This is a genomic window from Neoaquamicrobium sediminum (assembly GCF_040970315.1).
In the GTDB taxonomy this organism is placed as follows: domain Bacteria; phylum Pseudomonadota; class Alphaproteobacteria; order Rhizobiales; family Rhizobiaceae; genus Aerobium; species Aerobium sediminum.
Genome location: NZ_JAZHFV010000006.1, coordinates 366,188 through 422,939 on the forward strand (window position 1 = coordinate 366,188; position 56,752 = coordinate 422,939).

A 56,752-nucleotide genomic window follows, 5' to 3' on the forward strand; every position below is an offset into this window, starting at 1 on the left:
ACGAGCAGAAGGCGACGAGGACACCGACTTCAGCCGCGCCAAGCCCCTTTGCGCTGTAGGCACGGTATCGCACCACCGAGCCCGAGACGACCGAAGCGCCGATATTGTGCGACAGCGCATAGGTGGTGAAGGAACAGAGTGTGATGTAGGTCCAGCCGACGTGGCGTTTCAGGTGGAGCAGCGCCAGATGGTCGTAGCCGGCCAGCGCGGCATAGGCGAGGAGCGTTGCCAAGGCGGCGAGAATCCAGTCCTTCGCCGAAATCGCAACAAGACTGCCCCACAGCTCGTCGAGTGAAAGGCCTCGCAGCTCGTGGTAGAGAAGCCAGATCGAGAAGGCCACGGCGGCAACGCCGACGACGGGCCAGAAATATTTACCTACCTTCAAGGTATACTCCCCTGGAGGTCTCGACCGGTGAACCGGCCGTACCATTTCGTTTGTTGCGGGGCGGTTGCACGATTCGTGCAGAGCCCCGAGTGCGCAACAGGTCTAGCCGCCGCGCTCGCACCCCAAACCGCCCCCGGCATTGTAAGCGCGAAAGTGGTAACGGAATTGAAAACGACTGACATGAACACGTGATCGGCACTTGTGTCTATGGTCTCGTAACGACAGATGCGTGGACGAAATCGCAAAATGGACGTCGCATCCGCCGGATCGTCGGTTGTGACGACTGACAGCGGCATCGACCCAACGGATGCCAGACGGCGAGGTTCCGACCACGTCGGCAACGCCCCAAGGCGCTCGCTGTCTTTGAACAGGATTTGCCGGCGAATTTGCGGCGGAGAGGTCTGCTAGGGCCTCGAGCGCGGCGCGAGCGCTGCCAGAACGGCCGCGAGATCGGCATGCGGTTGCGGGTCAGATCGGATAGCCCCCATGCGGGCCTGGGTGTCTGCAATAGCGTCGGCGAGACGATCATTGCGCCCGAGCGCGGCCATGGTTGCGGCACTTTCACGCATTTCGGCGGCGCGGCGGTTGCCGTGGGTCAGCGTGCGCTCGAACTGGTAGTGCGCGAAATCCGGCCAGCCGAGGCCGGGGAACGAGCTGCCGAGCGACTTGAGAACGTAGTCGAGGCAACCTGACGCCTGCGCGGCCAGCAGCGCCTCGACGGTGATTGCTTCCAGCCCCTTCACGAACAGGCTGCGCACCATCTTGATCGCGGTCGCAGCACCCGCTTCGGGGCCGACGACCTCGAAATCGAAGCCGAAATCCGCAAGCGCTTGTCTGGTGGAGGGTTCGACGTTGCCCGCAAGCAGCACCGGCGTGCGGTGCCCACGCGGATGGACCGGCGCCATCACGGCCATGTCGAGATATGCGGCACCGGTTGCGGAGACGTGCGCAGCACTCTCCTGCTTGCGCTGCGGCGAAACCGAATTGACGTCGAAGAAGGTCTGGCCGGGGCGCAGCCAGCCGGATGCCGCCCGTGCCGCCTCAAGGCTCTGGTCGGCGGTGACGGCACTGATGATCCAGTCACAGTCCGAAAATCCGTCCGCTGACGAGCTGACGGCGGCTACGTCGCATTCCTTCATCAAGGCGGCGCAGGGCCCCTGCGAGCCTTCGCTGTCGAGCAGAATGTCGTAGGCGAAGAAGGCAAGCGCCGGGTCGGCCTCGGCGAGGCTTTTGCGGAAGGCGCGCGCGGCTTCGCCAAAACCGATAAAGCCGATCTTCATCGCCGGCTCAGCCTTTCCCGGTCTCGATCGGCGGCGTGCCGTGGGTGTGGAAGCTATCGATTGTTTTAAGCCCCCATGCCTGACCCTTCTTGCGCTCGGTCTCCGTCCAGGTGACGGCCGGCCAATCAGGCCGCAGGATCAGCCGCGCGCCGGCATTGGCTACCTCGACGCGGTTGCCCGCAGGCTCGTATGCGTAGAGGAAGAACGTGCCCTGGATCGCGTGCTTGTGCGGGCCGGTCTCGATGAAGACGCCGTTTTCGAGGAAGATGTCGGCGGCGCGCAGCACATCCTCGCGCTGGTCCACCGCGTATGTGATGTGGTGGAAGCGGCCGCGCTGGCCGGAGTGATCCTCCGTATAGGCGATGTCGTAGGTCTTGTTGTTGACCGTGAACCAGCAGCCGCCGAGGCGGCCGTTGTCGAGCTGGATCTGCTCCGTTACACGGCTGCCCAGCGCCTTCGTCATGAAGTCGCGGATGACCGACACGTCGGCGGCCAGCAGGTTGAGGTGGTCGATGCGGCGCACGGCGACGCCGCGCCCGTGATACCGCTGGGCAAGGTTCTTGAGGGCAGGGCGCTCTTGTAGCGGGGCCTCGTAGACCTTCGTGTCGTAATAGAGCTCGAAGACGTGGCCGTCGGGATCGTTGAAGCGATAGGCGCGGCCATGGCCGAGATCGCCGTCGTGCCACCCGATACCGCAGCCCATCTGTTCGATGACGGCGACGCGGCGCTGGAGAGCGGCTTGTGAGGACGTGCGGTAGGCGACGTGCCCGACACCGGTCGTTCCGGCCGCGGTGAGCTTCAGCGTGTGGAATTCATAGTCGTCGAACGCGCGCAGATAGACGGAGTCGCCTTCGCGGCCGCTCTCGGTCAGGCCATAGACGTTGACGAAGAAGTCGAGGCTTTCCTCGGGCCTGTCTGTCAGGAGTTCGACATGGCCGAGATGGGCCACGTCGAAGCACGGTTCGGTCTCATTCATTCTTTCCTCCCGCCCGCTGCCGACCGGCCGCAGGCACTCTCATTTTACTAGAGTGCGGCGGTCCGGCTTGTCGATCAAATTCGTCTGAGACGATGCCGGGCGGGCGAGGATCAGCTTCGCGCCGTTGCGTTGATCCGGGAGGCTACGGTGTTCAAAGCCTCGAGCTTGGCTTCGGCCGAGCCAGCGGACCATGCTGCGTCGAGGGTCGAGACGAAGGCGGTGAACTGTTCCAGTTCCTCGCCGGCGGCATCCACCGTCAGCGGCTGGTCGTCATAGGCTTCGACGAAACGCTGTGCGGCAAAGGAGATGAGGAACAGCGCGGCCGCGTTTTCCGGCTCGTCCGCGATGCGGGCGCGTGCGGCGCGCGCGCAGGCTTCATAGGCGCGCACGCCTCCGCCCTGTTCGTTCAAACCCTTTACAAGCGTATCAAACATGATCCGTTTCCTTGGCTACGAGCGCGGCAGTTCGGATATGCCGCCGTGGTTGGCCGACCATTGGACCGGCGCATTGAGGAAGCTTTCCACCTCGGCAATCGTCTCGGCGGAAAAGCGCTTCTGTTCCTTGCAGACGCTGAGGATGTCCCACCACGTCGCCAGATAGTGCAGCCGCATGCCGGCGGCCTCCAGCTTCTGCGGCGTGTCGGGGAAGATGTCGTAATAGAAGACGGCGAAGGTGTCGGTGACGCGCGCCCCGGTCTTGGAGATCGCCTCGGCGAACTTGATCTTGCTGCCGCCGTCGGTGGTGAGGTCCTCGACGAGCAGAACGCGCGCGCCTTCTTCCAGCGTGCCTTCGATCTGTGCGTCGCGGCCGAAGCCCTTGGGCTTCTTGCGCACATACTGCATCGGCAGACCCATCCGGTCAGACAGCCATGCCGCAAAGGGGATGCCGGCCGTCTCGCCGCCGGCCACCGCGTCGAACTGTTCGAAGCCGACATTGCGGAAGATGACGGAGGCCGCGAAATCCATGATCGCCGAGCGGATGCGCGGGTAGGAAATCAGCTTGCGGCAGTCGATGTAGACCGGGCTCGCGAGGCCTGAGGTGAAGGTATAGGGCTGATCTGCGCGGAAATGGACGGCGTTGATCTCCAGCAGCATCTTGGCCACCGTTTCGGATATCACCGCGCGATCTGGAAAAGTGTTGGAGAACATGGCTTCACCCCAAAAGTTGACCGGGACCTCTCGCTATCAACTTCGTCTCGCTCTAGCCAGCCTCGCCAGCCAGATTCCAGTGGATCGGGAACATCGGGTCGAAGACGGTGACCGGGCCGTCGCCGGTCTCGATCTTTTCGGGGAAGGCCACGGGCTCGTCATGCCTTTGCAGCGTGACGCGCGCCTCGTTGACGGGAAGCCTGTAAAAGGCCGGCCCGTTCAGCGACACGAACGCTTCCAGCCGGTCGAGCGCGCCGTCCTGCTCGAAGACATGGGCAAGGCAGCCCATCGTGTTGATGGAGGAGAAGATGCCGGCGCAACCGCAGGCGCATTCCTTGAGCGGGTCGGTATGCGGTGCTGAATCCGTGCCGAGGAAGAAGCGCCGGTCGCCCGAGGTCGCGGCCGCGCGCAGCGCCAGGCGATGCGTCTCGCGCTTGGCGACCGGCAGGCAGTAGTAATGCGGGCGGATACCGCCGGCCAGGATGGCGTTGCGGTTGATGATGAGGTGATGGGTTGTGATGGTCGCGGCGAGGTTTTCGTCCTGCGACAGGGCGTAATCGACGCCATCCTTCGTGGTGACGTGTTCCATCACCACGCGCAGGCCGGGGATCGCGCGGCGCATCGGATCGAGCACGCGGTCGATGAACACCGCCTCGCGGTCGAAGATGTCGATCGATGGGTCGGTGACCTCGCCGTGGACGCAGAGCGTCAGGCCGATCTCGGCCATGCGTTCAAGCACCGGATAAACCTTGCGGATGTCGCGCACGCCGCTTTGCGAGTTGGTGGTGGCACCAGCCGGATAGAGCTTCACGGCGGAGATCTCGCCGGCGCGGAAAGCCGCCTCTACATCGGCCGGGTCGGTCGCCTCGGTCAGATAAAGTGTCATCAGAGGGGTGAAGTCGCTGCCCTGCGGCAGTGCGGCCATGATGCGCTGGCGGTAGGCGGCGGCATCGGCACGTGTGACCACCGGCGGCACGAGGTTGGGCATGATGATGGCGCGGGCGAAATGCGCGGCCGTGTGGGGCGTGACAGCCTGCAGCATCGCGCCGTCGCGCAGGTGGACATGCCAGTCGTCGGGTCGGCGGATGGTCAGCGTCGTCATTCGTGCCTCGTCAGAAACTCGTGGACGATGTCGGTGGCAGCGATGAAGTCCGCCAACTCCATCGCCTCTTGCGGGTTGTGGGAGCCGTTGCTGTTTCGCACGAACACCATGGCCGAGGGAACACCGGCCGCTGAAAATACCGCCGCGTCGTGGCCGCCGCCGGACGGCATGACGAACGGCTCCTGACCGACACGCGCCATCGCCGCCTTCAGACCCTCGACCAGTTCCGGATCGCACATCGCCGGCTCGACGCGCATCTCCTCGTCGAGCTCGAAGCGGACCTTGCGGTCCTTTTCGACCTGCTGCATCTCGGCTTGGAGAAGCCGGCGCATGTCGTCGAGGGTGCGCGGGCTCTGGCTGCGGATGTCGAGGCTGAAAGAAACCTCTTCCGGGATCTTCGACATGGCGTGCCGCTCGGGGTCGGTTCCGACCATGCCGCTGGTCAGCACCAGATCGTCGCCCATGTTGAGGATGGTCGACCAGCTCTCGTCGAGGCGCACCAGCAGGTCGGCCATGGCGAGCACCGCGTCACGGCGGTAGGCCTTGGGCACGGCGCCGGAATGGCCGGCTTCGCCGATGCAGCGCACGCGGCGATGGCGGAAATTGCCCCGGATGCCGGAGACGACAGCGGCGGGAATCTCCTTGCCGATCAACAGGGGACCCTGCTCGATATGCAATTCGAGATAGGCTTCGATCGCCGAGAGATCGATGAGTGGCTGGCGTCCGCGCACCGGCTCCATGGCAATGCCGGCGTCGCCCATGTGATTGTCGAGCGTGCGCCCGTCGCCCTTGTGCAGCGCCTTCAACTCGGCCGCATCGAGCGTGCCGGTGAGCGCCTTGGAGCCGATATAGCAGGGGCCGAACCAGGCGCTTTCCTCGCCGCGCATGGCAAGCACATGAACGGGCCGTGCAAAGCGCTCGCCGCGCCGCTGCGCCCGCAACAGGCAGACCAGGCCGGCAACGACACCCGCGAGCCCGTCGAAATTGCCGCCATACGGCACGCTGTCGACATGCGATCCGATGACGACGAAGCGCTCGGCGTCACGGTCGCCGGGCAGGGCGAAGTTGGCGTTGGCGCCCGCGTCGTACCAGACCTCCAGCCCGTTATCGCGTGCGAAGTCCTCAAGGAAGCGCAGGGTATCGGTTTCGACCGCGGAGAAGGCAGGGCGGCTGACGCCCTGCGTGTCCGGTGTGCGTGCGGCGATCGTCTCGAAGAGATAGCGCGCGGTCTCGAGGTCGACGTCGCGGTCGTCGGCGGGCTTGGCCTTGAGCGCGGTCATGGCGCCGTCTCCATGAAGACGACGCCAGCCTTCTGCTCGTCGTCGATGACGGTTCCGACGAGGTCGCGCACGGAGGCGATGTTCTCGCGTTCCAGATAGCTTTGGAGATCGGCGATGATGGCCGGCATGACGGTGGGATTGATGAAGGTCGCGGTGCCGACCTGTACGGCGCTGGCGCCTGCGATCAGGAATTCCAGCACGTCCTCGGCCGTCGAGATGCCGCCGCAGCCGATGACGGGGATCTTGGCGGCCTTGGCGCACTGGTAGGCCATGCGCAGCGCGATCGGCTTCAGCGACGGGCCGGAGAGCCCGCCCATGAGGTTGCCTAGCTTCGGCTTGCGGGTGCGGATGTCGATGGCCATCGCCAGCAGCGTGTTGGCGACGACCAGCGCGTCGGCGCCGCCTTCTTCAGCGGCGCGCGCCACCTCGGGCGTCTCGCCGGTGTTGGGCGTGAGCTTGGCCCAGAGCGGAAGGCTGGTCGCCTTGCGCAGCTTGCACATCACGTCATAGGTCGAAGAAGCGCGGATGGCGAAGGCCTTGCCGTCTTCCTCGATGTTCGGGCAGGAAATGTTGACCTCGATGGCATCGACGCCGTCGACGCTGACCTCTGAGCAGAGCGTGGCGAACTCGTCGGCGGTGTTGCCCGAGATGCTGACCACCAGCGGTGTCTGATAGCGACGGTAGAAAGGGATCGTCTTCTCGATGAAATAGCCGATGCCCTTGCTGGGGATGCCGATGGAGTTGAGCATCGAACCCGAGACCTCGCAGACGCGCGGCGTCGGGTTGCCGTCGCGCCAGCCGCGCGTGATCGTCTTGGTGACGTGCGCGCCGAGGCATTCGAGATCGAAGACGTCGGCGAGGTCTTCCGAGAAGGTGCCCGAGGCGGGCATGATCGGGTTCTTGAGGCGCAGCGCCCCGATGTCGACGGCAAGATCTACCACGGCATCGCCTCCTGCATGTCGAAGACGGGGCCTTCGCGGCAGACGCGCAGGTTGACGAGGCGTTCGTTCTTGCGGAACGGGCGTACGCAGCAATGGCACATGCCGAGGCCGCAGGCCATCTGCTGCTCCAGCGCGATCTCGCCGGGAATGCCGTGGCGCTCGCCGAGCGCCTGGAGCAACCGCAGCAGGCGGTTGGAGCCGCAGGTGTAGAACGCGTCGACGCCTCTGTCGGCGACCAGTCCCTCGATGATACGCTCGATGTTGTCGACGCCGGCGGTGCCCTCGGAATCCGTGACGGTGATGACGTTGGCGCCGAGATCGCGGAAATAGTCCGTCGACATCAGCACCTCTGGATTGCGCGCGCTGCAGATGGCGGTGAGGCTGCGCCCGAGCCGCTGCGCTTCCAGCGCCAACGGCGCAAGCGTCGCAAGGCCGACGCCGCGCGCCACGAGCACGAGACGCTGCCAGTCGGCCTCGATGCGGAATCCCTGACCGAGCGGCCCGAGCACGTTGAGGCTGTCGCCCGGCCCCAGATGGAAGAGCGCGCGTGTGCCTTCGCCCGTCACCTTGTAGAGGAAGTGCAGTTCTTCGCGTTCTGGATAGAAGCCGTAGATGCTCATGGGACGGCGCAGATAGGGCGTCTCGCCGCCAATCGCGGGGCACAGCAGATGGAAGAACTGACCGGCCCGGCATTGTTCCAGAAGATCGGCCGGGGCGCGCAGCACGAGGCGCATATATTCGCCATTGACCGGGTCGTTGGAGACCACGGGGAGGTCGCGCTCGAAAACAGATGGAATCTGCGGAATCGTTCTTTCGGCATGTAGCATCGTCATCTCCCCGTCAGCCGACCAGCAGGTTGGGCAGGAAGGTGGAGACCGGCGGCACATAGGTGATGACCAGCAGCGTGGCGAGATTGGCCACGATGAAGGGGCCGATGCCCGAAATAATCACCATGACCGGTTTCGACAGTGTCGAGGCGGCAACGAACAGGTCGAGGCCGAATGGCGGCGTGATCATGCCGATCGTGATGTTGAGCGTGACGATGACGCCGAAGTGGACGGGATCGATGCCGAGCGCCATGGCGACCGGATAGAGCGGCGGCACGAGGATCAGCAGCGCCGAGTTGGGATCGACGAACATGCCGACGACCAGGAACACGACGTTGATGATGATGAGGAAGACGATCGGACCGGCGTTGACGGTTTCGATGAAGGTGAGGATGTGGCTCGGCACCTGAGCGAGCGTGACGAAGTACGAAAGCAGGCCGCCCAGCGCCAGCAGGATGAAGATGATGGCCGTGGACAGGGCAGCGCGCTCGGTGATGTCGATGAGCTTGCGCAGGTTGAGGCTGCGGAAGATGACGGTCTCGACGAAGATCGCGTAGACGACGCTGACGGCCGCTGCCTCGGTGGGCGTGAAATAGCCGGTGTAGATGCCGCCGAGGATGATGAGGGGCATGCCCAGCGCCCAGGTCGCGCGCGATACCGCCCTCAGCCGCTCCCGCCAGCTTGTGCGCTCTCCGCCTTCGATGCCGTTCCTGCGCGCCTCGATGGCTACGAGGATCGCGAACGACAGCGCAAGGACAAGGCCGGGCACGATGCCGGCGATGAATAGCTTGGCTACCGACGTACCCGTCATCCAGCCGTAGATGATGAGGGTGATGGACGGTGGCAGCAGCAGCGACGTCTCGGCGGCCGAGGCGATGAGCCCGAGGCTGAACTTGTCGCTGAACCCCTTGGCGCGCAGGTCGGGATAGACCATGCGTCCCATGGCGGCGACCGTCGCCGGGGCAGAGCCCGACACCGAGCCGAAGGCAAGCGAGCCGCCGATAGTGGTGTAGCCGGGGCCGCCACGGAAATGTCCGAGGAACGCGCTGGCCATGCCTGTAAGGCGGGCGGAAATCTGGCCTCCGCCCATCAGTTCGGCGGCGAGGATGAAGAACGGGATCGCCAGCAGGGTGGAGTGGTTGATGCCGCCCACGATCTTCTGCACCGCGACCGGGTCGGGCAGGGTGCCGTAGAAGAACTCCTTGACCATCAGGGCCGGCACGCCAAGCACCAGCAGCATCTCGAAGCCGAGGACGAGAAGGATTACGGCAGTGGCTACGACGATAGCGAGCAACATGCGTCTACTCCTTGTCCTGCGCTGAATAGCGGTCGATCAGTCCAAAGAAGCTCAGCCCGTAGCGCAGCGCGAGCAGGATAAAGCCGGCGGTCGGCGCCAGGTACATCCAGAAGATCGGCATGTTCAGCGTTGGGCTGATCTGGCCCATGGAGTGGACGAAGATGGTCATCTGGTATCCAAGCCAGGCGAGATAGAGGCTGAAGATCACGCCGACCGCGTCGATGATGCGGCGTACCGGAAGGTGCGTCTTCGCGGCGATGCGGTCGCGCCATGTGTGGACGCCGACATGGCGGCCCTTTTCCAGCGCGAGCCCGATGGCGAGGAAGACGAGGAACAGGCTCATCAGGCGGACGGCCTCCTCGATCCAGGCGAGGTTGGAGGCCATCGAGCCGCCGAACTGGCGTCCCACGACATTGAGGAAGTACAGCGCGACCATGATGAGAAAGATCGCGACAATGGCAATCCGCTCGGCGGCCCGCAAAATGGAAAGCGCCTTCATGGCCGGTTCCTCGAAGATCGGGGCGCGGCGCCGCTATCGAAGCGGGCGCCGCGCATCGGTTCTTACTGCGCTACGGCTTCGTATTCGCGCTCGTAGACCTCGATAAGCGCTTTGCCCTCATCGCCGGTGCGGCTGAGGAAGGCCTCGCGCGTGGCGGGGTACATCTTCTCGCGGAAGGCCTGCTTTTCCTCGGAAGTCATCTCGCGGATGTCGATGCCCGACGCCTCGATTTCGGCGAGCGCCGCCTTAACGGCCTCGGCCTTGTGGGCGATGAGCTCGGGAATGACTTCCTGGAAGGCCTCGGTGATGACGGTGCGGTGCTCTTCAGGCAGACCGTTCCAGAACGCCGGGTTGAACAGCACGACATCTTCCATCGCGCCGTGGTCGGAAACCACGAGATGCTTCTGGACCTCGTAATACTTCATGCGCTGGATGGTATCGAGCGGGTTTTCCTGCGCATCGACCACGCCGGTCTGCAGCGCGGTATAGAGCTCGCCGAAAGGCAGCGCGATTGCGGAGGCGCCAAGCGCGTTGAACTGCTCGATCAGGATGTTGGAATCCATCACGCGGAACTTCTGGCCGGCGAAATCGTCGATGGCGGCCAGCGGCTTGCTGGAGGTGAAGTGCTTCTTGCCGTTCGGCCACAAGGTCAGGCAGACGACCCCGCGGGTGGAGAAGGAATCGCACAGTGCCTTGCCGAAGGCGCCGCCGCGGATCTTCTGTGCGGCTTCGGCGTCATCCGGCAGAAGGAAGGGGATGTCGAGGATCGACACCAGCGGGTTGAAGCCGCCGAGGAAGGCGGCCGGCGCGACGGTTGCTTCAAGCGTGCCGAGCTGGACGCCTTCGGTCATCTCGCGCTGCTGGCCGAGCTGCCCTTGCGGGAAAATCTGGAACTCGACGGCGCCGTCGGTGCGCTCGGCCACGAGGGCCGCGACCTTCTCGAGCATCACGTGACGCGACTGCTGCGCGGATTCCAGATGGCCGATCTTGGCGACGAAGTCCGCCGACCATGCCGTAGAAGCTGCCGAGAGACCGATGACGGTCGACAATGCGATTGCCTTGAGCCTGCTGACTACCCTGTTCACTGTTCCACCTCTTATTTTTGGGGCCAAGAAAGAATGGACGGTAATGGAGGGGCGGATTGGCTGTCAATCGCAATTCTCAAAAATGAGACGAATTTAAGATGCGTCCAATAATTGATCCGAAGTGGCGGATATGAGAGGTTTCATTGACAATCATGCGCCGGTCGCCGGATAACGGGACCGCTTCTGGAGCCCACGCGGGAGAGAATGTGAGCAGTTCGGACCAAGACGCAATCAGCTTCCGCGACATCGGCGCACGCCTGCGTGCCCATCGCATGGGTAAGGGACTGACCCCGGATGCCCTGGCCGAAAAGCTCCACATGTCGCGCGCGGCGCTCTATCGCGCCGAAAAGGGCGAAATCCGCAAGATCGACACGTTGACCAACATCGCCGGCGAGCTCGGCGTTTCGCTGCCGAGCCTGATGGGCGTCGGCGTGGAATATGTCAGCACGTCGACGACGTTCTTCGAGCGGATGCGCCAGCTCGAGGAAGAATGCCAGCAGATCATCGGGCTGTTCAGCCCCGTGTCCTACCTGCTGACGTCCGACGGCTATGACACGGTGCTGAAGACCGTTTTGAAAGAGTCGATTCCCGAGGGGGTCGATCCCGAGGGGACGTCGGCCCGGGCGGTGGATGCGCTCGTCGAAGTCCTGCGCGAACGTAAGGCCGCCTTCCGGTTGCGCCGGCCGCTGATCGTAAGCCTGATCTCCTCGGCCGATCTCGAGCGTTTCCTGATGCACGGCATGGTGGGACGGCACGACCTGCCGGCAGCGACCGTGGACGAGCGCAGGCGCGCGGCGCGCAACGAGGCCGAATACATCCTCTCGATGCTGAACGACCAGCCGATCGGCATCCAGATCGGCATCGTGCGCGAGCAGGTGCCGGCGACGAGTTTCCAGATATTCCGCCAGGCCGATCGCTCGGTTCTGGCAATCAGCCCGTTTCGGCTGGGCGAGCAGCCGAATGTGCGGCTCGGCGTGGCGCTGATAACCTCGGCACCTGAGGCGATGTCGCTGCACGAGGAGATTGCCGCGCGGCTGTGGGGCGACGCGCTGAAGGGAGCGGAAGCCGCTGCCTATCTGCAAACCGTGATCGACAAATACGCGATCCGGTAGCACCGCGCAGGGGATGGACGCAGGCGCCCGAGCCGTGGTCTGTTACGGCCTTCCGACACCATAGGAAGGCATGACCGTGCACGCATCTCCCTTCGATCTTTCAGGCAAGACGGCGCTGGTGACCGGCGCGAACACCGGCATAGGGCAGGCGATCGCTTGCGCGCTGGCAAATGCCGGTGCTTCTGTTGTTGGCGTGGGCCGTTCGGCCATGGACGACACGGCGGCGCTGATCGAGGGCAAGGGCGGACGCTTTGCGGCGGTCAAGGCCGATCTCTCGGATATGAAGGCGGTACGTGGGCTGATGCCGCGCGTTACCGAGGCATGCGGTCGGCCCGACATACTGGTCAACAATGCCGGCATCATCCGGCGCGCGGACGCGGTGGACTTCACCGAGGAAGACTGGGACGCCGTCATGGACGTCAACCTCAAGTCTGTCTTCTTCCTCTGTCAGGCCTTTGCGGCGGGCGCGCTTGCGGAGAACGTGCCGGCCAAGATCATCAACATCGCCTCGCTTCTGTCGTTCCAGGGCGGTATCCGCATCGCATCGTACACCGCCGCGAAGAGCGGTCTTGCCGGCCTGACGCGGCTGCTTGCCAATGAGTGGGCGGCGCGCGGCATCAACGTGAACGCCATCGCACCCGGCTATATCGAGACCAACAATACGCGGGCGCTGCGCGAGGATTCGGAGCGAAACACCGAGATTCTCAAGCGAATTCCGGCTGGACGGTGGGGCAAGGGGGAAGATCTGGGCGGCGCGGCGGTGTTTCTCGCCTCGAATGCTTCCGACTATATCCATGGCGCTGTGCTGCCGGTCGACGGCGGCTGGCTGGCGCGCTAGGCGCTATCAACTTTCTCGCGAAGCCTGGCTGCGGATGCGGGCGCGTTCCAGCATATAGCGCTCGGCGTCTTCCATATGCTCGCGCATAAGCCGCCGCGCACCTTCGGCATCGCCGGCCTTGAGCAGGCGGATTGTGCGCACCTGATAGTTGAGTGCGGTCTCGCGGAGCTGCGGGTTCGGCTCGGCATAGATCGCGCGGCACTCGGTCAAATCGCGCAGCAGCGTCTGGAGGAAGACGCAGACGAAGCCGAGCAACTGGTTCTCGGCGAGACTGGCGAGGACCGAGTGGAAGTCGAGCTCGGCGATCCGCTGGCGGAATTCCTCCTCGGCCGTCTTCGGCTCGTTTTCGTAGAGCCTGATCGTCGCCTGAAGGGCCGTGCTGCCCTGCTCGTCGAGCTTGCCGGCAAGGCTTGCGGCAAGCTCCGGTTCAAGCAGCTTGCGCAGCGCGTAGATGTCGGCGATGCCCGGCTGGTTGAAGAGGAAGAGATTGCTCAGCAGGTCCATTGCCTGCTCGCCCGAAAGCGCGGTGACGAACGCGCCACCGCCGGGGCCGGTGCGGGTCTTGATGAGACCCTGCGTTTCCAGCGCTTTCATCGCCTCGCGGACAGTGCCCTTGGAGGCTTTCATCTCCTCTTCGGCCAGCCATTCCTGCGGGATGCGGTCGCCAGGGGAAAGGCCCCGCTGGGAGATCAAGTCGCGGATGCGCGCCGCGAGCATATCCGAGCGCTTGCGCCGTTTCGGCGGCGTCACCACCAGCGGCGTGTTTCCCGTCGTCATCCCTTGTCGCCCATCAGCCTGCCCGTTTCTCTCCTGTCAGGAGCGGCGGGTGGAAGCAAGCGGCGAGGTGCTCCTTGTCCACCGCGCCTTCCTCCAGCGAGGGGCGCTTCGTGCGGCACAGGTCGTCGGCTGCCGGACAGCGCGCGGCAAAGGCGCAGCCCGGCGGCGGATCGTAAGGATCGGGCAGCTCCGCATTGCCGTCCTCAGGCGCCAGCACCGGACGGCCGGGCACCGGCACCGAATCGAGCAGCAGCCTCGTATAGTGGTGTCGCGGATCGGCGAAGATGGCCTTCGACGGGCCAATCTCGGCGAGGCGGCCGAAATACATCACCGCGACACGGTCGCTGACGCTTTCGACCACCGACAGGTCGTGACTGATGAAGACGTAAGTGAGGCCGAAACGCGCCTTCAGGTCGTCGAGCAGGTTGAGCACCTGCGCCTGCACGGATACGTCGAGCGCGGAGACCGGCTCGTCGAGCACGATCAGTTCGGGGCTGGCCGCCAGCGCGCGGGCGATGCCGATGCGCTGGGCCTGACCGCCCGAGAATTCATGCGGATAGCGCTCGAGGAATTCAGGGCGCAAATTGACAGCGTCCATCAGCTCGGCAAGCCGCTCCCGCCGTTCGCTGCGGCCGAGGCCGAGGAGATGGATGAGAGGCGCTTCCAGAATCGCGCGGATCGTCTTGCGCGGATTGAGCGACGAGACGGGATCCTGAAACACGTACTGGACGCGCCGCGCCAGCGTGCCGAAATCCCTTTGGGCCGCTTCGGCCACGTCCTCGCCCTTGAAGCGGATCGCGCCGCCGGTCGGCTTGTCGAGCCCGACCAGCATGCGCGCCAGCGTCGACTTCCCGCAACCGGATTCACCGACGATGCCAAGCGTCTCGCCGGGGCGGACCTCCAGGGAGACCTGCTGGATGGCGTGGACGCCGGGCTTGTGCCCGCCGAACAGCGTGCGGCCGCCGCCGAAGACGCGCTCGACGGCGTCGATCTCGATCAGTGCGGTGACGTCAGGCATCGGTTGCGGCCCTTTCATCATCTTCCACCAGCGGGAACAGGCAGCGCGCGGCGCGGCCGCCGCCCAGCGGGTCGAGCGCGATCTCGCCGCGCCGGCATTCGGGCTGGACGCGCGGGCAGCGCGGTGCGAAGGCGCAGCCTTCCGGCAGGTCGTCGACGGAAGGCGGCAGACCCTCGATCGCATCAAGCCGGCGTTCGGGCGCGCCCAGCACGGGCACGCAGTCGATCAGCTTGCGCGTGTAGGGGTGGGCGGGGCTCTCCAGCACCTGCTCCGTCGTGCCGGTTTCAACGATGCGGCCCGCATACATCACCGCCACACGGTCGCAGAGTGCCGAGACCACGCCGAAATCGTGGGTGATGAACAGGATCGACGCCTGTTTGTCGTGGCGGAGCTTGTTCATCAGCGCGAGGATCTGCGCCTGAACGGTGACGTCGAGGGCGGTCGTCGGCTCGTCGGCGATCAGCAGTTCGGCGTCGTTTGCAAGCGCCATGGCGATGCAGACGCGCTGCCGCATGCCGCCCGACAGCTCGTGCGGCCAGGCGTCGAGCCGCTGTTCCGGGTTGGGAATGCGCACCAGCGCCAGCAACTCCTTCGCCCGTTCGCGCGCCTCGGCATGGCCGAGCGGCTGGTGGGCGCGGATCGCCTCGATGATCTGGTCGCCGACCGTAAACAGGGGGTGCAGCGTCGAAAGCGGGTCCTGGAAGACGTGGGAGACCGCGCCGCCGCGCAATTGCCGGATACGAGCGTCGGACGCTGCAAGCAGATCCTCGCCCTTCAAGCGGATGGCGCCGCCAGCGATGCGGCCGGGCGGGGTGGGCACGAGGCCCATGATCGACATTGCGGTGACCGACTTGCCGGATCCGGATTCGCCAACGAGGCCGAGACATTCCGTCTCGCCGAGCAGCAGGTCGACGCCACCGACGGCGTGAAGCGTCTTCGAGCCGATCTGGAACTGGGTCTTCAATCCCGCGACATCGAGCACTGCGCCGGGAACCGGGTCGGCGTGGTTTTCGCCGGCCGGAAGCTCGATGGCGGTGCGCGCGACGGGACGCGTCAGCGCGCCGGATTTCAGCCGCGGATCGAGCACGTCGCGAATGCCGTCGCCCAGAAGGTTGATGCTCATCACCAGCAGGAAGATGGCGATGCCGGGCATGAGGGCGACGTGAGGCGCGTTGAACAGCACGCGCCGACCGTCGCCCAGCATCGAGCCGAGGTCGGCCTGCGGCGGCTGAGCGCCCAGCCCAAGGAAGGAAAGGCCGGCGGTTTCGAGGATCATCCAGCCGACGGTGGTCGACATTGTCACGACGATGACCGGCATGACGTTGGGCAGGATTTCGGAGGTCAGGATGCGCGTGTGCGATTTGCCGGAAAGCCGCGCTGCATCGACGAATTCGCGCCGGGCAAGGCCGAGCGTGACACCGCGTATGTTGCGGGCGAAGAAGGGAATGTTGACGGCGGCAATGGCATAAAGCGCGTTGATGAGGCCCGGCCCCAGCACCGCAACGATGGCGAGCGCGAGCAGGATGTAGGGAAAGGCCATCAGCATGTCGATGCCGCGCATCAGCAGCGTATCGGTGCGGCCGCCCGCATAGCCGGCGACGAGGCCGATCAGCGAGCCGAAGAAGGCGGCGATCAGCGTCGCCGAGATGCCGACGGCGAGGCTGACGCGCAGGCCCCAGACGATGCGCGAGAGGATGTCGCGGCCAAGCGCATCTGTGCCGAGCAGGTGACCTTCGGCGAACGGGCGCAGCAGCCGCTGCGCAGGCGCTGTCGCATCGGGATCGGCAAGCGGCAGCAGCGGCGCGAGCAGCGCTAGTGCTGCCATGAATGCGAGGATGACCAGACCGGCCGTCGCCAGCCTGTTGTTGAGCATCAGGCGAATGGCGTCGGGCCGACCCGACCCGCGCGCTGGCTTTGCGGTTTCGATGGTTGCGCTCATCGCCTCAACCTCGGATCGAGCGTCGACTGAATGACGTCGGCTGCAAGGTTGAACAGCACGTAGCTGGCGGCGACCACCAGCACGCCGCCCTGCACCAGCAGGATGTCGCGGGTTGAGATGGCGTTGACCAGCATGGCGCCGATGCCCGGCCACTGGAAGACCGTCTCGATATAGACCGCGCCACCGAGCACGAAGCCGGCCTGTATGCCGATGACCGGGATCACGCTGACCAGAGCTGCCTTGAAGGCGTGGCGGTAGATGACGCGGCGCTCGCTAAGCCCCTTGGCGCGGGCGGTGCGAATATAATCCTGCCGCAGCACCTCGAGCATGGCGGTTCGGGTGAGCCGCGCGATGACGCCGGTGGCGACCGCCGCCAGCGTCACTGCCGGCATGACGAGGTGGTAGAGCAGGTCCGGCAGGTCGCCGCCGCCATAGATCGCGTACATGCCGCTGGCCGGGAACCAGCGCAGGTCGACTGCGAAGAACAGGATCAGGAGCAGGCCGAGGAAGAAGGAGGGCGTGGATATGCCGATCAGCACTAGCAGGGTGACGATGCGATCGGCCCAGCCGAACTGGCGCACGGCGGAGACGATGCCGGCCAGCAGGCCGAAGATCGAGCAGAGCAGGAGCGCGGCGCCGGCGAGGGTGAGTGTCGCCTGGAAACGCTCCAGCACCTCGTCGAGCACCGGCCGGTTGAGCGCGAAGGAACGGCCGAGATCGCCCTGGAACAGGTTGCCGAGCCAAATCAGGTATCGCTGGGGCAGGGGCTTGTCGAGGCCGAGCTGCGCGTTGAGCCGGGCGACGTTTTCAGGCGTGGCGAAATTGCCGAGAATGGCCGTCGCCGGGTCACCGGGGATCAGCGCCATGATCAGGAACACGATCAGCGTGAGCCCGAACAGGACGGGTATCGCGGCAAGAAGCCTCTTTGCGATGTAGGCTGCCATGGATGCGCTCCGGGTCGCCGAAGGTGAGCCCACCCGCGCCGGATGCGCGGGCAGGCTGGCACTTAGTTCTTCGACACGTCCTGAAGCATCAGGAAGAACGAGGGCTGCAGGCTGAAGCCTTCGACATTGGCCGTCGTGACTGCGCCCTGCACCCAGTTGGCGACGAACACCCACGGGGCATCCTCGTGCACGATCTCCTGCATCTGCTTGTAAAGCGTCGCACGCTCCTCCGGTTCGGTCGAAACGCGGGCCTGATTGAGCAGTTCGTCGACCTCCACGTTAGAGTAGTAGCCGGAGTTGAAGCCGCCTTCCGACGGGAAGGCAGCCGTGCGCAGCGTCAGGAAGGGCAAGGTGTCGGGATCGTTGGTCATCCACGCCATCTCGGCCATGTCGGCCTTGCCTTCGAGGCCGGGATTCACCTGTCCGAGGAAGGTATTCCACTCATAGGTCTCGATCTTGACGTTCATGCCCACGGCGGCGAGATCGGCCTGGATGGCGGTGCCCATGGCGACCGGATCGAGCATGCCGGAGCCGCCCTCGGTGACGTAGAAGGTGATCTCCTCGCCGTCATAGCCGGCCTCGGCAAGCAGTTCGCGCGCCTTGTCTGGATCGTAGGGGTAAGGCTGCACCTCCTCGTTGTAGGCCCATGCGAAGGCCGGCGGGGTCGGGCCTGCCGCGACCTCGGCGGTGCCCTGCAACACGTCGGTGACCAGCGATTCCTTGTTGATCGCGTAGTTGGCCGCCTGGCGCACGCCCTTCTCCGCGAAGGGGCCTTCCTTCATGTTGAGGATGAGGAACCAGACGTGCGGGCCGGCCTGCTCATGCACCTGGAAGTCGGGCGCGTCGCGGAACTGGGCGACCGAATCCGGCGGCACCTCGACCATGATGTCGAGCCCGCCCGACAGCATCTCGGCAACGCGGGTGTTGGCATCGGTGATCGGACGGAAGACGATGGCTTCCGGCGCCGGGGCGCCGTCCCAGTAATCCTCGTTGCGGGTCACGACAACGCGCTGGTTGCCCTGCCATTCCTCGAATTTGTAGGCGCCGGTACCGACCGGGTTGCGCCCGTAATCCTTGCCGCTTGCCTCGACGGCAGCCGGCGAGACGATCAGGCCGGTCGGGTAGGCGAGGTTGGACAGGAACGGCGCGAACGGCTCGTTCAGCTTGAACTCGACCGTCGTGTCGTCAACCGCCGTCACCTCATCGACCGCCGAGAAGAAGAAGGCCAGCGGGAAAGGGCCGGTGTCGTGGAAGGGATGCTCCTCGTCGAGCATGCGTTCGAAGTTGAACTTCACCGCCTCGGCGTTGAACGGCGTGCCGTCATGGAAGGTGACGCCTTCGCGAAGCTTGAAGATGTAGGTGAGCCCGTCTTCGGAAATCTCCCAGCTCTCTGCGAGTGAAGGCTCCACTTCGAGCGAGCCGTCGGCGAAACGCACAAGGCCATCATAGACATTCACGAGAATGCGGAAGTCGTTGACCGCCGTCACAGCGTGCGGGTCGAGCGACTGTGGCTCGGCGATCTGTCCGACCACGATCACATTGGGTGGTGTCTGGGCGAAGGCGGCTGGCGCGATTGCCAATGCGCATGCGGCCGCCAAGGCGGCAAGTACGCGTCTCATGGGTATCTCCGTTCGTCGTTCCGCTGCGTTATTGCGATAATTAATCACTATAATTTGCGGCAGGCAATGATTTATACATATAAATTAACTGCAGCCTTCGAAGCGGTGGAAAGTGCGGCGCGAAGCAAGGGAGGATCCGGTGGCAGGCGAAAGACGGGCGGAAATCGACGGCCGGCGGATGAAGACGATCTTCGACGCAATCAACGATTTCGGGCGCGTTACGGATATGCCGGGCTGGAATCGCCCCGGTCTGTCGGACGAGGATATGGCGGTGCGCCGCTGGTTTGCCGCACGTATGCAGGGGGAGGGGCTTCGTGTATCGATGGATGGCGCGGCGAACGTATCCGGACGGTTGGGGCCGGAAGGCGAGCCTTGCGTGATGCTGGGCTCGCACCTCGACACGGTGCCTTCAGGCGGAGCGTTCGATGGCGCGCTCGGGGTTGCCGTCGCGCTCGAATGCGCGCTTGCGATGCGCGACGCGGAGGTGCCGCTCGTCCACCCCGTCGAGGTGATCGCCACCAGCGAGGAGGAGGGTCGCTTCGGCGGCATGCTGGGCTCGCAGGCGCTGGCCGGGCTGACGACGCAGGAATGGCTTGGGACGGCGGCCGATGCCGACGGCGTGCGTCTCGCCGATGCGTTGGCGAGCCACAACCTCGACCCGGCTGGCGTTATGGCGTCGGCGCGGCCGGCGAATTCGGTCAGGGCGTTTCTGGAACTGCATGTCGAGCAGGGGCCGGTGCTCGAGCGGGCGTCGATTCCCGTCGGCATCGCCGACCGCGTTTCGGGTGTCGTGCATCTGGGCGTGACGCTACGCGGCGTTGCCAACCACTCCGGCACCACGCCGATGGACATGCGCGCCGACGCCTTCGCCGGGCTGGCCGAGATCGCTACAGCGATACCAGGTCTCATCGCAGGGCGGGGGACTGACCAATCGCGCATCACCATTGGCAAGGTGGAACTGAGCCCGAACTTCCCGCATACGATCCCGGGGGAGGCGCTGTTCTCAATCATCGTTCGGGATGCGGAAAGCGTTGCGATGGACCGGCTGTGTGATGGTCTGCGCGATCGCATCGCCGCGGTGGCGGGACGTCACGGGCTGGCCCATGAGATCGTGGAACGCAGCCGCATCGAACCGGTCATGCTTGATGCGGGACTTGCGGATCTCTTGCGCAAGGAGGCGAAGGCTCTGGCATTGCCGTCGATGGTGATGCCCTCGGGTGCGGGGCACGACGCCCAGACGATGCAGGCGCTGGCACCGGCGGGCCTGATTTTCGTGCCCAGCCGAGGCGGGGTGAGCCATGCGCCGGACGAGTGGACCGACTGGGATGCGGCGGTCGCCGGGGCGCGGCTGATGCTGGCCGCCGCCGTTCGACTGGCATGCGAATGATCGCATCGAGGCAGCGTTAGGCCGCCGCGCGGGAACTTTCGGGCGGTTTCCGCATTGGCAAACTGAGCGAAGGGAGCGACATGGGTATCCGAGAATTCCGCAGGGACTATCTGACCCGGCCCATTTTCCGTTGGGCCGGCGGCGTGCTGCCGCCGATTTCCGACACCGAGCGCGAGGCGATTGACGCCGGTACGGTCTGGTGGGACGGCGAACTTTTCACCGGCAATCCGGACTGGCAGAAGCTGCTCGACATGCCGCCCGCAGCGCTCTCGGCGCGCGAACAGGCGTTCATGGACGGCCCGGTGCGCGAACTCTGTTCCATGATCGACGACTGGAAGATCGCCTGGCAGGACCGCGACCTGCCGCCAGACGTCTGGGATTTCATGCGCCAGAACAAGTTCTTCGGCATGATCATCCCGGAGAAATATGGCGGGCTCGGCTTCTCCAACACGATGCATTCCGAGGTGGTGCGGACCATCTCGTCGGCAAGCGTGGTGGCCGGCGTGACCGTCATGGTGCCGAATTCGCTCGGGCCGGGCGAACTGCTGATGCATTTCGGCACCGAGGCGCAGAAGGACCACTGGCTGCCAAGGCTGGCAGACGGCTCCGAGATTCCCTGTTTCGGGCTGACATCGGAGGATGCGGGCTCGGATGCGGCCGCGATGACGGACAGCGGCATCGTGGAATACGGAAAGCACGAGGGCCGCAAGGTGCTCGGCATCCGCCTGAACTTCCACAAGCGCTACATCACGCTGGGGCCGGTCGCGACCGTGATGGGGCTGGCCTTCAAGCTCCACGATCCCGATGGGCTGCTCGGCGGCGAGAAAGAGCGCGGCATCACCGTTGCCCTGCTGCCGACAGCGACGCCGGGCGTGAGCCATGGCGAGCGCCATATCCCTCAGTTCACCCATTTCCAGAACGGTCCGCTCTACGGCAAGGACGTCTTCATCCCGCTCGACTGGATTCTCGGCGGCCAGGAACAGGTCGGGCAAGGCTGGAAGATGCTGATGACGGCGCTGGCGGCGGGACGCGGGATTTCGCTGCCCTCGCAGTCGGCAGCCTCGGCGGCAATGTGCGCGCGGGCGACCGGCGCCTATGCGCGCGTGCGACGCCAGTTCAACGTGCCGATCGGCATGTTCGAGGGCATCCGCCGGCATCTCGCCGACCTTGCGGCAAACGCGTATCTCATCGACGCCGCGCGGCGGCTGACGGTGGCCGCGCTCGACCGGGGCGAGAAGCCGTCGGTGATTTCGGCGATCATGAAATATCACGCCACCGAGCGCATGCGGCAGTCGATCGAAAAGGCGATGGACATCCATGGCGGCAAGGCGATCATCGACGGCCCGCGCAACTATATGGGCGGGCAGTATCGGTCCGTGCCGATCGGCATTACGGTCGAAGGCGCGAACATCCTCACACGCAATCTGATGATCTTCGGCCAGGGCGCGATCCGCTCGCATCCCTACATGCTGAGGGAACTGGAGGCGCTTTCGGAGGCCGACAAGGACAAGGGCCTCGACGCATTCGACCGGAGCTTCTGGGCGCATGCGGGCCATTCGATCGCCAATTCCGGACGTGCATTCCTGCGCGGCTGGTCGGGCGCGCTGTTTGCGCCGTCGCCGAAGGATGTGGGCATGCCGCATCACTGGCAGCGGCTTTCGCGCTATGCCTCGGCCTTCGCTTTGATCTCCGATCTGGCGCTGCTCACGATGGGCGGCGCGCTGAAGCGCAAGGAACTGATCTCGGCTCGGCTCGGCGACATCCTGTCGGAGCTGTATCTGCTGGGCGCGGTGCTGAAGCGTTACGAAGACGAGGGCCGGCAGAAGATCGACCGTCCCATCGTCGACTACATCATGGTGAATGGCGAGGAGCGCATCTGCGCGGCGTTCGATGGCGTGCTCGACAATCTGCCAGCGCGGTGGGCGGCGTGGGTGACGCGCATCATCGCGTTCCCGTTCGGCATTTCCTATCGCGCGCCGTCCGACAGGCTGACGGACAAGGTCGCCGAGACGATGATGGCGCCATCGGAGCAGCGTGATCGCCTGACGCCGAACCTCTATCTTGGCGAAGGTCACGAAACCCACGCGCTCAAGGATCTGGAACGCGCATTTCAGGCGGTTATGGACGTGGAGCCGATCGAAAAGAAGATGCGGACTGCTGAAATCCGCGACCCCGAGGAAGCACGCGAGCGTGGCGTCATCGACGCGGCGGAGTTTGGGCGGCTGGCTGAGGCCGCCGAGCTGGTTCAGCGCGTCGTGGCCGTGGATGCGTGGCCGATGGAAGAGGTTTCGCCGCTGGCCGACCAGCATCGAAAGCCGGCGCCGAAGCGGACGCGTGCGGCAAAGCCGCGGCGGCTCGCGGCCGAATAGCCTTCGGCCCTTCGTCGGCGTTATTGGCCGGTTTGGGGCATCTGGCGCGCGGCGCGGCGCATCGAATGCGGCGGCAGGCCGAACTGCCGCACGAAGGCGCGACGCATGCGTCCGGGATCGCCGAAGCCGGCCGATACGGCAATCTCATCGAGCGGGCGCGCGCTCGATTCCACCGCCGTTCTCGCGGTTTCCAGCCGTAGCCGCTCGACGGCCTTGGCCGGCGTCGTGCCGGTCTCGGCAGTAAAAGCCCGCGCGAAATTGCGCGGACTCATCGCGGCGCGGTCCGCAAGACGCTCCACCGTCAAAGGTTCGGCGATATGTGCGCGCATCCAGTCGATCAGCGCGGCGAAGCGGCCGCTGCGCCCACCCAGCTCGACAATCGCGGAGAACTGCGATTGGCCGCCCGGCCGCCTCTGATGCACCACAAGCTGCTGGGCGATGCGGCGGGAAATGTCCGATCCCAGATCATCCTCGATGAGGGCAAGCGTCAGGTCGATCCCGGCCGAGATGCCGGCGGACGTCCAGACCTCGCCGTCGCGGATGAAGATGCGTTCCGCGTCCAGCCGGATGTTCGGGTAGCGGCGTGCAAAATGGTCGGTGCTTTCCCAGTGCGTTGTCGCGCGACGGCCCTCGAGCAGGCCCGCTTCGGCCAGGAAGAAGGCGCCGGAGCAGACGCTTGCGATGCGGCGCGCCTTTGCCTGCGGCAGCCAGCCGACGATCTCCTGCATCCCTGACATCGACCTTATGATTTCGCCGCCCGAAACCAGAACCGTGTCGTACTCGCGGTTGTCGAGCGGCGCGGCGTCGAGATCGAGCCCGGAGGAGCTTGGCACCCGGCCGCCACCTTCCGGCGCGAGCACGGTCAGCGTGTAGCTGCCGGGGCGAAAGCGGTTGGCGATCTCGAAGGCGGCGATTGGCCCGGTGACGTCCAGCATCTGGAAGCCGGGATGGAGGATGATGGCAACGGCTCGGCTCATGGCAGTTTTTGCCTGATTTATGTCATTTCGGCCAAATCGTAGCAGCAGTAGAATTGGCGTCAAGTTTCGCGGTTTGCGATGATGGAGACGCAGGATGAGCGTGAAGATGATTTCGCTGGGCGTGTTGGGCTTGGTTGCCGTTGCAGCGGCAGGGTGGCTGGGATGGCTCTACAGCCTGCCACCGGCCCCGCCCGCCATGGCGGCGTCGGCGGTGCCGCCCGAGGAAACGCAGGCGATGCTGGCGGCGCTGAAGCCACCCAAGCGTGAGCGACCGGTGATCGCGATCATCGGTATCAACGACGCCACCGAGACCACCGACTATCTGATGCCCTACGGCATCCTGCGTCGCGCGGACATAGCGGACGTATTGCTGGTGGCGACGCAGGAGGGGCCGGTTTCGCTCTATCCGGCGCTGACGGTGGAACCGGACACGACGATCGCGGCGTTCGACGCACAATATCCCGAGGGTGCGGACTATGTGATCGTACCGGCGATGAGCCGCGACGACGACCCGGCCGCACTCGACTGGATCAGGGGCCAGTCGTCCAAGGGCGCGATCGTCGTCGGCGTCTGCGTCGGGGCCAAGGTGGTGGGGGCGGCCGGGCTGCTCGACGGGCGGCAGGCCACCACGCACTGGTATTATCTCACCGAACTGCTCAAGCGCAGCCCGACCATCGAACACGTGGCCAACCGGCGCTTCGTTGTCGATGGGAACGTGGCGACGACGACCGGCATCACAGCGTCCATGCCGATGATGCTGACGCTGATCGAGGCCATTGCCGGGCGGGACAAGGCCGTGGAAGTCGCGCGCGGTCTCGGCGTCGATACGTGGGACGCGCGCCATGCCAGCGGTGCCTTCCGTTTCAACCGCAGCTTCGCCCGGACCGTGATCGGCAACAGCGCCACGTTCTGGACCCGCGAGCAGCTCGCCATTGCGCTGGAAGAGGGTATGGACGAGGTTTCGCTGGCGCTGGTTGCCGATGCGTGGTCGCGGACCTACCGTTCGAAAGCGCTGACCTTTGCCGAGGGGCCGATCACGAGCAAAAACGGCGCACGAATCGTGCCCGACCGCTCAGGAAGCTGGCGAGGAGATGAGCGGATCGCCGATTTCGCGGATGCGAAGCCTGCGCAGGTGCTCGATGCAACCTTGCAGGCGATCGAGCAGCGCTATGGCCGACGCACGACCGACGTGGTTGCCATGGAGCTCGAATATCCCCGCTAGAAAAAATTCGAGGCCGAATGTCGGGAGGTGGTTGCGTCGTGCGTCCTAGTGGCAGCCAAACCGAATATCCGAGGAGACGACCATGTTCCGCACCACTTTTGCCGCAGCCATCATGCTGATGACCGGCCCCGCCTTCGCACAGACCGAGCCGGTGGGTGACCGCGTCGAGGTCAATGGCATGCAGATGTATTATGAGGTGTCCGGCGAGGGTGACCCGCTGGTCGTGCTTCACGGCGCCTATATGAACATCCCGTCGATGGGCGGCATTGTCGGCAAGCTGGCCGAGACCCACAAGGTTTACGCGCTGGAGTTCCAGGGGCACGGCCGCACGACCGACATAGACCGGCCGATCACCTATCCGAACCTCGCCGACGACGTGGCCGCCTTCATGGATGCCGTCGGTATCGAGAAGGCCGATGTGTTCGGTTATTCGATGGGGGCCGCTGCCGGCCTGCAGCTTGCCATTCGGCATCCGGAGAAGGTGAACAAGCTGGCGGCCGCTTCCGTTGCCTACGACATCGAAGGCACGCAGAAGGCTTTTCGCGATTTCATCCCGCACATGACCGTAGAGATGTTCGTCGAGATGCCGTTTGCCGAGCAGTACAAGGAGCTTGCGGCTGATCCCGACGGCTTTCCGGCTCTGGTGGAGAAGCTGATCCAGCTCGAGCACGAGCCGCTCGACTGGGAAGAAGACGTGAAGGCGCTGAAGACCCCGGTGCTGATCATTGCCGGCGATGCCGACTACATGACGCTCGAGCACGCGGTGGCGATGTTCCGGCTGCTGGGCGGCGGGGCCATGGGCGACATGGGCGAGCCGCTGCCGGAATCGCGTCTCGCGGTGCTGCCTGCGACCTCGCATACCGCGGTCATCGGGCAGGTGGACCTGTTGAACACCTACATCGAATCCTTCCTGAACGGTGAAACGCCGAAGGGCATGTTCGAGTAAGACGCGGGCAGACAAGCGTGCTGAACTATGACGGGCGGCCGGCGACGGTCGCCCGTTTTCAGTTGCGGTAGATGCGATTGCGGACTGGGAAGCGCCCGTCGAAGGTGACGGCGACGCCAGTTCGTGTTTGCGGATCGACCGCGTGGATATGAAGGTGAGGCTCGGTCGTGTTGCCGGAATTGCCGACGCGGCCGATAGGCTCGCCCACCACCAGGGTGTCGCCGGTTTCGACGGCCACCGAGCCCTCCCGCAAATGCGCGATCTCGACTTCGATGTCGTCGCAGTCGAGCACGACGTGATTGCCTGCCGCGTTGTCTCCGTCTCTTTCGGGCGGCGGGAGGTCGGGCAAGCCGTCGACGGCAGCCAGCACTGTGCCTTCGCAAGGGCTCGCGACCAAAGCATCAAAAATCTCGTAGCTGGCAACGTCCCGGGGCAGGATGCCACTGGCACGGAAGCCGGCGGGGCCGATCGCGGTGATGTCGGCGGCGTAGCGCTGCTCGCGATGGCTGGCATGGTGGTTCAACAGTGCGATGCCGCCGCCTTGCCCGACGACAAAGGTGCCACCCTGCAACGGAAAGGCCAGGTTTCGCGTGTCGGCCGGCGTCCGCAGGCCCAGAAGCACGTAGACCAGCGCTGCGCCGAACAGCGCCAACGAGCCGGCCGTGGGCCAGTGCTGGCGCCAGACCGAAGCGCCGTCAGCCGGCAACCAGGGCAGGCGCGCATGGCGCAGCAATGAAAGAACAACGGCCACCGCCAGCAGGGCCAGCAGCACGAAGCGTGTATAGTAGCCGGCAATATCCCATCGGCCGACAAGCATCACGAGCGCCACGAAGACGGCAGAGTCGGCGACCACGAGCAGCCATGCAACGCGGGAGCGTTCCGACAGGCGCCAGATGCGCCAAGCATAGGCCAAAGGTATGCCGATGCAGACGGCAAGAAGAATGACGACAACGAGAATCATGCGGCGCCAACGCTAGACGACATGGTGTCGTTCCCGCCAGAGATGGGGCGAATTTGCGCGTCAGGCCGGCTTCTGTTCCGCCACCAGCGTCGGCAGCAGTTCGGCCACGGTGGGATGAATGTGGACGGCCCGCCGCAGCGTTTCCGCCGTCGCGCCGACATGGATGAGATCGAGCACGGCGTGCACGGCCTCGTCGCCGCCGACGCCGAGGATCGCTGCGCCGAGCAGCTTGCCGGTTGCAGCGTCGCTGACGATCTTCATCAGGCCGACGGTCTCGCCCTTCTCTCTGGCGCGGGAGACGCGGGTCATCGGCCGCTTGCCGACGAGAATGGAGTGACCGGCACGGCGTGCCTCGGTCTCGCTTATACCGACGCGGCCGAGGGGCGGGTCCGTGTAGAGCGCGTAGGCGGTCTGCCGGTCGGAGACCTTGCGGCCGGCATTGTCGAGCAGGTTTTCCGCCGCGATCTCGAAGTCGTTGTAGGCGGTGTGGGTGAACGCGCCTTTGCCGTTGCAGTCGCCCAGCGCCCAGATGCCGGGCACGCTGGTACGCAGTTCGTCGTCCACGGTGACGTAGCCGCGCTTGTCGCATTCGACGCCCGCGGCATCGAGACCGAGATCGTCGGTGTTGGGCGTACGGCCGATGGCGAGCAGAACGTGGCTGCCAACGACTTCGGGCTCGCCCTGCGTGCAGCTCACGCCCACGACCTTGCTGTCTCCACGCCGCTCGAACGAGATGCAATCGGCGTTCAGGCGGATGGCTACGCCTTCGTCGACCAGCATGTCGTGGATGGCCTGCGCGACATCCTCGTCTTCGCGGGGAAGCAGCCGCGCGCCGCGCTCGACCACGGTGACCTCCGCACCGAAGCGGCGGAACATCTGCGCGAATTCGAGACCGATATAGCCGCCGCCCACGATCACGAGGTGGGCCGGCAATTCATCGAGGTCGAGGATGGTCGAATTGGTGAGATAGCCGATCTCCTCGGTGCCCGGATAAACGGGCACAGTGGCGCGCCCGCCGACGTTGAGGAAGATGCGCTGGGCCGCGATCCGGTTGTCCGCAACAGTGAGTTCGTTGGAGGAGGTGAAGCGGGCGTGGCCCTCGATCAAGGTGAGGTTTTCCGTGCCCTGCAGCCATTCGACGAGGCCGTTGCGCGAGGCTTCGACGATCGCGTCCTTGCGCGCCTTCACGGCGTTCATGTCGACGGTGATTTCTCCGACGCCGCGAACGCCGTAGTCGCCGGCGCGACGGGCCATGTGAGCAGCATAGGCGCTCGCGACCATGGCCTTGGTGGGGGTGCAGCCGGTGTTGACGCAGGTGCCACCGATGAGCTTGCGCTCGACGAGCGCCACCTTCATGCCGGAACCGGCGAGGCGGACAGCAAGCGAGGGGCCTGCCTGGCCGGCGCCGACGATGATGGCGTCGTAGCTGGTGGTCACCTGAGAATTCCCAAAAGAAGAAGTGCGGCAACGATCGCGACCGCGTCCTCGACAAGTGCTGCGGGCAGGTCGCGCCCGAACAGCGCGGCGAGGCGGGCGCGGGCCGCCGCGCCGCCCAGCGTGCCGATCGCCGCGCCGACGAGGCCGGCGAGCAAGCCGCCGATCCATGCGCCTGCAGGCAGGCCGACGGCAGCGCCGCACAGCGCACCGACCAGCAGGCGTGCGCCGAACTGCGGCGGCACCTTGCGGCTGGGCGTCGATGGCAGCTTGTCGCCGACAAGTTCGAGAGCCGCCGCAGCGGTGAGAAGCCAGGGCGTCGGCCAATGGCCAAGCCAGCCGAGCCAGCTACCGCCGAGCGGCAGCACGCCGACATAGGCGGCCCAACTCAAAGCCGCCAGCGCCATTGCCGTGCGCAGGCCGGTGACGATGCCCGCGAGCAGGGCAAGCAGATAGAGGCTCATGGCGGTGTGCTTCCTTGCTGGTGACGAGCAAGTCTGGCACATCCAGCCACAAGCGCAATGCCGATTGCGATCGGCGGGAACCTTGCCGCAAATCCGCTATGGCCCTTTGCCTTGGCAATCAAAAAGGCAATAGTGCGCGCGCTTCATCAGCAGGAGGAGGGGATTTCGTGAGCACAACAACAGCCACACCCGGCGAAGGCACGCTTGTCGGCCGCGCCCGCGTCGCCGACCGTGCTCATCCGCTGGTCGTGACCGTTCGCGACGGGGAGGTGCACGACATCACATCGCGGGATGCGCCCACCGTGCGCGACATCTGCGAGATGGCCGATCCGGTTGGGTATGTGGCATCGTGCGTTGGCCGCTCGCTTGGGCCTGTCGCAGAGATCGAAGCCAATAGCCACCAGGCGGCGAGGGACGAGGCGAGGCCGCACCTGCTGTCGCCTGTGGACCTGCAGGCGGTGAAGGCTTCGGGCGTCACCTTTGTCGTGTCGCTGCTGGAGCGCGTGATCGAGGAACAGGCGCGCGGCGATGCGGACAAGGCGGATGCGATCCGCGCCGACATCGCGCAACATATCGGGCACGACCTGTCGAAGCTCAAGCCCGGTTCACCGGAGGCGATGGCGATCAAGCAGCACCTGATCGAACGGGGCGCGTGGTCGCAATATCTCGAGGTGGGCATCGGGCCAGATGCTGAAATCTTCACAAAATGCCAGCCGCTCGCTTCGGTTGGCTTCGGCGCCGATGTGGGGCTGCATCCGGTTTCGACCTGGAACAATCCCGAGCCGGAGGTGGCGGTCATCGCTTCCAGTGAGGGCCGCATCGTCGGCGCGACACTGGGGAACGACGTCAACCTGCGCGATGTGGAAGGGCGCTCGGCGCTGCTGCTCGGCAAGGCGAAAGACAACAACGCGTCGGCCGCGCTGGGTCCGTTCATTCGTCTGTTCGACGACACGTTCTCGCTCGATGACGTGAAGCAGGCGGAGGTGCGGCTTCACGTGCGCGGCGAGGACGGGTTCGAGCTGGCAGGGTCGAGCTCGATGTCGGAGATCAGCCGCGCGCCGGAAGAGCTCGTCGCGGCCGCCATGGGCCGTCATCATCAGTATCCCGACGGCATGGCGCTCTATCTCGGCACCATGTTCGTGCCGTCCAAGGATCGCGGCGAAGCGGGCCGGGGGTTCACGCACCATGCGGGCGATAGTGTCGAGATTTCCTCGCCGAAGCTCGGGACGCTGATCAACCGCGTCCAGCTTTCGACCGAATGCACGCCGTGGACCTATGGCGCCAGCCGGTTCATGCGCGATCTCGCGAGCGCCGGGCTTATCTGAGGCGGGATCGCCGAAAGGCCGCGCCTCACGATTTCAGCGGGCCAAGCTTCCTGCGCATCGCTTCCCGCGCGGTAAGCGGGCGGATCGGGTTCGCCTGGAACGCCTGCATGTAGTTGTCCTGGGTACGGCGGATATGGGCGCGCAGCACCTGTTTCAGCCGGGCCGTGTCGCCCTTGCGAATGAGCTCGATCATGCGGCGGTGATCGCCGTAGGAACGTTCGGGCTCGTTGCGGGCATGCAGCGCGAGCTGGGTCCGCAGCGTGGCGACGCGACCCATGATCATCTGGAAGCCCATGACGAGATAGCGGTTGCGCGCGTTCTCGAAGAACGCCTCGTGATAGCGGCTGTCGAGGCGACCGTAGAGCGGGATGTCCTGCGCCTTCATCGCCGCCTCCATTTCGTCGGCGAGCGCGGTCAGCTCTGCAGCCAGGGCCTCAGGATTGTCGCGGGCTGCGAGCTCTGCCGCGTGGGTCTCCAGAACCGCGCGGTATTCGCAGATCTCCGAGATGTCCTCCAGCGTGGGCGTGAACACGTAGGTGCCGGACTTCGGCACGATCGACACCAGGCCCTCGAGCTGAAGCAGGTTGAGGGCCTCGCGCACCGGCGTGCGGCTGACCTCGAAGGCGGCGGCCAGGTTCTCCTCCGAAAGCGCCTCGCCGAAGCTGAACTTCGCGTTGACGATCGCGTCGCGAATGCTGGCCGCGACGGTGACGGCGAGCGATGATTTCCCCTGTGGAATTGTGAATGCGGCCATACGTTCCCAACATCGTTGCGCGGCGGTGCCGTTGCGATAGCGGCCGGCCGCGTCGTTTCCTGCCCTGTTTTGCGGCACCGAAGCTGCCTTGACCAGAGCAAATTGCATAAATGGATTGCATACTAGTTCTGATATGCTAATACCGCCGCCGTCGGCTGACCAGCCGCAAACGGGAGGGGTGATGTCTTCAACAGCCAGCGAGACCGCGTCCGCATCGTCTTTCGATGGGCGTGTGGCTCTTGTGACCGGCGGTGCTTCGGGCATCGGCCGCGCGATCACCGAAAAGCTGGTGGCGGCCGGCGCGCGCGTTGCCGTGTGGGACGTTCGCGAGGATCGCCTTGCAGAACTGGCCGACCGCCATGGCGAGCGTGTGCTGACTCAGGTCGTGGACGTCAGCGACAAGGCTCAGGTCGACGCGGCGGCCGATCTCGTCCAGAGCCAGTGGGGCGGTATTGCCCATCTCGTCAACAATGCCGGCATCATCGGAAAGCGCATGACGCTTGCCGATCTGGACGCGGGCGAGCTCGAACGCGTCCTTTCGGTCAACCTCAAGAGCGTCTTCTACGTCACCGCCGCCTTTGCAACGCGCGCAGGCAGCTTTGCGGATCGCTCGGTGGTCTCGATGGCGTCGATTGCGGCCCGCACCGGCGGCATGGTCGGCAATATGGCCTATGCCGCGACCAAAGGCGCGATCGTCACGCTGACGCATGCCTTCTCCAAAGAGCTTGCGCCGCATGTGCGCGTCAACGCGCTCGCGCCCGGCATCATCGACACCGAAATCCAGCTCGATTCGCTGGGCGATCCGGCCGCCGTCGCTGCGCTGGCCGATGTCATCCCGCTGCAGCGGCTGGGCGCTCCCGCCGAAGTGGCGGAGGCGGCCGTGTGGCTGCTTTCGCCCGCATCCTCCTACATCAGCGCCAGCGTGCTCGACGTGGCTGGCGGCCGCTGATCCAGACATGAGTTTCCGATGCCGACATTGAAAGACCTTCTTGCCGCGGGCAGGCTCATCCAGGCGCCGGGCGCGTCGGACGTGCTGACGGCACGTCTCGTCGAGCAGGCGGGCTTCCCGGCCGTCTACATGACCGGCTTCGGCGCGACCGCCACCACGCTGGGCATGCCGGACCTCGGCCTGATGACGCAAAGCGAGATGATCGATCACGCGCGGCGCATGGTGAGGGCGACCTCGCTGCCGGTGATTGCCGATGCCGATACGGGCTATGGCGGCGCCAACAACCTGCTGCGTACCGTTGAGGATTATGCGCAGGTGGGTGTCGCCGCGATCCATCTCGAGGACCAGACACTGCCGAAGCGCTGCGGCCAGCTCGCGGGCATCCAGCTCGTTTCCGCCGAAAGCCAGGTTCGCACGCTCAAGGGCGCGGTGAGCGCGCGCGGCAAGTCCGACATGCTGCTGATTGCGCGTACGGACGCGCTGGGCGTCCAAGGGATCGAGGAAGCGGTCCGCCGCGCCAACCTCTATGCGGAGACGGGCGTCGACCTCGTCTTCGTGGACGGTGTGCGCACGATCGCGCAGGCCGAGGCCATCGCGCGGGGCGTTCCAGGGCGGAAGGTTCTCAGCATCATGGACGGCAACGAGGTCCAGAAACTGACGGCCAACGACATTCAGGAGATGGGTTTCGACATCGTGTTCTACGCGCTTTCGACCCTGCTTGCCGCCGCACGGGCGGCGAAAACCATACTCGACACGCTGAAGAACGACGGGACAACCATCGCGGCGGCATCGGGCATGGCGACGTATGACGAGTTCATGGGCATGGTCGGCTACGACCGGTTCCATGACTTCGAAGAGGAGTTCGGCCAGGCCTGATCGGGGGCAGCCGGAGGAAACGAGAGAGGAGTTCGAAATGAAGAATTTTGCAGCCGCCGGCGGCCTTGCGCTTGCCCTGGCCGTGGGGATGACCACGGTGGCCGACGCACAGGAGCGCGTGCGCTGGCGGGTTCACTCCGCCTATGCGCAGGCCATGCCGATTGCCGGCCCGACCGCGTGGAACATCGCCGAGGACGTCGAAACGCTGACCGACGGCAATTTCGACATCCGCGTCTTCGAGCCGGGCGCGATCGTCGCCGGAACGCAGTATTACGACGCGGTTTCCGAAGGGGCCGTCGATGCCGCCTACGGTTCTCCCGGCTTCAACGTCGGCAAGAACTCGGCCTATGCGTTCTTCGCTGCCGTGCCGTTCGGCCCCGGTGCGGGCGAGATGCTCGCCTGGCTTCGCCATGGCGGCGGGCTGGAGCTCGCGCAGGAATTCTACGCGCGTGACAACATCCACATGCTGCCGTGCGGTATCCTGCCTCCGGAAAGCGGTGGCTGGTTCCGCAAGGAAATCAAGACGCTCGAGGACCTGCGCGGCATCAAGATGCGCTTCCTGGGCCTCGGCGCCAAGGTGATGGAGGAATTCGGCGTTTCCACACAGCTCCTGGCACCGGGCGAAGTCTATCAGGCGCTGGAACTTGGCACGCTCGACGGCGCCGAGCAGTCGGTCCCGTCCATCGATCGCGGGCTGGGCTTCTACCAGATCGCCAAGTTCAACTACTTCCCCGGCTGGCACCAGCAGTCCACCGTCCAGGAGCTCCTGATCAACAAGGATAGCTGGGACAAGCTGAGCGACAGCCAGAAGCGCACTGTGGAACTGACCTGCGAGAGCGCGCTGGTGCAGCAGTTTGCCGATGGCGAGGCTGGCCAGTACGAGATCATGCAGCAGAACGAGGCCGACGGTGTGGCGACCATGGAATGGCCGCAGGAGATGCTCGACGCATTCCGTACCGCGTGGGAGAAGGTGCTGGACGCGGAGACCGGCGCCAACGCCGATTCCGCTCGCGTCTGGGAAAGCCTTGCGGCGTTCCGCGAGAACTACAAGGTCTGGGGCGAGCGCGCCTACCTGAAATAACCGTCGGAGGCGCGCCGGTAGCGGCGCGCCTCTTCTTCCGCGGGCGCGCGATCCGGCATTCGATTGGAGCACATGATGCGTTCTTTCCTCGCCGCATCCGACATTCTGGAGCGGATATGCGCCTTTTTCGGGCGCGTGGGCTCATGGCTCATCATCCCGCTGATCCTGATCATCGTTTACGACGTCGTCACGCGGAAGATCATCTTCATCCAGCAGTTCGTGATGAACAGCTGGCTCTACGATTTCCTGTCTCCGACGAAGCTGCAGGAGATGGAGTGGCATCTGCACGCCGTCATCTTCCTGCTCGCCTACGGGCTGGCCTATCTCAACGGCACGCATGTGCGCGTCGACATCTGGCGCGAGCGCCAGTCTGAACGCCGGCGCGGATGGCTGGAGCTGATTGCGCTTCTCGTTCTGGCGATCCCCTATTGCGGGGTGCTGATCTATCAGTCCTGGTTCTTCGTCGAAAAATCCTTCCTGCAAGGCGAGGGCTCGCCGGCCATGACCGGGCTGCCCCATCGCTGGATCATCAAATCCTTCTTGCTGATCGGCGCGGCCCTGCTGATGGCGTCGCTGCTGTCGACGCTGATGCGGCTCGCCGTCTACCTGTTCGGTTCTTCTGTGCTGCGCCAGGAAGCGCTGCAGCGTCTCGACATGGTGGGGCATCCGCCGGAAGCCGCAGACGAAGCCAAGCCCGGTGAAGTTTCGCCATGACCGCGATCTACAATCATCTCTACGACTATCTCGGCGGCTACATGTTCGTGGCGCTGGCGCTGTGCGTGTTCACCGGCTTTCCGGTAGGGCTCGTGCTTGGCGGGCTTGCCCTGCTTTTCGCGCTGGGCGGCATCGGCCTCGGAGTGATGCATACGTCAGAGCTTTACCTTTTCGTGGAGCGGCTGTGGCAGACGGCGGCCAACAATCAGATCCTGGTGGCCGTTCCCTGCTTCATCTTCATGGGCATCATGCTCGAGCAGAGCCAGGTCGCCAGCAACCTGCTGCGCGTGCTGCAGGTCCTGCTGCGCCGGGTGCCCGGAGGCCTGGCGCTGGCCGTAACACTGCTGGGCACGATCCTCGCGGCGACGACCGGCATTATCGGCGCATCGGTTGTGATGCTGACCATGATGGCGCTGCCGGCGATGATCGCGCAGAAGTACGACGTGCGCCTCGGCACGGGCACGGTTGCGGCCAGCGCGACGCTGGGCATCCTGCTGCCGCCCTCGGTCATGCTGGTCATGATGGCCGACCTGATGGCGATCTCGGTGGGCGACCTGTTTCTGGCGGCCATACTGCCCGGCCTGATGCTGGCTTTCCTCTATTGTGTCTACATCGTCTCCATCGCCGCTTTCAGGCCGGAGAAGGCGCCGCCCGTGGAGCGTGCCGATGACGAGATCGGCGTTGCCAATCTCATCGGCATGGTGGTCAAGGGCTTCCTGCCGATCGTCTTCCTGATTTCGCTCGTGCTCGGTTCGATCTTTGCCGGCTGGGCAACGCCGACGGAAGCCTCGGGCATCGGCGCGTTCGGCGCCATCCTGCTGGCCTGGTTCAACGGCAAGCTGACCCGGGCATCGCTTGACAAGGTGTGCATGCAGACGGCGCTGACGTCGGCGATGATCTTCCTGATCTTCGCGGGCGCCACGGCGTTTTCCTACGTCTTTCGCGCGCTTTACGGAGAGGACCTGATCCTGGACTTCATCGCCTGGATGGGGCTCACCCACTGGAGCCTGCTGTTCCTTCTCATGGTGGTGATCTTCCTGCTCGGCTTCTTCTTCGACTGGCTGGAGATCACGCTGATCATCCTGCCCGTCTTCGCGCCGATCATCGCCAGCTTCGCGCCCGATTTCGCACCGGCCCTCGGGATCGAACACCTGCCGGCTGCCGACCAGCGTTCGCTGGTGCTGCTCTGGTTCGCGATTCTGGTGTCGGTCAACCTGCAGACGTCGTTCCTGACGCCGCCGTTCGGCTTCGCGCTGTTCTTCCTGAAGGGGGCCGCACCGCGTTCCGTCAAGATCGGCGACATCTATCGCGGGATCATGCCGTTTGTGGGCATCCAGCTTTTCGGCGTGCTGCTACTGGCACTGTTTCCGGCGATCGTCTTCTTCCTGTTGTAAGAGAGGAAGACCTGCCCGGATTCACGGGTGGAAGAAGACGGGCTCCATCGCCGCCCACCATTCGCCGTCGCGACGGGTCTCGAGCGGCTGCTGCAGCGGGTCGCAGATCTTCCACCATTCCTGCATGGCGGGGTTTTCGCGCATGATCGCCGTGTCGCGCTCGAAATCCGTGCCGACATATTCCCAATAGGCGAAGAGCAGGTTTTCCGGCTCCTTGAGGAAGATCGAGTAGTTGCGGATGTTGGCTGTCGAGATGGCGGCCAGCACATCCGGCCAGACGGCCGCGTGCAGTTCGCGGTATCGCTCGATCTCGCCGGCCTTCAGGCCGATGCAGAAACCCATTCGTTGCATTCTCGCCATCCCTTCTCGCGGTGACCGGGGGGCGGAACGCCGCCTTGACCGGCACCGGCTGTTATATTAGTATTCTTATATTCCCTTTGGGTTGCAACACCGTTTTTCAGGCGATTTCCACGACATGTTGACGGCACCGACAGCGCGCGCACTCCGACTTACCGATGCCGACAACATCGTGGTGGCGATAGAACCCTTCAGCGCAGGCGACACCATCTCGGGTGTGACTGTTGCCCAGCGCGTGCCGCGCGGCCACAAGATGGCGGTGGAGGCGATCCCCCGCGATGCCGCGGTGATCAAGTACGGGCAGGTGATCGGTTTCGCCAAGGAGGACATTGCACCGGGAAGCTGGGTGCATGAGCACAATGTCTATCTCCATGCGTTCGACCGCGACTACGCGTTCGGCACCGAAACGAAGCCGACCGCATTCGTGGCGGCGGAGAATAGGCGTACCTTCCAGGGCTTCCGCCGCGCGAACGGCAAATACGGCACACGCAACTATGTGGCGGTGCTGACATCGGTTAACTGTTCGGCGAGTGCCGCGCGCTTCATCGCCGACCAGGTGACGCGCTCCGGCATCCTCGCAGATTATCCAAACATCGATGGCGTGATCTCGCTGGTTCACGGCACTGGCTGCGGGCTGGACACCCACGGCGAGGCCTACGAGCTTCTCAAGCGCACGCAATGGGGCTTCGCGACCAATCCCAATATCGGCGGGGTGCTGATGGTGGGCCTCGGTTGCGAGGCGTTCCAGATCCCGCGCTGGATGCAGTCCTACGGCCTCAATGAGGACACGACCTTCCGCACGCTGACGATCCAGGAAGTGGGCGGCACGCGCAAGACCGTGGAAGCCGGCGTGCGCGCGATCGAGGAAATGCTGCCGACCGTCAACGAGGCGACGCGCAGCGAAGCGCCGGCCTCCGAACTGATGCTTGCGCTGCAGTGCGGCGGCTCGGACGGCTATTCCGGCATAACGGCCAATCCGGCGCTGGGCGTGGCGGTCGACCTGCTGGTCGCCGAAGGGGGCACCGCGATCCTGTCAGAGACGCCTGAAATCTATGGCGCCGAACATCTGCTGATGCACCGGGCCGAAAGCACGCAGGTCGGCGAGAAGCTGGCGGAACGCATCCGCTGGTGGGAGGACTATACCGCTCGCCACAACATGGAAATGAACAACAACCCGTCGCCCGGCAACAAGGCCGGGGGGCTGACGACCATCCTCGAAAAGTCACTGGGGGCTGCTGCCAAGGGCGGTTCGACCAACCTGAACGGTGTCTTCGACTATGCCGAACCCATCACGGCCAAGGGGCTGGTATTCATGGATACGCCCGGCTACGACCCGGTCTCGGCGACGGGGCAGGTGGCCGGCGGTGCGAATGTGCTCTGCTTCACCACCGGGCGCGGCTCTGCCTTCGGCTGCAAGCCGACGCCTTCGCTGAAGCTCGCCTCCAACTCCTACATCTACGAGCAGATGAACGAGGACATGGACATCAATTGCGGCGATGTCCTCGACGGGGTCTCGCTGGCGCAGAAGGGCGAGGAAATCCTGCAGCGGGTTCTTGCTGTGGCTTCCGGCGAGCGGACGAAGTCCGAGCAGCTTGGCTACGGCGACAGCGAATTCGTGCCCTGGTCGGTCGGCGCGACCATGTAAGGCTTTGCGGCCGTATCAGGCGGCCGCGTCGAGCTCGCTCCACAGCGCGTCCGGTATCTCGCGCTCGAACCAGTCGATGCTGGTCGTGACATCGTCGACGCTTCTGGCGCCGACCAGCACCGACGTGATCGCTTCATTACGCATCGGGAACTGGACGGCGGCCGCACCCAACGGCACGTCGAACCGCGCACAGATTGCGGCGAGACGGTCGACACGCTCCACGATCTCTGCGGGCGCATCGCGGTAGTCGAACTTTCGGTCGGCGGCGTTGCGCGCGGCGAGGATGCCGGAATTGTAGACCCCACCTGCCACTATCGAGACATTGCGAGACCGGGCCTTGGCCAGAAGTTCATCGCCGGACCGGTCGAGCAGGGTGTAGCGCCCGGCAAGAAGGCAGCAGTCGAGGTCGGTCTCGTTCATCGCCTCGTCTATCGCCTGCGTCTCGTTGACCCCGAGGCCGAAGCCCTTGATGAGGCCCGCGTCGCGCAGTTCGACAAGCGCCCGGAAGCCGCCGCCGGTGAGATCCTTCCACGTCCTGTCGTGCCGCTCGCCATGGGTGACGCGGCCGATGTCGTGCACGAAAAGAAGATCGATGCCGGGTAGACCGAGGCGCTGCTGGCTGTCGTCGAAGCTGCGCATCAGGCCGTCATAGCTGTAGTCGAAGACCTCGCGGAACCCGAGGCCGTTGTTCCAGCCGGAATCGAACGGGTTCTTCGGCGGCTCCGGCGGTAGCTCTCGCCCGGGGCGGGGCAGGGCCATCAACCGCCCGACTTTGGTGCTGATGACGGCCTCGTCGACATTGCCGCTTTCCTCGCGCAGGAAGTGTCCGAGGAGATGTTCCGCGCGGCCGAGCCCGTACATGGGCGCGGCGTCGAAATGGCGGATGCCTGCCTGCCACGCCGTGCGCAGCGCAGCCAGCGCGTCGGTGGCGGCGATCGGCCGGTAGAGCCCGCCGAACGCGGCGCAGCCCAGTCCCAGCGCCGTCAGTTCCAAGCCTGCCCGCCCGACGGCCCTGCGTTGCGAAACCTTCACCTGCATTCCTCCAGTCGTTTGTTCTTTTCCGCGCCGCTCAGGTCAGGATGCGCGCTCGCCGATCGTTGCGTCGAGATAGGCGAGCGTATTGTCGAGCGACGTCTGGAGATGGGTCTTCAAGGCCCGCATCGACGCGTCCTGATCGCGTTGCGCCAGCGCTTCGAGGATCGCGCGGTGCTGGGCGATCGTCTCCTGGCCCGCGCCGGGGCTCGGCAGCGTCAGCAGGCGGCATCGATCCATCTGCGCCTTGGAGATGTCGACCACCTTCCACAGCATGTGCAGGCCGTTGACCTCGGCGATGTAGCGGTGGAAGTCGTCGTCGCGGGCAATCGCCTCGTCGTAGCGCGAGCGCTTCACCGCTGTCTCGTGCGCGTTGACGATGTCCTCGAGGTCCTGCACGTGGGACGGCGTTATGCGCTCCGCCGCGCGCCTGATGCTTTCCAGCTCCAGCGCGATGCGGATGATGTAGGCCTCTTCGACCTGTTCGCGCCGGATGTCGGCGACAAAGGTACCGTGCTGCGCGAAGACCTCGACGAGGCCCTCGTCGCTGACCTTCTTGACCGCCTCGCGCACGGGGGTGCGCGAGATGCCCAGCCGGGTCGCGATGTCGATTTCGTTGATGGGCGCGCCGGGTGCCAGCTTGCCGGTAACGATGGCCTTGCGGACCAGCGAATAGACCTGGTCGCGCAGCGGTATCGCCCTGTTGAGCGCAACGCCGCCGAGGAATGCGGACAGCCGGTCTTCGGTTGGCTGGTCAGGCGATTTCGAAACTATGGTCCCGTCCTCACGACATGTTTTCCGCCACGATGGCGGTAACCGGCCTGCACGAGGCCATTACGTGGCGTTTCAAGGCTTGCATTATACTAGTGTAATATGCAAGAGCAATGCGGGAAAAGCCGCTGCGCAGGACAGGCTGGGCGAGGCACACGACACGACGATTCGGGAGGTTCGGGCAATGAACAAGTTGGATCTTGAAGGCCAGGTCGCCGTCATTACAGGTGGCGCTCAGGGGCTGGGTTTTGCCTTTGCCAAGCGTATCCTAGCCTCCGGTGCGAAGGTTTGCCTGTGGGACATCGGCGGCGAGCGGCTGGCTGCGGCGAAGGCCGAACTCGGTGCGGGCGTCGAGACGGTGGTTGTCGACATCACCGACGCCGATGCCGTCGTTGCCGCCCACAAGGAGACGGAAAAGCGGCTTGGGCCGGTGTCGATCCTCGTCAATTCCGCCGGCATTGCCGGCCCGAACCATACGCTCGACGAATATCCGCTGGACGAGTGGCGGCGTGTGATCGACATCAACCTCAACGGCACGTTCTACGTTAACCGGGCCGTGGTGCCGTCGATGAAGGCGCAGAACTATGGCCGCATCGTCAATGTGGCTTCCATCGCCGGCAAGGAGGGCAACCCCAATGCCTCGGCGTATTCGGCTTCGAAGGCGGCGGTGATCGGCCTGACGAAATCGCTCGGAAAGGAGCTGGCCGGCTTCGACATCGCGGTGAACTGCATCACGCCTGCGGCCGCCCGCACGCCGATCTTCGACCAGATGAAGCAGGAGCATATCGACTACATGCTGTCAAAGATTCCGCGTGCGCGGTTCCTCGAGGTGGACGAGGCGGCGAACATGGTCGCCTGGCTGGTGACGAAGGAAAACAGCTTCACCACCGCCTCGGTTTTCGACCTTTCCGGCGGCCGCGCCACCTACTGATCGTTTCATTCGGGAGACTCATCATGAAGCTTGTTCGTTTTGGCGAGCCCGGCGCGGAGAAGCCGGGCCTGATCGATGCCGATGGCGCGATCCGCGATCTTTCCGGCGTGATCGCCGACGTGGCGGGCGAGCATCTGCATCCCGATGCGCTGAAGGCGCTGTCGCAGACCGATCCCAAGAGCCTGCCGCTCGTTGCCGGCAATCCGCGCATCGGACCCTGCGTTGCCGGCGTCGGCAAATTCATCTGCATCGGCCTCAACTATGCCGACCATGCCGCGGAGTCCGGCATGGCGGTGCCGCCCGAGCCGGTGATCTTCATGAAGGCGACCTCGGCGATCGTCGGTCCCGACGATGACGTCCTGATCCCGCGCGGTTCGGAAAAGACCGACTGGGAGGTCGAGCTCGGCGTGGTGATCGGCAAGCCCGCGAAATACGTCTCGGAAGCCGAGGCGATGGATTACGTCGCCGGCTATTGCGTCGCCCACGACGTGTCCGAGCGTGCGTTCCAGACCGAGCGGCAGGGCCAGTGGACGAAGGGCAAGAGCTGCGACACGTTCGGTCCGATCGGCCCCTGGCTGGTGACGCGCGACGCGGTGTCCGACCCGCAGAACCTCGGCATGTGGCTGAAGGTGAACGGCGAGACGATGCAGGACGGCTCGACGAAGACGATGGTCTATGGCGTCGCGCACCTGGTCTCCTACCTGTCGCAGTTCATGTCGCTGCTGCCCGGCGACATCATCTCGACCGGCACGCCGCCCGGCGTCGGCATGGGCATGAAGCCGCCGCGCTATCTCAGGGACGGCGATGTCGTCGAACTCGGCATCGAGGGCCTCGGAACCCAGACGCAGACATTCCGCGCGGACGCGTAGGAGGCGCAGATGGCCGCCGCTCCCGTTATCGATGCCCATCATCATTTCTGGCAGGTCGGGCGCGGCGACTATCACTGGATGTCGCCCGAGATGGGCGAGCCGCTCTATCGCGACTACATGCCGGACGATCTCGCGCCGCTGCTGTGCAGGGCCGGCGTAGACGCGACCGTCGTGGTGCAGGCCGCACAGACCGAGTCGGAGACCGCGTTCCTGCTTGAGCTGGCGGAGCGAACGCCGTTCGTCGCCGGCGTCGTCGGCTGGCTCGACATGGAGGATGGCGGCTTCGGCGCAAAGCTCGACGCACTTGCGCGGCAGCCCAAATTCGTCGGCCTGCGCCCGATGCTGCAGGACCTTGACGACGATGCCTACATCCTGCGACCCGCAGTGCTCGCTAATCTGAAGCTGCTGGCGGAACGTGGCATCGCGTTCGATATACTCGTTCATCCCCGGCATCTGCCGCATGTCGCTCGCGCGCTGGAGGCGGTGCCGGGCCTGAAGGCTGTCATCGACCATATCGCGAAGCCGGATATCGCATCCGGCGCGTTCGGTGGCTGGGCCGAGGATATGGCCGCCGTCGCTGCATTTCCAAATGTGTTTTGCAAGCTTTCTGGAATGATTACAGAGGCCAATCACCGGGCCTGGAAGCCGGCAGACCTCAAGCCCTATGTCGATCATGTCGCCGGGCTGTTCGGCTCCGATCGGCTGATGTTCGGGAGCGACTGGCCGGTGTGCCTTCAGGCGGGGAGTTATGCCGAGGCCCTGCAGGCGCTGCGCGCGATCCTCGACGGTCGACTGAGCGAAGCCGAACGGGGCGCGGTCTACGGCCTGAATGCCGTACGCTTCTACGGTCTTTCAATCTAAGGCGGGAAGAAAGCCCGGGCGCTTGCTTGCGCAGGGTATTATATTAGTGTAATAGAACAATGCGCATCCGATACCGGAACGAAGGGCAGGGGCGCGCGATCGGGAGGAAGGGTATGTCGGCTGCGGCAACAGCCCTCCGCATGCGGGGGATCAGCAAGACTTTTCCGGGCGTGAAGGCGCTTTCGAACGTCAATCTGACGGTCGAGTTCGGTCGCGTGCATGCGATCGTCGGCGAAAACGGCGCCGGCAAGTCGACGCTGATGAAGGTGTTAAGCGGTACCTACCTGCCCACGACCGGCACGACGGAGATCGCCGGTGTCGAAGTGCGCATGCGCAAGCCCGCCGACGCCCAGAAGCTCGGCGTCCGTATGGTGCATCAGGAACTCAATCTTGTTCCCGACCTAACCGTTGCCGAAAACGTCTATCTCGGGCGCATGCCACGAAAGTGGGGCCTTGCGGACAAGGCGGCCATGGTGCGCGACACCGAATTCATCCTGAACGAACTTGGCGCGGCGATCGATCCCAAAGCGCGGCTCGGCGATCTTTCGATCAGCCAGCAACAGCTTGTCGAGATCGCCAAGGCCTATGCCGCCAAGCCGCGCATCATCGTTCTCGACGAGCCGACCTCGAGTCTGAGCGAGCACGAGACGGCAGCGCTTTTCCGCATCCTGCGCAAGATGAAGCAGGAAGGCATTGCCATCATCTATATCAGCCATCGCCTCAAGGAAGTGCTGGAGATCGCCGACGACGTGACGATCCTGCGCGACGGGAGCATGATCGACACGCGGCCGGCCGACGGGATCACGGCTGCGGAGATGATCCGGCTGATGGTCGGGCGCGAAGTTACCAACGTCTTCCCGAAGACGCCGTCGGACATCGGCGCGCCGGTGCTGAAGGTGATCGGCCTCGGCGACGGCTACAATTTTCGCGATGTGAGCTTCGAGGTGCGGTCGGGCGAAATCCTCGGGCTTACCGGGCTTGTCGGGGCAGGGCGCACGGAGCTGGCAAGGGCCATCTTCGGCCTGGCACGTGCCACCGAGGGGCGGATCGAGATCGGCGGCAAGGCTGTGACGATCAAGTCGCCGGCGGCTGCCATGCGCGCGGGCATCGCCTATGTACCGGAAGACCGCAAGGACGACGGCATCGTTCCTTCACTCAGCGTGCGCGAGAACATCAGCCTGCCGGTGCTGCGCAAGCTTTCCCGCTTTGGCCGTGTGAGCATGAGCGCCGACCGCAAGCTGGCCGACCGATACACGAAGGAATTCTCCATCGTGCCGCCGGACCCGGAACGGCGCGTCAGCCTTCTTTCGGGCGGCAACCAGCAGAAGGCCGTCATTTCCAAATGGCTGTCCGCCAGCCCTTCGGTGCTCATCCTCGATGAGCCGACGCGCGGCGTCGACGTGGGCGCGAAGGCCGAAATCCACCGCATCATCGGCGAACTCGTCGCCGGCGGCATGGCGGTGGTGATGATTTCGTCGGAACTGCCCGAGGTTCTCGGCGTGTGCGACCGCGTCGTGGTGATGCGCGACGGCCATGCTGCCGCACCCGTCGAGCGCGCGGCCCTGAGCGAGGAGAGGATCATGGCGCTTGCCACCGGGGAGGAGGCAGCGTGACGGACGTCCCGATACAGATGCAGCAAGACACAACGAACGAACGTTTTCGGGGCGGAAGCCCTCTGGTCGATCTCCTGTCCCGTGGCGGGCTTGCGATCGCGATCCTGGCGGTGCTGATCTACGGCTCGCTGGCCAGCCCGGTCTTCTTCACGGCAGGCAATTTCGTCAATGTACTGACCTCCATGGCGATTGTCGGCATTGTCGTCGTGGGCATGACCTTCGTGCTTGTGGTGGGCGGGCTCGCCGATCTGTCGGTGCCGGCGACGATCGCGTGCGGGGCCATCCTGTCGCTTGCCCTGCAACCCGTCATCGGCCCGGTACCGGCCTTCGCGGCGGCGATCGCGCTGGCCGGTTTCTGCGGGCTGATGAGCGGTCTGCTGATTGGCTATATCGGCATCAACCCGATCATCGCGACGCTCGGCGTGGGCACGATCGTGCTCGGCATCGTGCAGGCAGCGGTGGGCGGCGTTATCGTCTATGGCACGAACCCGGACACGGCCGCGCTGGTGAAAAGCCGCGTGTTCGGCATACCTGCAATCGTGCTGATTTTTCTCGCCGTGGCGATTGTCGGCCACTTCGTGCTGTCGCGCTCCTATTGGGGCCGATGGACGGTGGCCACGGGCGGCAACTACAGCGCCGCCGAGGCGAGCGCGGTGCCGGTGCGGGCGGTCAAGGCAGGCGCATTCGTGATTACCGCGCTGTGCTCGGGCTTGAGCGGCGCACTGCTGGGGCTGACCCTTCAAAGTGCGCGGCCGCTGGTGGGCACGGGCTACGAGTTCAGCGCCATCACGGCCGTCGTCGTCGGTGGTATCTCGATCATGGGCGGCTTCGGCTCGGTGCCGCGCGCGATTGCCGGGCTGGTGTTCGTGCAGCTGCTGACCAATGTGATGGTGCTCCAGGGCGTGCGAACACCGGTGCAGGGCTTCGTGCTCGGATTGCTGATCGCCGGCGCCGTCGCGCTGGATGTCGCGCTTCGCAGGCGGGGAGGGGCTTGATGACTCCGATCGCACGGCTCGTCCGCTACCGTGTCGCCGTCATTCTTGGGCTGACGCTGCTGGTCGCGTCGCTGACGGTTCCGGGATTCCTGAGCGTCACGACGCTGAGCCTGGGGCTCGACCGCAGCGCCGCCATCGGCATCATCGCGATCGGCATGACGGTGCTGCTCATCGCCCGCCAGATCGATCTTTCGGTCGGCTCGACCTTCGCGCTGGCGGGCATCACGGCCGTTATGCTGCAACCGGCCATCGGCATCTGGCCCGCCGCACTTGCCGGCGTGCTTGCGGGTGCGGCCGCTGGCGCCTTCAACGGGCTGCTCTCGGTCGTCTTCAAGGTCAACGCGCTGGTCGCCACGCTTGCAACGATGCTGATCTTCCGGTCGGTCGCACATTGGCTGACCGACAGCCAGCCGGTTCCGGGCACAGACATCATGCTGTCGCTGGCGCTGTCGAAGATCTATTTCGAAATATTCACTCTGCGCAGCGCGCTGTTCGTCGGCTCGATCCTGCTGCTGCACTTCTGGCTGACGCGCACCGTGGCGGGGCGCAACCTTTTCGCGGTCGGCTCCAATGCCGACGCAGCCGAGGCAAGCGGCATTGCGCCCGGCCGGACCGTGTTCCTCGCCTTCGTCTTTGCCGGAACGCTGGCGGGTGTGGCCGGCGTTCTCCAGAGCCTGACCACCAATACCGGCTCGCCCGTCTTCGGTGCAGAGCTGATCGTCACGGTGATCGCGGCGGTGGTGGTCGGCGGCACGCGCATCGAGGGCGGGCGTGGCTCGGCGCTCGGCACGCTGGGCGGTGTGCTGACGATCGCGGCGCTGACCACGGCGATGGAGTTCCAGTCGGTGCCCGCCTACATCCAGCAGGTCGTCGCCGGCCTCATCCTCATTCTGCTTGTCGTTCTCGACCGTACGGTGCGGCCTGGCCCGCGCACACATGCGGCGGCAGTCGCATCGGGCTGAAAATCTTGAGATTTTAAGGAGGAAACCATGACCAAGACGAAAACCGGAATGATTGTCAGCGCGCTGGCGCTGCTTGCCTCAGTGGGTTGGGCGGAAGCCAAGACCGTTTGCTACGTCACCGCTGCCGACGCGCATGCCTATGCCACGCCGGCCAACGAGGCGCTGGAGGCGCGCGCCAAGGAACTCGGCATTGAGGTGATCACGCTCAGCCAGAACTTCGACGTGCAGACCGGCACCGAGCAGCTCAACACCTGCATCGCGCGCAACGCCGACGGCATCATCCTGTGGCCGCTTGACCCGCAGGCCTACATTCCCGGCCTCGCGCGGGCGCAGCAGGCCGAAATCCCGTCGATCCTCATCAACTCGCCGATGGACGAGCAGGCCAACCAGTTCATCAAGTCTTTCACCGGACCTGATGTCTACGAGGAAGGCGAGATGGCCGCGGATTCGCTTAATGACGCGCTGGGCGGCGAAGGCTCCGTCGTCGTGATCGCCGGGCAGGCCGGCAATGGCACGACCATCGGCCGCGTCGGCGGCTTCGTGGATCGCCTTGCCGAGATCGGCAGCAAGCTCGAGGTTCTCGACACGGTGAACGCCGATTTCGACCAGCAGAAGGCGCTCGTCGTCAGCCGCGACCTCATCACCCGCTTCGGCGACGGCATCGACGGCGTCTATGCAAACGACGACACGATGGCGCGCGGCTTCATCGACGCGTGGAAGGAAGCCAAGCCCGGCGAGCCGACGCCGCCGATCGTCGGCATCAACGGCCAGAAGGACGCCTTCGAGTCGATCAAGTCGGGTGAGATGTATTCGACGATCGTGCAGTCGCCGGTGGAAGACGGCAAGCTCGCCATCGAGACCATGGCCGAGATCCTCGACGGCAAGGAAGTCGGCGCCCGTCTGCCGATCCCGCTCACGGTCGTGACGAAGGCGAATGTCGATAGCGTCGAACCGGCGTTCTGATCCAAGCGGCACCGTCCGATATGCAGAGGGCCCGCCTTGTGCGGGCCCTTTCTCTATCTGCAGTAGAGCTTGGCCGACGAGGCGCTACCGCTGCCGCCAGGCTTGCGAGCGCTTCAGCAGCAGCCGCGATACGAGCCCATGCAGCAGCCGCGCGGCGACATTGGTGTAGAAGATCATCATGCCCATGGCAGCCGCGGGCGCGATGTCGCCGGCATCGTCCATGTTAAGCACGGCCACCGAGGCGAGCTGCGTCTGCGTGGAATAGAGGAACACCACCGCCGACACCGTCGTCATCGCGTTGACGAACAGGTAAATCGATATGTCGAGGATGGCGGGGAGGGAAACCGGCACCGTCACCCGGAAGAACAGGCGGTGGAACGGCTGCTTGAGCGAGGCTGCGACCGGCTCGAACTCGCGGTCCATCTGGTTGAGCGCAGTCAGCGCCGTGAGATGCGAGACGGTGTAGAAGTGGGTGACGGTGGAGACCACCAGGATCGCCATCGTTCCGTAGATCGCGTTGAACGGGTTTGCCGGATTGTTGAAGAAGAAGATGTAGGAGAGGCCGAGGACCATGCCCGGCACGGCCATCGGCAGCATGGCAAGGAACTGGAAGAGTGTGCGGCCGGCCGCGAAGCCATCGGTCTTTTCCACCATGTAGGCGCCGACGAAGACGATGATCGTGCCGAAGACGGCGGTGAGCAGCGCCATCACGATCGAGTTGTAATAAGCGCCCCAGCCGCCGCCATCCATCAGGTCGAAGCGGAAGTTGTTGAGGCTGGGTGTCAGGTCGTAGGGCCAGAATTTCACTGTCGCTGCAAACTGGCAGACGCCGATCATCATCAGGATGAATAGGGCGACGGCTGAGCAATAGCCGAAACAGGCCGTATCGAAACCGCGATCGGGCTTGGGCTGATAGGGCACCGAACGCGCAGACAGCAATGCCACCTGTCGCTTGCGGATGGCGCTGTCGACGAAGAAGGCGGCGACGGCCGGCACCAGCAGCAGCACCGCCACCACGGCGCCCATCTCGAAATTCTGCTGGCCGATGACCTGCTTGTAGATGTCGACGGCAAGCACATTGTACTGGCCGCCTATCACCTTCGGCAGGCCGAAATCGGTGATGACGAGCGTGAACACGACGAAGGCGGCGGAGATGATGCCGTAGCGCGCGCCCGGCACCGTGACGGTCCAGAAGGTGCGCCACGGGCTCGACCTGAGGGACTGCGCGGCCTCGTAGTGGCGCTGGTCTGCCACCGAGAGCGCGGTCGAGATGATGAGCAGCGCATGGGGTAGGGTAAAGAACACCGAACCGATGACGATGCCGATCGGGCCGTAGATGGAATGGCCCATCATGAGACCCTTCAACAGACCCTGATTGCCGAAGAGATAGACGAGCGCGATGCCCGGCAGCAGCGACGGCACGAGAATGGGGATGGTGGTGACGAGCCTGAAAAACCCCTTGAACGGCATGCAGCTTCGGTTGAGCGCGTAGGCGAGGCCGAAGGCGATGCTGATCACCAGCACGGTACTGATGACACCCATCAGTACCGAATTGGCGATGGATTGGGCGAGCGCCGGGGTCGAGAAATAGGCGACGAAGTTGTCGAGCCCGAGCGATGCCGAGGGGCGGATCACCACCCGGCGGAAGGTGTTGGAATCGAGTTCCAGCCATTCGGTACCGCGATGCAGCTCCGAGCCCACCAGATAGGCCGCGTCGTCGCTCGTGCCGCGGATGCGGTACATGACCGGACTGCGGAAACTGAAGTCGGGATAGAGCGCGGTCAGCGACAGGCGACCGTCCGAGCCGGTGTTCAACTGGTCCGGCGTGATGACGCCGCCGACTTCCTCATTGAGCGCGGCTACAGTCGTCGGCTCGCTCCAGGTCGTGGCGCTTTCGTCGCTGCGCTGGAGCTCGAAGGCGGTCAGGTCGAACTCGTAGGTCGAGACGGACTTTGACAGCAGGACGTAGAGCGGGGCGGCAAGCGCCACCAGCAGATAGAGCGAGATGACCACCATCAAGCCGCGCTTGACGAGATCGTCGCCGGAGACCCTGGTCCGCAACGCGCGGCCCCTGGGGATTTCGAGCGTTGCGGCGGTCATGTCAGGCGGCCCTCTCGGGAAAGACGAGCACCCGGTCGCGCGGGAGTTCGACGCTCATGGCGCTGCCCTCGGCGATGTCGAGCCTGCGCACGGCATTGATGGAGAAATCGGCGACCAGCAGGCCGTCGCCAAAGCGGGGCGAGGCAAGGCGGGTGCGCCAGAAGCCGCCCAGGAATTCCATCTCGCGCACGTCAACCTCTATCAGGTTTTCACGCGTGGCCACCACATCCGGCGCGCCGGGTGAGCGGGCGCCGTCGCTGTGAGGAATGACGTCGACCGGACGGATCACGGCGGTGACCGGCGTGCCGGCAGCGCAATCGTGCGGCGCGCAGGCGAGCTCGGTGCCGGTGAGCGAAACCCTGCCGTCGGCCAGCACCTTGGCGGGAAACTGATTGGTTTCGCCGATGAAGTCGGCGACGAAGAGGCTTGCCGGTTCGCGATAGACCTCAGTCGGCGTTCCGACCTGCTCGATCACACCGTGGTTCATGACCACGATGCGGTCAGCCATGGCGAGGGCCTCTTCCTGGTCGTGTGTGACCATGATGGTGGTCACGCCCAGCTTGCGCTGCAGGTTCTTGATCTCGTGGCGGAGGTGGACACGCACCTTGGCGTCGAGCGCCGAAAGCGGCTCGTCGAGCAGCAGCAGGCCGGGAGAGATGGCCATGGCGCGGGCCAGCGCGATGCGCTGCTGCTGGCCTCCGGAAAGCTGGGCAGGATATTTCCTGGCCTGGCTGGCAAGGCCGACGAGGTCGAGAAGTTCGGCGACCCGCTGCGCGATTTCGGCTTTCGAACGCCGGGTGTTCTCAAGGCCGAAGGCGACGTTCTTTTCGATCGTGAGGTTGGGAAACAGCGCGTAGGACTGGAAAACGATGCCGTAGTCGCGCTGGGATGGGGGAAGCACCGATATGTCCTTGCCGCCCTGATGGACGGTGCCGCGGGTCTGAAGGTCGAGACCGGCCACGGCGCGCAGCAAGGTTGTCTTGCCGCATCCGGAGGGGCCGAGGAAGCAGACGAACTCACCTTCCTGGATCGACAGCGAGATGCCCTTGAGCGCGGCAAAGTCGCCAAAGGTCTTCCAGAGGTTCTCGATCTGCAGATAAGGCGATTTCACCGGTTCGGTCCCTTCCGCGGATAGCCGCGAGCGTACCGCAGCGCTGGTCGCGCCGGGAATGGTCTCGTGTTTCATCGCACGACCTTTTGTTTGGCATGAAAAAGGCCGGGCGCGATCATCGCTCCACCCGGCCTTGTCCTCAAGGGGCTAGCCCTTCGGTTCGGACTTTGCGTCGTAGCGCTTCTGCCATTCAGCCAGAATGGCCTTGCGGTTGTTGGCCGCCCATTCGAAGTCGTTCTCGATCATCTTCGACGGAATGTCCTCGGGCAGATGCTCGACCGGCTTGGCAATGCCGGGATAAGCGACGACCGCGTAGCCGACATTGTACATCTCGTTGGCTTCCTTGGTGATCGACCAGTCGACCAGTTTCTGAGCCGCTTCGAGATTGGCTGTGCCGGCGATGATGGCGGTTGCTTCCGCTTCCCAGCCGGAGCCTTCCTCGGGGAAGATGATGTCGATGGGCGCGCCGGCCTTCTTGGCGTTGGCGCCGGGGAACTCGAAGGATACGCCGATCACGGTTTCACCGGCCGCCGCCATCTTGCAGGGCTTGGAACCGGAGTGGGTGTAGGCAGCGATGTTTTCGTGCAGACCGTCCATGAACGCCCAGGCGTCGTCCTCGCCGAACATCTGGATCCAGGCCGACACGTCGAGGAAGCCGGTGCCCGACGAGTTCGGGTTCGGCATGACCACGTGGCCCTTGTATTCCGGCTTGGTCAGGTCCTTCCAGGATTTGGGCGGGGTGAGGCCAAGCTTCTCCGCCTCGATGGTGTTGTAGCAAAGCGCGGCCACGTAAGCGTCCATGCCGACCCAGCTCGGCGGCGTGGAGGAATCCACGAATTTCGGGTCGAGCTTGTCCACGCCTGCCGGCGCATAGGGCTCAAGCATGCCCTCGCTCTTGAGCAGGAGCAGCGAGGTGGCGGCCACGCCCCAGACCACGTCGGCCTGCGGGTTGTCCTTCTCGGCCAGCAGCTTGGCGGTCATGACGCCGGTGGAGTCGCGAACCCAGTTGACCTTGATGTCGGGATTGGCGGCTTCGAAAGTCTGCTTGTAGCGGTCGAGGTCGACGGCCTCGATCGAGGTGTAGACGGTCAGCTCGGTCTGGGCGAATGCAGCCGAGGCGGAAAGAGCCGTCGCGAAAGCTGCGAGTGCGGCTGCGCGATATGTTGTCATGATCGTGTTCCCCATTATTTGGCACCTGAAGCGGATGCGAGGGGACGCCTGCTGCTCTGCGGCACGCCGGTATCGCCGGCTTCAAAACGTCCATGGTGGGATCGTGGGGAAAGTGCCGCGATAAGTAAAATCTATTTAATCGATGGTACTATCGCGCACGGCGATATTTGTCATCGCGCCGTCATGTACCGGAAAGCGGATGCTCAGCCGGCCATGACCGCGCGCTCGACGGTCGCCAACGCACGGTCGAGATCCTCGCGTTCGATGATGAGCGGTGGTGACAGGGTCAGGACGTTGCCGGCGCTGATCTTGAAGCTCAGGCCTTCCTCAAGGCAGCGATAATAGACGCGTTCGGCCAGCTCGCGGGCAGGAGCGTAGCTGTCGGTATCGGTTACCAGCTCGACGCCCATCATCAGGCCCCGGCCGCGTACCTCACCGAAATGAGGGCTGCGGGCCAGGGTTTCCGAAAGCCTTGCCATGGCGTAGCCGCCGAGCTCGGCGGCGCGCTCGACGAGGCCTTCCTCTTCAATGATGCCGATGGTGGTGAGGGCGGCGCGGGTCGTCACCGGGTTCTTCTCGTGGGTGTAGTGACCGATCGCGTAGTCGCCAGCGACGTCGAGGTCGCGTCGCGCGATGACCGATGCGATCGGCAGGATTCCGCCACCGAGCGCCTTGCCCAGCACGAGAATGTCTGGAACGACCCCGTCATGCTCGTGCGAGAAGAACCTGCCGGTCTTGCCGAGGCCGGTCGGGATTTCGTCGAAGATGAGCAGGGTTCCGTGCCGGTCGCAGGCTTCGCGCACGGCTTTCCAGAAACCGGGCGCGGGAACGAGCGGCGTGGCGCGCATCGGCTCTGCAATGACGGCTGCAAAATCGCCCTCGCGGCCGAGGACATAGGAGATCATGTTCGCGCAGGCGCAGGCGGACGCTTCGAGGCTGTCGTGGCCGTAGGCACAGTTGCGGCTGGCCCATGGCGCGACGTGCTCGGCGCCGGTGACGAGCGGGCCGGCGATCTGCGAGCGAAACGTTGCCTCGCCGCCAACGCTTGCGGCGCCGAAACCGGCACCGTGGAAGGCATCCCAGAACGACAGCGTCTTGAAGCGTCCCGTCGCGGCGCGCGCGATCTTCAAGGCGACCTCGATCGCATCCGAGCCGCCGGTCGTGAAAAGCACTTTCGAGAGGTCGCCCGGTGCAAGGCGGCCAAGCTTCTCGGCCAGCTCCACCGCGGGCTCGCAGGCGAAGCGGCGCGGGGCGAAGCTGAGATCGTCAAGCTGCTGCTTGATCGCGGCAACCAGCCGGGGATGGGCGTAGCCGATATGGTGGACGCTGTTGCCGTGGAAATCCATGTATCGCCGGCCCGCGAGGTCCTCGATCCAGATGCCCTCGGCCTTCGCGATCGTCGACACGCAGGGGCTCGAAAGGCTCTGGTGCAGGAAGGCGTCGGCGTCGCGCTGGAGAAGTTCACGCGTCGGCACATGATGCTGACGCGCGTTCCATTCCTGCCTTGCCGCCGCGCGGTTGGACTCGCCTTCGGTGTGGACAATGCTCATTGCCGCGTCTCCCCGCCTGGGTCTGGCGCCTCGCCGCTCACGCTGCCGGACGCTTCAGTTGAATAGCTCGCTTATGGTTTCCTCGCCAATGGCGAAAGCCGTGCTGGCGCCGGTGCCGCTGGTGATCATCACGAGACGGATGTCATCGCCCGCCTGCTCGCGGAAATGCGCGCGCTCCGGCGCGGAGGCGTAGGTGCCGGTCCAGCGCGCCGAGACTTTCGGTGAGTTTGCAAAGACCGCGCCGAACTCGCGGAGGATCAGCGCGTCGACGGCTTCCGAGCCGAACGGATCGGGCGTCTTCCCATAATGATGGGAATCGCCGACGACGAGCGAACCGTCGGCACTCTGCACGGCGATCATGTGCACGCCGTTGCGCAGGGCTTCGGCGCTGTCGTCTTCGAGCCGCGCGCGCAGGGCCGAGGCTTCGGGCAGCAGCGCGTAGCCGGAATAGCGGATCAGGCTCAAGTCGGAGACGACGGCCGAGGCGAGGCGCAGGCCGCTCGGGGCAAGGCGCAGCATCTGCAGCTTGCAGCGCTGGACGTCATGCCGGGCGATCAGTTCGGGAAAGAGCCCCGTGAGATCGTCGCCCGGGCATGCGACGACCTTGCCGGCACGGATCGGCCCGCTGCTTGTCTCGACGACCGGAAGAGAGACGCCGCTAACGGTCGTGGCGAAACGGAAATCGACCTTCAGCTCGCCTTCGAGATAAGCCGCGATCCTTGGGATCGCCTCGCGCGATTCTATGCGGATTTCCGCTGGGCTGAGAAGCCCGCCGCGCAGATTGCCGAGGTTGAGCCCGTTCTGTCTGCGGCCGAGCTCGGCGGGGGAGAGCAGGGTGCAACCCGCGCCGCTCTCGCTGGCCGCGAACGCCTCCAGCAGAGCCAGCGCCTCCGGGCGCTGCGCGACGGCTAGCAGACCGGTGTGCAGGACCTCGATGCCGGCGGGCCGAGCGACTTCGAGCCAGATCTTGCGCGAACGTTCGGCCAGCCTACGCTGGCGGCCGGGCTCCTCGCCGGACACCACGACGAGGCCGAAATTCCTGATCGATGCACCGTTGGCTTGTGCGTCGCGGTCGATGACGACGACGCTGAGGCCGCGTCTCGCTGCCGCGAGCGCATGGGCCAGCCCAACGATGCCCGCGCCGACAACGGCGAGATCATATGTCATGCGGGCTCTACCAGGGCAGCGAGAAGGTCTTGACGTTGGTGAACGACTTCATCGCCTCGATCACGCCTTCCTTGTAGCCGTTGCCCGAATCCTTGATGCCGCCGAAGGGGCTCATCTCGATGCGGTAGCCGGGCACTTCCCAGATGTTGACCGTGCCGACCTTGAGGCCCGCGATGTATTTCTGCATGCGGCGGTAGTCGTTGGTGCAGACGCCCGAGGAAAGGCCGAAGGCGGTGGAGTTGGAGAGGGCGATCAGCGTGTCGTCGTCATCGGGCGCGCGGATGATCGGGACGATCGGGCCGAAGGTCTCCTCCATCACCAGTTCGGATTCGTGCGGCACATGGTCGACGACGATCGGCGGCAGCAGGGCGCCACGCCGACCGGGGTTGTAAAGCACCTCGGCTCCGGCTTCCGCCGCCATGTGGACGCGGCTTTCGAACATCGCCGCCGCCTTCTCGTGCACGACGGTGCCGAGCTGCGTTGCCGGATCCATCGGGTCGCCGAAGACGATCTTCTTCGCGCGCTCCAGCACCATTGGGACGAAGCGGTCGGCCACTTTTTCCTGGACGAGGATACGCTTGACGGCGGTGCAGCGCTGGCCGGAATTCTTGGTGGCGCCCGCCACCGCGAGATCGGCGGCCTTGGCCAGATCGTCGTCGGACAGGTCGTTGAGCACGATCAGCGGATCGTTGCCGCCGAGCTCCAGCACCTGGCGCTTGTATCCGGCCTTCGATGCGATCAGCTTGCCGACGGGCACGCCGCCGGTGAAGGTGATGAGGTCGATGTTGGGATTGGTGATCATCTCGTCGCCGATGTCGGCCGGCCAGCCGGTGACGACGGAGAGCATTTCGGGCGGCAGGCCGGCCTCGTAGAGAATGTCGGCCAGCACCAGCGCGGTCATCGGCGTCAGCTCGGTTGGCTTGACAACGACGCAGTTGTTGGTGGCGATCGCCGGTGCGATCTTGTGCGAAACCATGTTCAGCGGATGGTTGAACGGGGTGATGGCCGAGATTGCGGTCAGCGGCTCGCGGATGGTGAAGATCTTGCGTGCCTTGCCATGCGGGGTGAGGTCGCAGGAAAAGACTTGGCCGTCATCGTGGATCGCCAGTTGACCGGCGAGCGTGAAGACGTCGAACGCGCGGCCGACCTCATAGAGCGAATCCTGCTTGGAGATGCCCAGCTCCAGTGTGACGAGATCCGAAATCTCGTCCTTGCGCGCGTTGAGAAGCTCGGCGGTGCGCAACAGGATGCGCTGGCGCTCGTAGCGGGTGAGCTTCGGCTGGTAGGCGGCTGCGATTTCGAAGGCGCGGCGCGCATGCTCGGCCCCACCTGCCGGCACGGTGCCGACTACGGTATTGTCCCACGGGTAGCGAACCTCGACGACGCCGTCGGCGTCGACCTTCTCGCCGGCGATGCGCATCGGCTCGTGACGAACCTTGATGGCGGGTTCCGCCTTGGTCATGGCTGACTCCCTCACTTTTGCTGTGCCGCAGCCATGGCCGCGTAATAGAACGCGTCGAAATTGCGGAGCGATGGCGCCTCCGGCATTTTCGGCAGGACGCGATTGACGATGAAGGGCACCGCCTGCTCGGTCAGGCCGCCATGCGAGCGCAGGGGCTCGTCAAGGGCGGCTAGGTCGTGCCGGTGCTCGGAGGTTCCCACGGTGATGTTCTCGCCGGAGACCATGACGATGTCGCCGATGCGATCTTCCGGCAGTTCGAAGCGTTCGCAAGCCTCCTCGCGGCCAAGCACGACGGTGATTCCGTCGATGGCCGCCAGGCGCTTCATGATGTCGGCGCGGTCGGCGCCCTTGGGCAGATAGGCCGTTGCAAACGAGCCGAGCGCGCCGTGGTGCACTACATAAGGATCGGTGATGGGTAGGATGACGCGGGCGGCATCCTTGCCGATCCATTCGTCGAGCAGGTCCTGGACATAGATCACGGAGGGCGAGCCGTCGGCATGGTGCTTGGGCTTCATGCCGTGGTCGGCGGTTACGACGATGGCAGCACCCAGGGCGTCGAGCTCGGCGAGATACTTGTCGAACATCTCGTAGAAGTCGTTCGCCTGCTTCACGCCCGGTGCATATTTGTGCTGCACGTAATCGGTCGTGGTCAGGTACATCACGTCCGGCTTGAACTCCTTGAGCAGCTTGACGCCTGCGGCGAAGACGAACTCCGACAGTTCGGCCGAATAGACCTCGGGAACCGGCCGGCCGAGCCAGGCGGAGGCATTGTCGATGCCGTTGGCGGCCTTGGTGGTGGTGTCCGACTTCTCCGAGGAGAAGCAGATCGCGCGGTCTTCGTCATAGGCAAGGCCGTGGCCGAGCAGGGCGCGCAGCTTGTCCTTGGCAGTGACGACCGCAACCCTGGCGCCGGCGTCGTAGAACGCCTTGAAGACGGTCGGCGCGCGCAGGAACTTCGGATCGTTCATCATCACCTCTTCCCCGGTCTCGGGGTTGTAGAGGTAGTTGCCGCAGATGCCGTGCACCGAAGGTGGGCGGCCGGTCGCGATCGACAGGTTGTTGGGGTTGGTGAAGCTCGGAATGACGGAGTGCGCGGTGCGGACCGTGCCCTTCTCCTTGATGCGCTTGAGCGTCGGCATCAGGCCGGCGCGAATAGCCTCGTCCAGATAGGCCGGTTCGCAGCCGTCAAGGCAGATCGCGATCGCCGGCACGCGCGGCCAGGCATAGGATCGACCGTTGGCCGACACGGTGACAGGGGACATCTGGTTCATGG

52 protein-coding genes (1 of these 52 only partly in view) are annotated in these 56,752 nt (G+C 64.9%); 20 read left to right on the top strand and 32 right to left on the bottom strand.

Features of this window, described 5'->3' with window-relative positions:
- The 12 genes from V1479_RS18545 to V1479_RS18600 form a co-directional block, all read right to left on the bottom strand.
- A protein-coding gene (locus V1479_RS18545; protein WP_368804243.1) for a lysylphosphatidylglycerol synthase transmembrane domain-containing protein crosses the window boundary here: on the bottom strand, window positions 1-385 show its 5' end (the start). The gene continues 548 nt to the left of window position 1, outside the view; 385 of the gene's 933 nt are visible here — the first part of the coding sequence; its start codon is at window positions 383-385; the stop codon falls past the left edge of the window.
- A 404-nt stretch (window positions 386-789) separates the two neighbouring features.
- On the bottom strand, window positions 790-1,665 hold the full coding sequence (locus V1479_RS18550) for an NAD(P)-dependent oxidoreductase (protein ID WP_368804244.1): 876 nt from the start codon (window positions 1,663-1,665) through the stop codon (window positions 790-792).
- A gap of 7 nt (window positions 1,666-1,672) precedes the next feature.
- Complete coding sequence (locus V1479_RS18555) at window positions 1,673-2,641, bottom strand: catechol 2,3-dioxygenase (RefSeq protein ID WP_368804245.1); 969 nt, start codon at window positions 2,639-2,641, stop codon at window positions 1,673-1,675.
- A gap of 110 nt (window positions 2,642-2,751) precedes the next feature.
- Window positions 2,752-3,075, bottom strand: coding sequence for a hypothetical protein (locus V1479_RS18560; RefSeq protein WP_368804246.1), 324 nt, complete (start codon window positions 3,073-3,075; stop codon window positions 2,752-2,754).
- A gap of 15 nt (window positions 3,076-3,090) precedes the next feature.
- Window positions 3,091-3,789 carry an orotate phosphoribosyltransferase gene (locus tag V1479_RS18565; RefSeq protein ID WP_173192443.1) on the bottom strand — a complete coding sequence of 233 codons (699 nt, stop codon included), beginning with the start codon at window positions 3,787-3,789 and terminating at the stop codon, window positions 3,091-3,093.
- A gap of 52 nt (window positions 3,790-3,841) precedes the next feature.
- Complete coding sequence (pyrC, locus tag V1479_RS18570; protein WP_368804247.1) at window positions 3,842-4,891, bottom strand: dihydroorotase; 1,050 nt, start codon at window positions 4,889-4,891, stop codon at window positions 3,842-3,844.
- Complete coding sequence (locus tag V1479_RS18575) at window positions 4,888-6,171, bottom strand: Zn-dependent hydrolase (RefSeq protein WP_368804248.1); 1,284 nt, start codon at window positions 6,169-6,171, stop codon at window positions 4,888-4,890. The genes pyrC and V1479_RS18575 overlap by 4 nt, the downstream gene beginning before the upstream one ends.
- The gene (locus tag V1479_RS18580) at window positions 6,168-7,112 is read right to left on the bottom strand and encodes a dihydroorotate dehydrogenase (RefSeq protein ID WP_368804249.1); all 945 of its coding nucleotides are present in this window, start codon (window positions 7,110-7,112) and stop codon (window positions 6,168-6,170) included. The genes V1479_RS18575 and V1479_RS18580 overlap by 4 nt, the downstream gene beginning before the upstream one ends.
- Window positions 7,106-7,939: a dihydroorotate dehydrogenase electron transfer subunit gene (locus V1479_RS18585; RefSeq protein ID WP_368804250.1), complete on the bottom strand. Its 834-nt coding sequence runs from the start codon at window positions 7,937-7,939 to the stop codon at window positions 7,106-7,108. The genes V1479_RS18580 and V1479_RS18585 overlap by 7 nt, the downstream gene beginning before the upstream one ends.
- A 13-nt stretch (window positions 7,940-7,952) precedes the next feature.
- On the bottom strand, window positions 7,953-9,236 hold the full coding sequence (locus V1479_RS18590; RefSeq protein ID WP_368804251.1) for a TRAP transporter large permease: 1,284 nt from the start codon (window positions 9,234-9,236) through the stop codon (window positions 7,953-7,955).
- A gap of 4 nt (window positions 9,237-9,240) precedes the next feature.
- Window positions 9,241-9,735 (bottom strand): TRAP transporter small permease, encoded by a 495-nt coding sequence (locus tag V1479_RS18595; RefSeq protein WP_173192429.1) that lies wholly within the window; start codon window positions 9,733-9,735, stop codon window positions 9,241-9,243.
- A gap of 62 nt (window positions 9,736-9,797) precedes the next feature.
- Complete coding sequence (locus V1479_RS18600) at window positions 9,798-10,820, bottom strand: TRAP transporter substrate-binding protein (RefSeq protein ID WP_368804252.1); 1,023 nt, start codon at window positions 10,818-10,820, stop codon at window positions 9,798-9,800.
- A 206-nt stretch (window positions 10,821-11,026) separates the two neighbouring features.
- On the opposite strand from V1479_RS18600, the gene V1479_RS18605 reads away from it, so the two are divergent.
- Together V1479_RS18605 and kduD are read left to right on the top strand one after the other, a co-directional pair.
- Complete coding sequence (locus V1479_RS18605) at window positions 11,027-11,932, top strand: helix-turn-helix domain-containing protein (protein WP_368804253.1); 906 nt, start codon at window positions 11,027-11,029, stop codon at window positions 11,930-11,932.
- 70 nt (window positions 11,933-12,002) lie between these two features.
- Window positions 12,003-12,770, top strand: coding sequence for a 2-dehydro-3-deoxy-D-gluconate 5-dehydrogenase KduD (gene kduD / locus V1479_RS18610; RefSeq protein ID WP_368804254.1), 768 nt, complete (start codon window positions 12,003-12,005; stop codon window positions 12,768-12,770).
- A gap of 6 nt (window positions 12,771-12,776) precedes the next feature.
- Here kduD and V1479_RS18615 read toward each other — a convergent pair whose 3' ends face one another.
- The 5 genes from V1479_RS18615 to V1479_RS18635 all read right to left on the bottom strand — a co-directional run bounded on the left by V1479_RS18615 (window position 12,777) and on the right by V1479_RS18635 (window position 19,067).
- Complete coding sequence (locus V1479_RS18615; RefSeq protein WP_368804255.1) at window positions 12,777-13,547, bottom strand: FadR/GntR family transcriptional regulator; 771 nt, start codon at window positions 13,545-13,547, stop codon at window positions 12,777-12,779.
- Between the two features lie 13 nt (window positions 13,548-13,560).
- Entirely contained in the window at window positions 13,561-14,565 is a 1,005-nt protein-coding gene (locus V1479_RS18620; RefSeq protein ID WP_368804256.1) for an ABC transporter ATP-binding protein, read from the bottom strand.
- A complete protein-coding gene (locus V1479_RS18625; RefSeq protein ID WP_368804257.1) occupies window positions 14,558-16,504 on the bottom strand; it encodes a dipeptide/oligopeptide/nickel ABC transporter permease/ATP-binding protein in 1,947 nt (648 codons plus the stop codon). The genes V1479_RS18620 and V1479_RS18625 overlap by 8 nt, the downstream gene beginning before the upstream one ends.
- The gene (locus tag V1479_RS18630; RefSeq protein WP_368804258.1) at window positions 16,501-17,448 is read right to left on the bottom strand and encodes an ABC transporter permease; all 948 of its coding nucleotides are present in this window, start codon (window positions 17,446-17,448) and stop codon (window positions 16,501-16,503) included. The genes V1479_RS18625 and V1479_RS18630 overlap by 4 nt, the downstream gene beginning before the upstream one ends.
- Window positions 17,449-17,510: 62 nt before the next feature.
- Window positions 17,511-19,067: an ABC transporter substrate-binding protein gene (locus tag V1479_RS18635; RefSeq protein WP_368804259.1), complete on the bottom strand. Its 1,557-nt coding sequence runs from the start codon at window positions 19,065-19,067 to the stop codon at window positions 17,511-17,513.
- Between the two features lie 139 nt (window positions 19,068-19,206).
- Here V1479_RS18635 and V1479_RS18640 point away from each other — a divergent pair, with 139 nt between their 5' ends.
- A complete protein-coding gene (locus V1479_RS18640) occupies window positions 19,207-20,454 on the top strand; it encodes a Zn-dependent hydrolase (protein WP_368804260.1) in 1,248 nt (415 codons plus the stop codon).
- Between the two features lie 80 nt (window positions 20,455-20,534).
- Window positions 20,535-22,823 carry an acyl-CoA dehydrogenase gene (locus V1479_RS18645; protein ID WP_368804261.1) on the top strand — a complete coding sequence of 763 codons (2,289 nt, stop codon included), beginning with the start codon at window positions 20,535-20,537 and terminating at the stop codon, window positions 22,821-22,823.
- Window positions 22,824-22,843: 20 nt separating this feature from the next.
- Here V1479_RS18645 and V1479_RS18650 read toward each other — a convergent pair whose 3' ends face one another.
- Window positions 22,844-23,800 (bottom strand): GlxA family transcriptional regulator, encoded by a 957-nt coding sequence (locus tag V1479_RS18650; RefSeq protein ID WP_368804262.1) that lies wholly within the window; start codon window positions 23,798-23,800, stop codon window positions 22,844-22,846.
- A gap of 94 nt (window positions 23,801-23,894) precedes the next feature.
- Between V1479_RS18650 and V1479_RS18655 the strand changes: the two genes are divergently transcribed.
- Window positions 23,895-25,022, top strand: a complete 1,128-nt coding sequence (locus V1479_RS18655; protein ID WP_368804263.1) for a DJ-1/PfpI family protein — start codon at window positions 23,895-23,897, stop codon at window positions 25,020-25,022.
- An 82-nt stretch (window positions 25,023-25,104) separates the two neighbouring features.
- On the top strand, window positions 25,105-25,968 hold the full coding sequence (locus V1479_RS18660) for an alpha/beta fold hydrolase (protein ID WP_368804264.1): 864 nt from the start codon (window positions 25,105-25,107) through the stop codon (window positions 25,966-25,968).
- Between the two features lie 58 nt (window positions 25,969-26,026).
- Here V1479_RS18660 and V1479_RS18665 read toward each other — a convergent pair whose 3' ends face one another.
- From V1479_RS18665 to V1479_RS18675, 3 genes are read right to left on the bottom strand one after another with little or no spacing between them, the layout of a single operon-like run.
- Entirely contained in the window at window positions 26,027-26,929 is a 903-nt protein-coding gene (locus V1479_RS18665) for a M23 family metallopeptidase (RefSeq protein WP_368804265.1), read from the bottom strand.
- A gap of 60 nt (window positions 26,930-26,989) precedes the next feature.
- On the bottom strand, window positions 26,990-28,366 hold the full coding sequence (locus V1479_RS18670) for an FAD-containing oxidoreductase (RefSeq protein WP_368804266.1): 1,377 nt from the start codon (window positions 28,364-28,366) through the stop codon (window positions 26,990-26,992).
- Window positions 28,363-28,827, bottom strand: coding sequence for a DUF4126 family protein (locus V1479_RS18675; RefSeq protein ID WP_368804267.1), 465 nt, complete (start codon window positions 28,825-28,827; stop codon window positions 28,363-28,365). Before V1479_RS18675 ends, V1479_RS18670 begins: the two co-directional genes overlap by 4 nt.
- 167 nt (window positions 28,828-28,994) lie before the next feature.
- Here V1479_RS18675 and V1479_RS18680 point away from each other — a divergent pair, with 167 nt between their 5' ends.
- Entirely contained in the window at window positions 28,995-30,152 is a 1,158-nt protein-coding gene (locus V1479_RS18680) for a fumarylacetoacetate hydrolase family protein (protein ID WP_368804268.1), read from the top strand.
- Window positions 30,153-30,177: 25 nt separating this feature from the next.
- On the opposite strand, the gene V1479_RS18685 is transcribed toward V1479_RS18680, so the two are convergent.
- On the bottom strand, window positions 30,178-30,906 hold the full coding sequence (locus V1479_RS18685; RefSeq protein ID WP_368804269.1) for a GntR family transcriptional regulator: 729 nt from the start codon (window positions 30,904-30,906) through the stop codon (window positions 30,178-30,180).
- A 181-nt stretch (window positions 30,907-31,087) separates the two neighbouring features.
- Here V1479_RS18685 and V1479_RS18690 point away from each other — a divergent pair, with 181 nt between their 5' ends.
- The 5 genes from V1479_RS18690 (at window position 31,088) to V1479_RS18710 (ending at window position 35,920) form a co-directional block, all read left to right on the top strand.
- On the top strand, window positions 31,088-31,855 hold the full coding sequence (locus tag V1479_RS18690) for an SDR family NAD(P)-dependent oxidoreductase (protein ID WP_368804270.1): 768 nt from the start codon (window positions 31,088-31,090) through the stop codon (window positions 31,853-31,855).
- Window positions 31,856-31,873: 18 nt separating this feature from the next.
- The gene (locus V1479_RS18695) at window positions 31,874-32,731 is read left to right on the top strand and encodes an isocitrate lyase/PEP mutase family protein (RefSeq protein WP_368804271.1); all 858 of its coding nucleotides are present in this window, start codon (window positions 31,874-31,876) and stop codon (window positions 32,729-32,731) included.
- 37 nt (window positions 32,732-32,768) lie between these two features.
- Window positions 32,769-33,812, top strand: a complete 1,044-nt coding sequence (locus V1479_RS18700; RefSeq protein WP_173192391.1) for a TRAP transporter substrate-binding protein — start codon at window positions 32,769-32,771, stop codon at window positions 33,810-33,812.
- Window positions 33,813-33,887: 75 nt separating this feature from the next.
- Entirely contained in the window at window positions 33,888-34,526 is a 639-nt protein-coding gene (locus tag V1479_RS18705) for a TRAP transporter small permease subunit (protein ID WP_368804272.1), read from the top strand.
- Complete coding sequence (locus V1479_RS18710; RefSeq protein ID WP_368804273.1) at window positions 34,523-35,920, top strand: TRAP transporter large permease; 1,398 nt, start codon at window positions 34,523-34,525, stop codon at window positions 35,918-35,920. Before V1479_RS18705 ends, V1479_RS18710 begins: the two co-directional genes overlap by 4 nt.
- 21 nt (window positions 35,921-35,941) lie before the next feature.
- Here the strand turns inward: V1479_RS18710 and V1479_RS18715 are convergent, their stop codons facing one another.
- Complete coding sequence (locus V1479_RS18715; RefSeq protein WP_368804274.1) at window positions 35,942-36,271, bottom strand: L-rhamnose mutarotase; 330 nt, start codon at window positions 36,269-36,271, stop codon at window positions 35,942-35,944.
- 124 nt (window positions 36,272-36,395) lie between these two features.
- On the opposite strand from V1479_RS18715, the gene V1479_RS18720 reads away from it, so the two are divergent.
- On the top strand, window positions 36,396-37,922 hold the full coding sequence (locus tag V1479_RS18720; RefSeq protein WP_368804275.1) for a UxaA family hydrolase: 1,527 nt from the start codon (window positions 36,396-36,398) through the stop codon (window positions 37,920-37,922).
- Between the two features lie 15 nt (window positions 37,923-37,937).
- Here the strand turns inward: V1479_RS18720 and V1479_RS18725 are convergent, their stop codons facing one another.
- Both V1479_RS18725 and V1479_RS18730 read right to left on the bottom strand, forming a co-directional pair.
- Complete coding sequence (locus V1479_RS18725) at window positions 37,938-38,960, bottom strand: aldo/keto reductase (RefSeq protein ID WP_368804276.1); 1,023 nt, start codon at window positions 38,958-38,960, stop codon at window positions 37,938-37,940.
- 36 nt (window positions 38,961-38,996) lie between these two features.
- Window positions 38,997-39,689, bottom strand: a complete 693-nt coding sequence (locus tag V1479_RS18730; RefSeq protein ID WP_368804579.1) for a GntR family transcriptional regulator — start codon at window positions 39,687-39,689, stop codon at window positions 38,997-38,999.
- Window positions 39,690-39,909: 220 nt separating this feature from the next.
- Between V1479_RS18730 and V1479_RS18735 the strand changes: the two genes are divergently transcribed.
- From V1479_RS18735 to V1479_RS18765, 7 genes are all read left to right on the top strand, one after another.
- Window positions 39,910-40,656, top strand: coding sequence for an SDR family NAD(P)-dependent oxidoreductase (locus V1479_RS18735; RefSeq protein ID WP_368804277.1), 747 nt, complete (start codon window positions 39,910-39,912; stop codon window positions 40,654-40,656).
- 23 nt (window positions 40,657-40,679) lie between these two features.
- On the top strand, window positions 40,680-41,525 hold the full coding sequence (locus V1479_RS18740; RefSeq protein ID WP_368804278.1) for a fumarylacetoacetate hydrolase family protein: 846 nt from the start codon (window positions 40,680-40,682) through the stop codon (window positions 41,523-41,525).
- A gap of 9 nt (window positions 41,526-41,534) precedes the next feature.
- Entirely contained in the window at window positions 41,535-42,386 is an 852-nt protein-coding gene (locus V1479_RS18745) for an amidohydrolase family protein (protein ID WP_368804279.1), read from the top strand.
- Between the two features lie 113 nt (window positions 42,387-42,499).
- Window positions 42,500-43,999 carry a sugar ABC transporter ATP-binding protein gene (locus V1479_RS18750; protein WP_368804280.1) on the top strand — a complete coding sequence of 500 codons (1,500 nt, stop codon included), beginning with the start codon at window positions 42,500-42,502 and terminating at the stop codon, window positions 43,997-43,999.
- Window positions 43,996-44,994 (top strand): ABC transporter permease, encoded by a 999-nt coding sequence (locus V1479_RS18755; RefSeq protein WP_368804281.1) that lies wholly within the window; start codon window positions 43,996-43,998, stop codon window positions 44,992-44,994. The genes V1479_RS18750 and V1479_RS18755 overlap by 4 nt, the downstream gene beginning before the upstream one ends.
- Window positions 44,994-45,956, top strand: coding sequence for an ABC transporter permease (locus V1479_RS18760; protein WP_368804282.1), 963 nt, complete (start codon window positions 44,994-44,996; stop codon window positions 45,954-45,956). Before V1479_RS18755 ends, V1479_RS18760 begins: the two co-directional genes overlap by 1 nt.
- Before the next feature lie 27 nt (window positions 45,957-45,983).
- Window positions 45,984-46,919, top strand: coding sequence for a sugar ABC transporter substrate-binding protein (locus V1479_RS18765; protein ID WP_368804283.1), 936 nt, complete (start codon window positions 45,984-45,986; stop codon window positions 46,917-46,919).
- 84 nt (window positions 46,920-47,003) lie between these two features.
- Here V1479_RS18765 and V1479_RS18770 read toward each other — a convergent pair whose 3' ends face one another.
- From V1479_RS18770 to phnA, 7 genes are all read right to left on the bottom strand, one after another.
- A complete protein-coding gene (locus V1479_RS18770; RefSeq protein WP_368804284.1) occupies window positions 47,004-49,019 on the bottom strand; it encodes a putative 2-aminoethylphosphonate ABC transporter permease subunit in 2,016 nt (671 codons plus the stop codon).
- Window position 49,020: 1 nt separating this feature from the next.
- Window positions 49,021-50,205 (bottom strand): putative 2-aminoethylphosphonate ABC transporter ATP-binding protein, encoded by a 1,185-nt coding sequence (locus V1479_RS18775; RefSeq protein WP_368804285.1) that lies wholly within the window; start codon window positions 50,203-50,205, stop codon window positions 49,021-49,023.
- Between the two features lie 72 nt (window positions 50,206-50,277).
- Window positions 50,278-51,300, bottom strand: a complete 1,023-nt coding sequence (locus V1479_RS18780; protein WP_368804286.1) for a putative 2-aminoethylphosphonate ABC transporter substrate-binding protein — start codon at window positions 51,298-51,300, stop codon at window positions 50,278-50,280.
- Window positions 51,301-51,503: 203 nt separating this feature from the next.
- Window positions 51,504-52,850, bottom strand: a complete 1,347-nt coding sequence (gene pbfA, locus V1479_RS18785; RefSeq protein WP_368804287.1) for a (R)-1-hydroxy-2-aminoethylphosphonate ammonia-lyase — start codon at window positions 52,848-52,850, stop codon at window positions 51,504-51,506.
- A 54-nt stretch (window positions 52,851-52,904) separates the two neighbouring features.
- Window positions 52,905-54,017 carry a TIGR03364 family FAD-dependent oxidoreductase gene (locus V1479_RS18790; RefSeq protein ID WP_368804288.1) on the bottom strand — a complete coding sequence of 371 codons (1,113 nt, stop codon included), beginning with the start codon at window positions 54,015-54,017 and terminating at the stop codon, window positions 52,905-52,907.
- Window positions 54,018-54,024: 7 nt separating this feature from the next.
- A complete protein-coding gene (gene phnY, locus V1479_RS18795; protein ID WP_368804289.1) occupies window positions 54,025-55,479 on the bottom strand; it encodes a phosphonoacetaldehyde dehydrogenase in 1,455 nt (484 codons plus the stop codon).
- 11 nt (window positions 55,480-55,490) lie between these two features.
- Window positions 55,491-56,750 carry a phosphonoacetate hydrolase gene (phnA, locus tag V1479_RS18800; RefSeq protein ID WP_368804290.1) on the bottom strand — a complete coding sequence of 420 codons (1,260 nt, stop codon included), beginning with the start codon at window positions 56,748-56,750 and terminating at the stop codon, window positions 55,491-55,493.
- Window positions 56,751-56,752 lie beyond the last annotated feature (2 nt).

Bases quoted from the DNA above. Each gene is read 5' to 3' on its own strand.
- V1479_RS18550 (WP_368804244.1), bottom strand. From the start codon at position 1,665: ATGAAGATCGGCTTTATCGGTTTTGGCGAAGCCGCGCGCGCCTTCCGC.
- V1479_RS18555 (WP_368804245.1), bottom strand. From the start codon at position 2,641: ATGAATGAGACCGAACCGTGCTTCGACGTGGCCCATCTCGGCCATGTC.
- V1479_RS18560 (WP_368804246.1), bottom strand. From the start codon at position 3,075: ATGTTTGATACGCTTGTAAAGGGTTTGAACGAACAGGGCGGAGGCGTG.
- V1479_RS18565 (WP_173192443.1), bottom strand. From the start codon at position 3,789: ATGTTCTCCAACACTTTTCCAGATCGCGCGGTGATATCCGAAACGGTG.
- pyrC (WP_368804247.1), bottom strand. From the start codon at position 4,891: ATGACGACGCTGACCATCCGCCGACCCGACGACTGGCATGTCCACCTG.
- V1479_RS18575 (WP_368804248.1), bottom strand. From the start codon at position 6,171: ATGACCGCGCTCAAGGCCAAGCCCGCCGACGACCGCGACGTCGACCTC.
- V1479_RS18585 (WP_368804250.1), bottom strand. From the start codon at position 7,939: ATGCTACATGCCGAAAGAACGATTCCGCAGATTCCATCTGTTTTCGAG.
- V1479_RS18590 (WP_368804251.1), bottom strand. From the start codon at position 9,236: ATGTTGCTCGCTATCGTCGTAGCCACTGCCGTAATCCTTCTCGTCCTC.
- V1479_RS18595 (WP_173192429.1), bottom strand. From the start codon at position 9,735: ATGAAGGCGCTTTCCATTTTGCGGGCCGCCGAGCGGATTGCCATTGTC.
- kduD (WP_368804254.1), top strand. From the start codon at position 12,003: ATGACCGTGCACGCATCTCCCTTCGATCTTTCAGGCAAGACGGCGCTG.
- V1479_RS18615 (WP_368804255.1), bottom strand. From the start codon at position 13,547: ATGACGACGGGAAACACGCCGCTGGTGGTGACGCCGCCGAAACGGCGC.
- V1479_RS18620 (WP_368804256.1), bottom strand. From the start codon at position 14,565: ATGCCTGACGTCACCGCACTGATCGAGATCGACGCCGTCGAGCGCGTC.
- V1479_RS18625 (WP_368804257.1), bottom strand. From the start codon at position 16,504: ATGAGCGCAACCATCGAAACCGCAAAGCCAGCGCGCGGGTCGGGTCGG.
- V1479_RS18630 (WP_368804258.1), bottom strand. From the start codon at position 17,448: ATGGCAGCCTACATCGCAAAGAGGCTTCTTGCCGCGATACCCGTCCTG.
- V1479_RS18635 (WP_368804259.1), bottom strand. From the start codon at position 19,067: ATGAGACGCGTACTTGCCGCCTTGGCGGCCGCATGCGCATTGGCAATC.
- V1479_RS18645 (WP_368804261.1), top strand. From the start codon at position 20,535: ATGGGTATCCGAGAATTCCGCAGGGACTATCTGACCCGGCCCATTTTC.
- V1479_RS18650 (WP_368804262.1), bottom strand. From the start codon at position 23,800: ATGAGCCGAGCCGTTGCCATCATCCTCCATCCCGGCTTCCAGATGCTG.
- V1479_RS18655 (WP_368804263.1), top strand. From the start codon at position 23,895: ATGAGCGTGAAGATGATTTCGCTGGGCGTGTTGGGCTTGGTTGCCGTT.
- V1479_RS18660 (WP_368804264.1), top strand. From the start codon at position 25,105: ATGTTCCGCACCACTTTTGCCGCAGCCATCATGCTGATGACCGGCCCC.
- V1479_RS18665 (WP_368804265.1), bottom strand. From the start codon at position 26,929: ATGATTCTCGTTGTCGTCATTCTTCTTGCCGTCTGCATCGGCATACCT.
- V1479_RS18675 (WP_368804267.1), bottom strand. From the start codon at position 28,827: ATGAGCCTCTATCTGCTTGCCCTGCTCGCGGGCATCGTCACCGGCCTG.
- V1479_RS18685 (WP_368804269.1), bottom strand. From the start codon at position 30,906: ATGGCCGCATTCACAATTCCACAGGGGAAATCATCGCTCGCCGTCACC.
- V1479_RS18690 (WP_368804270.1), top strand. From the start codon at position 31,088: ATGTCTTCAACAGCCAGCGAGACCGCGTCCGCATCGTCTTTCGATGGG.
- V1479_RS18695 (WP_368804271.1), top strand. From the start codon at position 31,874: ATGCCGACATTGAAAGACCTTCTTGCCGCGGGCAGGCTCATCCAGGCG.
- V1479_RS18700 (WP_173192391.1), top strand. From the start codon at position 32,769: ATGAAGAATTTTGCAGCCGCCGGCGGCCTTGCGCTTGCCCTGGCCGTG.
- V1479_RS18705 (WP_368804272.1), top strand. From the start codon at position 33,888: ATGCGTTCTTTCCTCGCCGCATCCGACATTCTGGAGCGGATATGCGCC.
- V1479_RS18710 (WP_368804273.1), top strand. From the start codon at position 34,523: ATGACCGCGATCTACAATCATCTCTACGACTATCTCGGCGGCTACATG.
- V1479_RS18715 (WP_368804274.1), bottom strand. From the start codon at position 36,271: ATGCAACGAATGGGTTTCTGCATCGGCCTGAAGGCCGGCGAGATCGAG.
- V1479_RS18720 (WP_368804275.1), top strand. From the start codon at position 36,396: ATGTTGACGGCACCGACAGCGCGCGCACTCCGACTTACCGATGCCGAC.
- V1479_RS18725 (WP_368804276.1), bottom strand. From the start codon at position 38,960: ATGCAGGTGAAGGTTTCGCAACGCAGGGCCGTCGGGCGGGCAGGCTTG.
- V1479_RS18735 (WP_368804277.1), top strand. From the start codon at position 39,910: ATGAACAAGTTGGATCTTGAAGGCCAGGTCGCCGTCATTACAGGTGGC.
- V1479_RS18740 (WP_368804278.1), top strand. From the start codon at position 40,680: ATGAAGCTTGTTCGTTTTGGCGAGCCCGGCGCGGAGAAGCCGGGCCTG.
- V1479_RS18745 (WP_368804279.1), top strand. From the start codon at position 41,535: ATGGCCGCCGCTCCCGTTATCGATGCCCATCATCATTTCTGGCAGGTC.
- V1479_RS18750 (WP_368804280.1), top strand. From the start codon at position 42,500: ATGTCGGCTGCGGCAACAGCCCTCCGCATGCGGGGGATCAGCAAGACT.
- V1479_RS18760 (WP_368804282.1), top strand. From the start codon at position 44,994: ATGACTCCGATCGCACGGCTCGTCCGCTACCGTGTCGCCGTCATTCTT.
- V1479_RS18765 (WP_368804283.1), top strand. From the start codon at position 45,984: ATGACCAAGACGAAAACCGGAATGATTGTCAGCGCGCTGGCGCTGCTT.
- V1479_RS18770 (WP_368804284.1), bottom strand. From the start codon at position 49,019: ATGACCGCCGCAACGCTCGAAATCCCCAGGGGCCGCGCGTTGCGGACC.
- V1479_RS18775 (WP_368804285.1), bottom strand. From the start codon at position 50,205: ATGAAACACGAGACCATTCCCGGCGCGACCAGCGCTGCGGTACGCTCG.
- V1479_RS18780 (WP_368804286.1), bottom strand. From the start codon at position 51,300: ATGACAACATATCGCGCAGCCGCACTCGCAGCTTTCGCGACGGCTCTT.
- pbfA (WP_368804287.1), bottom strand. From the start codon at position 52,850: ATGAGCATTGTCCACACCGAAGGCGAGTCCAACCGCGCGGCGGCAAGG.
- V1479_RS18790 (WP_368804288.1), bottom strand. From the start codon at position 54,017: ATGACATATGATCTCGCCGTTGTCGGCGCGGGCATCGTTGGGCTGGCC.
- phnY (WP_368804289.1), bottom strand. From the start codon at position 55,479: ATGACCAAGGCGGAACCCGCCATCAAGGTTCGTCACGAGCCGATGCGC.
- phnA (WP_368804290.1), bottom strand. From the start codon at position 56,750: ATGAACCAGATGTCCCCTGTCACCGTGTCGGCCAACGGTCGATCCTAT.